This is a genomic window from Gordonia sp. UBA7599, from assembly GCA_002477755.1.
Lineage (GTDB): Bacteria > Actinomycetota > Actinomycetes > Mycobacteriales > Mycobacteriaceae > Gordonia.
Genome location: DLKD01000088.1, coordinates 1 through 41,745, shown reverse-complemented (window position 1 = coordinate 41,745; position 41,745 = coordinate 1). Strand labels below are relative to the sequence as shown.

Annotated in this window: 36 protein-coding genes and 1 tRNA gene; 19 read left to right on the top strand and 18 right to left on the bottom strand. The window is 69.0% G+C overall.

What is annotated here, in order from left to right; translation table 11 throughout:
* Positions 1-93: 93 nt before the first annotated feature.
* Both B4L26_RS10465 and B4L26_RS10460 read right to left on the bottom strand, forming a co-directional pair.
* On the bottom strand, positions 94-1,044 hold the full coding sequence (locus tag B4L26_RS10465; RefSeq protein WP_290718724.1) for a M56 family metallopeptidase: 951 nt from the start codon (positions 1,042-1,044) through the stop codon (positions 94-96).
* On the bottom strand, positions 1,041-1,454 hold the full coding sequence (locus tag B4L26_RS10460; RefSeq protein ID WP_290718722.1) for a BlaI/MecI/CopY family transcriptional regulator: 414 nt from the start codon (positions 1,452-1,454) through the stop codon (positions 1,041-1,043). Before B4L26_RS10460 ends, B4L26_RS10465 begins: the two co-directional genes overlap by 4 nt.
* Positions 1,455-1,717: 263 nt before the next feature.
* On the opposite strand from B4L26_RS10460, the gene B4L26_RS10455 reads away from it, so the two are divergent.
* A complete protein-coding gene (locus B4L26_RS10455; RefSeq protein WP_290718720.1) occupies positions 1,718-2,134 on the top strand; it encodes a PaaI family thioesterase in 417 nt (138 codons plus the stop codon).
* A gap of 3 nt (positions 2,135-2,137) precedes the next feature.
* Here the strand turns inward: B4L26_RS10455 and B4L26_RS10450 are convergent, their stop codons facing one another.
* The 3 genes from B4L26_RS10450 to B4L26_RS10440 are packed head-to-tail and all read right to left on the bottom strand — an operon-like array spanning position 2,138 to position 4,635.
* Positions 2,138-3,553, bottom strand: coding sequence for an NAD(P)/FAD-dependent oxidoreductase (locus tag B4L26_RS10450; protein WP_290718718.1), 1,416 nt, complete (start codon positions 3,551-3,553; stop codon positions 2,138-2,140).
* Positions 3,554-3,570: 17 nt separating this feature from the next.
* Entirely contained in the window at positions 3,571-4,164 is a 594-nt protein-coding gene (locus tag B4L26_RS10445) for a GNAT family N-acetyltransferase (RefSeq protein WP_290718716.1), read from the bottom strand.
* 18 nt (positions 4,165-4,182) lie between these two features.
* Positions 4,183-4,635: an acyl-CoA thioesterase gene (locus B4L26_RS10440; protein WP_290718714.1), complete on the bottom strand. Its 453-nt coding sequence runs from the start codon at positions 4,633-4,635 to the stop codon at positions 4,183-4,185.
* Between the two features lie 52 nt (positions 4,636-4,687).
* On the opposite strand from B4L26_RS10440, the gene recC reads away from it, so the two are divergent.
* The 3 genes from recC to recD are packed head-to-tail and all read left to right on the top strand — an operon-like array spanning position 4,688 to position 13,280.
* Entirely contained in the window at positions 4,688-8,032 is a 3,345-nt protein-coding gene (gene recC, locus B4L26_RS10435) for an exodeoxyribonuclease V subunit gamma (RefSeq protein ID WP_290718711.1), read from the top strand.
* Entirely contained in the window at positions 8,029-11,418 is a 3,390-nt protein-coding gene (locus B4L26_RS10430; RefSeq protein WP_290718709.1) for a UvrD-helicase domain-containing protein, read from the top strand. The genes recC and B4L26_RS10430 overlap by 4 nt, the downstream gene beginning before the upstream one ends.
* Positions 11,415-13,280 carry an exodeoxyribonuclease V subunit alpha gene (gene recD / locus B4L26_RS10425; RefSeq protein ID WP_290718708.1) on the top strand — a complete coding sequence of 622 codons (1,866 nt, stop codon included), beginning with the start codon at positions 11,415-11,417 and terminating at the stop codon, positions 13,278-13,280. Before B4L26_RS10430 ends, recD begins: the two co-directional genes overlap by 4 nt.
* Here recD and eccA read toward each other — a convergent pair.
* Positions 13,263-15,047 (bottom strand): type VII secretion AAA-ATPase EccA, encoded by a 1,785-nt coding sequence (eccA, locus tag B4L26_RS10420; RefSeq protein ID WP_290718706.1) that lies wholly within the window; start codon positions 15,045-15,047, stop codon positions 13,263-13,265. The two genes, recD and eccA, sit on opposite strands and share 18 nt — an antisense overlap.
* 420 nt (positions 15,048-15,467) lie before the next feature.
* Between eccA and B4L26_RS10415 the strand changes: the two genes are divergently transcribed.
* Both B4L26_RS10415 and B4L26_RS10410 read left to right on the top strand, forming a co-directional pair.
* The gene (locus tag B4L26_RS10415) at positions 15,468-16,082 is read left to right on the top strand and encodes a hypothetical protein (protein ID WP_290718704.1); all 615 of its coding nucleotides are present in this window, start codon (positions 15,468-15,470) and stop codon (positions 16,080-16,082) included.
* Between the two features lie 16 nt (positions 16,083-16,098).
* Positions 16,099-17,121 (top strand): hypothetical protein, encoded by a 1,023-nt coding sequence (locus B4L26_RS10410; protein ID WP_290718702.1) that lies wholly within the window; start codon positions 16,099-16,101, stop codon positions 17,119-17,121.
* 67 nt (positions 17,122-17,188) lie between these two features.
* Here the strand turns inward: B4L26_RS10410 and B4L26_RS10405 are convergent, their stop codons facing one another.
* From B4L26_RS10405 to B4L26_RS10395, 3 genes are read right to left on the bottom strand one after another with little or no spacing between them, the layout of a single operon-like run.
* Entirely contained in the window at positions 17,189-17,833 is a 645-nt protein-coding gene (locus tag B4L26_RS10405) for a hypothetical protein (RefSeq protein ID WP_290718700.1), read from the bottom strand.
* Positions 17,834-17,866: 33 nt separating this feature from the next.
* Positions 17,867-18,988, bottom strand: a complete 1,122-nt coding sequence (locus tag B4L26_RS10400) for a M24 family metallopeptidase (RefSeq protein WP_290718698.1) — start codon at positions 18,986-18,988, stop codon at positions 17,867-17,869.
* 9 nt (positions 18,989-18,997) lie between these two features.
* Positions 18,998-19,426, bottom strand: a complete 429-nt coding sequence (locus tag B4L26_RS10395; RefSeq protein WP_290718696.1) for a pyridoxamine 5'-phosphate oxidase family protein — start codon at positions 19,424-19,426, stop codon at positions 18,998-19,000.
* 44 nt (positions 19,427-19,470) lie between these two features.
* Between B4L26_RS10395 and B4L26_RS10390 the strand changes: the two genes are divergently transcribed.
* From B4L26_RS10390 to B4L26_RS10375, 4 genes are read left to right on the top strand one after another with little or no spacing between them, the layout of a single operon-like run.
* On the top strand, positions 19,471-20,220 hold the full coding sequence (locus tag B4L26_RS10390; RefSeq protein WP_290718694.1) for a decaprenylphospho-beta-D-erythro-pentofuranosid-2-ulose 2-reductase: 750 nt from the start codon (positions 19,471-19,473) through the stop codon (positions 20,218-20,220).
* Positions 20,217-21,428, top strand: coding sequence for a precorrin-6y C5,15-methyltransferase (decarboxylating) subunit CbiE (cbiE, locus tag B4L26_RS10385; protein WP_290718692.1), 1,212 nt, complete (start codon positions 20,217-20,219; stop codon positions 21,426-21,428). The genes B4L26_RS10390 and cbiE overlap by 4 nt, the downstream gene beginning before the upstream one ends.
* Positions 21,425-22,216: a precorrin-4 C(11)-methyltransferase gene (cobM, locus tag B4L26_RS10380; protein WP_290718690.1), complete on the top strand. Its 792-nt coding sequence runs from the start codon at positions 21,425-21,427 to the stop codon at positions 22,214-22,216. Before cbiE ends, cobM begins: the two co-directional genes overlap by 4 nt.
* On the top strand, positions 22,213-22,947 hold the full coding sequence (locus B4L26_RS10375) for a cobalt-precorrin-6A reductase (RefSeq protein WP_290718689.1): 735 nt from the start codon (positions 22,213-22,215) through the stop codon (positions 22,945-22,947). The genes cobM and B4L26_RS10375 overlap by 4 nt, the downstream gene beginning before the upstream one ends.
* 49 nt (positions 22,948-22,996) lie before the next feature.
* Here the strand turns inward: B4L26_RS10375 and B4L26_RS10370 are convergent, their stop codons facing one another.
* From B4L26_RS10370 to B4L26_RS10360, 3 genes are read right to left on the bottom strand one after another with little or no spacing between them, the layout of a single operon-like run.
* Positions 22,997-24,490 (bottom strand): precorrin-2 C(20)-methyltransferase, encoded by a 1,494-nt coding sequence (locus tag B4L26_RS10370; RefSeq protein ID WP_290718687.1) that lies wholly within the window; start codon positions 24,488-24,490, stop codon positions 22,997-22,999.
* Positions 24,487-25,113, bottom strand: coding sequence for a precorrin-8X methylmutase (locus B4L26_RS10365; RefSeq protein ID WP_290718685.1), 627 nt, complete (start codon positions 25,111-25,113; stop codon positions 24,487-24,489). Before B4L26_RS10365 ends, B4L26_RS10370 begins: the two co-directional genes overlap by 4 nt.
* A gap of 11 nt (positions 25,114-25,124) precedes the next feature.
* Entirely contained in the window at positions 25,125-26,282 is a 1,158-nt protein-coding gene (locus B4L26_RS10360; RefSeq protein ID WP_290718683.1) for a precorrin-3B synthase, read from the bottom strand.
* A gap of 45 nt (positions 26,283-26,327) precedes the next feature.
* On the opposite strand from B4L26_RS10360, the gene cobN reads away from it, so the two are divergent.
* Positions 26,328-29,951 (top strand): cobaltochelatase subunit CobN, encoded by a 3,624-nt coding sequence (cobN, locus tag B4L26_RS10355; protein ID WP_290718681.1) that lies wholly within the window; start codon positions 26,328-26,330, stop codon positions 29,949-29,951.
* A gap of 24 nt (positions 29,952-29,975) precedes the next feature.
* On the opposite strand, the gene B4L26_RS10350 is transcribed toward cobN, so the two are convergent.
* Positions 29,976-30,809, bottom strand: coding sequence for an alpha/beta fold hydrolase (locus tag B4L26_RS10350; protein ID WP_290718679.1), 834 nt, complete (start codon positions 30,807-30,809; stop codon positions 29,976-29,978).
* Between the two features lie 96 nt (positions 30,810-30,905).
* On the opposite strand from B4L26_RS10350, the gene B4L26_RS10345 reads away from it, so the two are divergent.
* Genes B4L26_RS10345 through B4L26_RS10330 form a run of 4 tightly spaced genes read left to right on the top strand, consistent with a single transcriptional unit; the run spans position 30,906 to position 35,444 of the window.
* A complete protein-coding gene (locus B4L26_RS10345) occupies positions 30,906-31,385 on the top strand; it encodes an FxsA family protein (protein WP_290718677.1) in 480 nt (159 codons plus the stop codon).
* 30 nt (positions 31,386-31,415) lie between these two features.
* Positions 31,416-33,068 (top strand): amidohydrolase, encoded by a 1,653-nt coding sequence (locus tag B4L26_RS10340; RefSeq protein WP_290718675.1) that lies wholly within the window; start codon positions 31,416-31,418, stop codon positions 33,066-33,068.
* On the top strand, positions 33,065-34,684 hold the full coding sequence (lnt, locus tag B4L26_RS10335; protein WP_290718674.1) for an apolipoprotein N-acyltransferase: 1,620 nt from the start codon (positions 33,065-33,067) through the stop codon (positions 34,682-34,684). The genes B4L26_RS10340 and lnt overlap by 4 nt, the downstream gene beginning before the upstream one ends.
* On the top strand, positions 34,677-35,444 hold the full coding sequence (locus tag B4L26_RS10330; protein WP_290718672.1) for a polyprenol monophosphomannose synthase: 768 nt from the start codon (positions 34,677-34,679) through the stop codon (positions 35,442-35,444). Before lnt ends, B4L26_RS10330 begins: the two co-directional genes overlap by 8 nt.
* 39 nt (positions 35,445-35,483) lie before the next feature.
* Here the strand turns inward: B4L26_RS10330 and B4L26_RS10325 are convergent, their stop codons facing one another.
* Positions 35,484-35,819, bottom strand: coding sequence for an RNA polymerase-binding protein RbpA (locus tag B4L26_RS10325; RefSeq protein ID WP_290718670.1), 336 nt, complete (start codon positions 35,817-35,819; stop codon positions 35,484-35,486).
* A gap of 136 nt (positions 35,820-35,955) precedes the next feature.
* Between B4L26_RS10325 and B4L26_RS10320 the strand changes: the two genes are divergently transcribed.
* Complete coding sequence (locus B4L26_RS10320) at positions 35,956-36,303, top strand: hypothetical protein (protein ID WP_290718668.1); 348 nt, start codon at positions 35,956-35,958, stop codon at positions 36,301-36,303.
* 59 nt (positions 36,304-36,362) lie between these two features.
* The gene (locus B4L26_RS10315; RefSeq protein ID WP_409563535.1) at positions 36,363-37,178 is read left to right on the top strand and encodes an adenylate/guanylate cyclase domain-containing protein; all 816 of its coding nucleotides are present in this window, start codon (positions 36,363-36,365) and stop codon (positions 37,176-37,178) included.
* 316 nt (positions 37,179-37,494) lie between these two features.
* Here the strand turns inward: B4L26_RS10315 and B4L26_RS10310 are convergent.
* The 3 genes from B4L26_RS10310 to B4L26_RS10300 all read right to left on the bottom strand — a co-directional run bounded on the left by B4L26_RS10310 (position 37,495) and on the right by B4L26_RS10300 (position 39,545).
* A tRNA-Arg gene (locus B4L26_RS10310) sits at positions 37,495-37,569 on the bottom strand.
* Positions 37,570-38,079: 510 nt separating this feature from the next.
* On the bottom strand, positions 38,080-38,715 hold the full coding sequence (locus B4L26_RS10305) for a hypothetical protein (RefSeq protein WP_290718667.1): 636 nt from the start codon (positions 38,713-38,715) through the stop codon (positions 38,080-38,082).
* Between the two features lie 116 nt (positions 38,716-38,831).
* A complete protein-coding gene (locus tag B4L26_RS10300; RefSeq protein ID WP_290718665.1) occupies positions 38,832-39,545 on the bottom strand; it encodes a CPBP family intramembrane glutamic endopeptidase in 714 nt (237 codons plus the stop codon).
* A 64-nt stretch (positions 39,546-39,609) separates the two neighbouring features.
* Here B4L26_RS10300 and B4L26_RS10295 point away from each other — a divergent pair, with 64 nt between their 5' ends.
* Together B4L26_RS10295 and B4L26_RS10290 are read left to right on the top strand one after the other, a co-directional pair.
* Positions 39,610-39,963, top strand: a complete 354-nt coding sequence (locus B4L26_RS10295) for a hypothetical protein (RefSeq protein WP_290718663.1) — start codon at positions 39,610-39,612, stop codon at positions 39,961-39,963.
* 17 nt (positions 39,964-39,980) lie between these two features.
* Positions 39,981-41,435, top strand: coding sequence for a WS/DGAT/MGAT family O-acyltransferase (locus B4L26_RS10290; RefSeq protein WP_290718661.1), 1,455 nt, complete (start codon positions 39,981-39,983; stop codon positions 41,433-41,435).
* A gap of 12 nt (positions 41,436-41,447) precedes the next feature.
* Here the strand turns inward: B4L26_RS10290 and B4L26_RS10285 are convergent.
* The coding region (locus B4L26_RS10285; RefSeq protein WP_290718659.1) for an LLM class flavin-dependent oxidoreductase at positions 41,448-41,745 on the bottom strand (298 nt) is incomplete at its 5' end.

Below are 41,745 nucleotides of genomic sequence, written 5' to 3'. Positions count from 1 at the left end.
CGGGCGAAGTTGCGGGCGATGTTGGAGCCCATCACGGCGAGGCCGGTGACCCCGATCTGGGCGGTAGCAGAAGGCACAGTCATGGATGTCAGCTTAGCCGCTGACGAGGCGGGACAATTCGCGTAGCCACGGGATTGCGACGGCGAGCGTTGGGACGACGAGCACGGCCGCCGCCGCGGCGTAGGCGGCGACGGCCACCCGCACGGAATTGGGCGCGGCCAACCGGTTGATGCGCGCGAGGGTCATCGAACCGCCGACGGCCAGCGCGCCCTCGGGGGCGCCGGCATCGGAGACGGCCACCAGGGCGCGGGCCAGGGTCGTCGGACTCGTCGAGCGCACGGCCTGGTCGTCGGCGAGCGTTTCGGCCAGCAACTCGACCGAACCGAGAGCAGATTTGCTGCGCACGAAGCGGGGGAAGGCGGCCTGGAGTGCGATGAACGCCTCAAGGACAAGGTCGTGGCGCGCGCGCAGATGTGCCCGCTCGTGGGCGAGGACGGCACGCAGCTCGTCGTCGGAGAGCCGGGCGACGGTGCCGTCGGTCACCACGACCCGTCTGTTGCGGCCCGGGAGGCAATAGGCGAGCGGCCGGTCGACGGCGAGGCGGCGGACGTATTGTGCGCGCAGCGGGTGGTAATCGGCGACGACCGGTTCGTCGACGGTCGCGATGAGGTCGACGACGCGGCGGTGCGCCGCGCGGCGGGAGCGTGTTCGGACGGCCAGGCCGACGGTGGTGAACGCAAGGCGCGCCCCCACGAGGACAGTGGCCGCGAACGCGGCCACCGAGAGCAGCCACAGCGGCCAGCCGAGCCGCTCGATCTGGACGGGGATGCTCGCCGTCGCACCGGCGTCGCCGTCGGGCCGCAGGAGGTTGGCCGCGATTGCCAGGCCGGCGCTGAACGCGGACAAGATGGCCGCGAGGGCGATAGCCTGCCACAACGCCATCGCCGCTCGGGGTGCGCGCATCGGCCACTGCGCCCGGGACAGCCAATCGGGGACCGGCCCGACGAGCAGCAGGCACAGGAGGCCGAACGCGACCGCGATCACGTCCGTTTGTGGGGTTTCTCGTCGCGCCGGTCCTGCGCTGCGGCCAGCTTGTCCAGTGCGCTGCGCAGTGCGGCCGCCTCAACGGCGCCGACCTGGCCGACGAAGGACACGAGCGCGGCCTCCCGGGAGCCGGGGGCGTCGGCGGAGTCGAGGACGTCGACCATCAAGCTGGCGACGAGGTCCTCACGCTGGTGCGCGGCCTGGTACTTGTGGGCGCGGTCGTCGCGGATCTGGGTGACGAGGCCCTTCTTGGCCAGGCGCTGAAGCACGGTCATGACGGTGGTGTAGGCGAGGTTGCGGGAGCGGTTGAGCGACTCGTGCACCTGCCGCACCGTTTGCGGGGCACTCGAGTTCCAGAGCGCGTCCATGACGGCCCGTTCAAGATCGCCCAGCCCATTCACCTTTTTCATTCTACCGATACGAGCGCGATCGGAGCTGTGCTGCGTTCTGCGTGCGTCCATGGTGGCGGTCACTGCGACTCCTGTGGGTTTCGTTCGGTGTGCGTGTCGAGGATTTGACAACAAGGTAAGGCTAGCCTACATTACTAATTACGCGGATCGCGCGAGTGTCCTGAGGGCTGCAGAGACCCCCGATCCACGGCACGGCAGGCCCCACGTAGTAGGAGAACGTGGGGCCTGCCGCTGTATTTGCCGGTGGCGGTTAGCCTGTGGGTATGACGGAGAACACAGATACCGAACGGTTGGATACGGGCCTCGACGCCGCGCTGGGTTTGCGGTTCGTGGAAGCGACCGGCGACGGCGTTGTCGCTGAGATCGACATCACACCCGATCACCACCAGCCGTTCGGGATCGTCCACGGCGGGCTCTACTGCGCGATGGCCGAGAGTGTGGCGAGCGTCTCCGGGTTCCTGTGGTTGGGGGAGACCGGTATCGGCGGCACCGCCGTCGGCGTCAACAACAGCACCGACTTCCTCAAGTCGGTGCGCGAGGGCACGATCGTCGCGCGGTCGGTGCCGGTGCACCGTGGCAAGCGTCAGCAGCTCTGGCAGGTCGACATGTCGCTACCCGACGGGACGCTCCTCGCACAGGGGCGCGTCCGTCTGCAGAACGTACCGATCCCGGGCGCTTAAGCCTCAGGCGCCCTGTCTGCGCTGGGCGCGCGCCAGCTTTTCCTGGATCTCCTCGGCCTCGCGGCGCTCCAGTTCCGAGAGCGCGCCCATTGCGGTGCGCGCGTAGACCTGTTGTTCGGTGACCGCCAACTGGGTGCGCCCGCGGGTGGTGAACGCGAAGAACCAGTTGATGAAGGTGTTGAGGCGGTTGCGGAACCCGACCAGGTACACCAGGTGCAGCATCAACCAGCCGAGCCACGCGAAGTAGCCCTCGGTCTCGAACTTCTTCTCGGTGAAGGGCAGGGGGACCTGCATGACCGCGGCATACCGCGAAATCGTGGCCATCGAGCCCTTGTCGAAGTACGAGAACGGCTTTCGCTGGTCGGGAGTCTGCCCGCGCAGCTCCGCCTTGATCGCGTCGGCCGCGTACCGGCCGCCCTGGATCGCGCCCTGCGCTACCCCGGGGACCTTGTCGACGGCCATCATGTCGCCGACGACGAAGACGTTCGGGTTGCCCGGCACGGTGAGGTCGGGACCGACCTTGACGCGGCCGGCCCGGTCGAGCTCGACTCCGGTCTGCTCGGCGAGGACCTTGCCCAGCGAACTGGCCTGCACGCCCGCCGACCAGACCTTGCACTGGGCCTCGATCCGGCGGACGGTGCCGTCGGCGTCTTTGACCTCCAGGCCGTCGTAGTCGAGGTTGGTGACCATGGCGTTGAGCTGGATCTCCACGCCCATCTTCTCCAGGCGCTTTTGCGCCTTGGCGCTCAGTTTCGGGCCGAACGGGGCCAGGACGGCTGACGCAGCGTCGAGGAGGATCACCCTGGCCTGCGTCGGGTCGATGTGCCGGAAGGAGCCCTTCAGGGTCCGTTCCGCCATCTCCGCGATCTGCCCGGCCATCTCGACGCCGGTGGGTCCGGCGCCGACCACCACGAAGGTGAGGAGCTTCTCGCGCTCGGCCGGGTCGTCGGACAGTTCGGCTTGCTCGAAGGCACCGAGGATGCGTCCGCGCAGCTCGAGTGCATGGTCGATCGTCTTCATTCCTGGCGCGTACTCGGCGAACTCGTCGTTGCCGAAGTACGACTGATCGGCGCCGGCAGCGATGATCAGGCTGTCGTAGGGCGTGACCGTGACTCGCTCGAGTAGTCGCGAAGTCACCGTCTGCGCGTTCACATCGATGTCGAAGACGTCGCCCAGGAGGACCGTCGCGTTCTTCTGGTGGCGCAAGATGATGCGCGTCGCGGGCGCGATCTCGCCCTCGGACACGATGCCGGTCGCCACCTGGTACAGCATCGGCTGGAAGAGGTGGTGGGTCGTCCGGGCGATAAGGGTGATGTCGACGTCGGCGCGTTTGAGGCGCTGAGCGGCGAAGAGTCCTCCGAAGCCCGATCCGATGATCACGACATGGTGGCGGGCAGAACTGGTGGCGGTGTCACTCACACCTTGATCGTATCGCCTCAGGATCCGTGCAGCGCGTCGGGCAGGCGATGACGTCCGCCCGGGTTGCCCGACCTTCGCGTGCCGTCGCGCAGGAGCCAGTGGTGGCGCAGGATCTGGTACTCGACGTCGTCGGCGCGCTCATCGGGTGCTCCCGCGACCGTGCGCATCCCGATCTTCTCCAAGACCCGGCGCGACGCGGTGTTCGACGGTGCCGTGCCAGCGAAGACGCGTTCGGCGGGATGTGCGGTGAACGCGGCGGCGAGCATCGCCCGCGACGCCTCGGTCGCCAGCCCGCGGCCCCACAGGTCGCGCGGGACGCGATAGGAGAGCTCCAACTCGCGCTTGCGGCCGCCGTGCCGGGGTCGGCGAAGCGCGACCCAGCCGGCGAATTCCAGTGTCGGCTTATGGATGAGCGTCCAAATCCCGGTGCCGTGGGCGGCGAATTCGGCGCGGGCCCGCGGGATGGTCCAGTCGACGATCTGCGCGCGCGATGTGGGCTCACCGTCGCTGACATAGCGCATGACCAGTGGATCGGCGTCGAGCGAGACGAGGAGATCGGCGTCGTCGGGTAGGACCGGGCGCAGCCACAGTCGGCGGGTATCGACGATCACGGGTTCAAGGATAGTGGGTCACCGGCCGGCGTCGGCGCTGCCACTCCGGCGTCGGCGGAACGGCGTGGGGGCACCGCGGTGTTGTTCGAGGACCGCCCGGACCCCGTCGGGGATCGCGACGGCCGATCCCTCGCGGTCGATCGTCACCAAGGTGGTCTCGGAGAGGGCGCACACGGTGCCAGTGGGATCGACGAGATCGCAAGCGAACTCGAGCGACGCCCCGCCGATGGCGCTGATCGAAGAATGGATGGTGACCGGTTCGGTCGAGTAGTGCAGGACGGCGCAGTACTCGATCTCCTGCCGCGCGACGAGGAGATGGATCTTTCGACGGTCGACGCCGAACCAACGTTGGAACGAGTCGATCCGCGCTTGCTCGAAGAGCCTCGCGACCTGCACGTTGTTGATGTGCCGGAACGCGTCCATGTCGCCCCAGCGCAGGTGGATGTCGAACGAATCACGGGTGTCGGTCACGAGGAGCAGCGTAGCGGCCTCGGTGTCGGGCGGCGACGCTACTATCGCCGGGATGCTCACAGTTCACCGCGCCGAACGCGCCGACACCCTGGTCGAGGTGCTGGCCGCGACGATGGGCTCCCCGCTGCCCGACCCAATGGCCGCCGAGGTCGTGACGGTCGCCGCACGCGGTGTGGAGCGATGGTTGGCGCAGCGGCTCGCCCACACCCTCGGTGCGGGCCAGGCCGGTGACGGGATCGCCGCCAACATTGAATTCCTCCCCGCGGCAAAGCTGCTCGAGCGTGTGGTCGACCCCTATTCCGACGAACTTGGTGTGCGGTCGCAGCAATGGGAGCCCGAGGCGCTGGTGTGGGTGGTGCTCACGGCGCTGGACGAACTGGTCGCCGATCCCGCACTTGCGATGCTCGCGCGACACCTCGACGGCGGCGACGCCGGCGATGACGCGTGGCGCGGACGGCGCCTGGCCACCGCGACGATAATCGCGCGGCTGTTCTGGTCGTATGGGGTGCAGCGCCCCCGGATGATCGCGGCGTGGGCCCGGGGCGAGGACAGCGACGGCTCCGTCGTCGACGGCGTGCCACGCATGCTCGGCCGGTCGCACGAGTGGCAGCCGAGACTGTGGCGCCAGGTCCGCGAACATATCGGGTCACCGCACGTCGCGGAGGTTCTCGACGACCTTGTGGCCGCGGTGGGCAATGATCCCGGGCGTATGGCCCTTCCGCTTCGGTTGTCGATCTTCGGCCCGACGCGGATCCCGCAGATGCTGCGCGAGCTGATGGACGCGGTCGCCGAGCACCGGGATGTCGGGCTCTACCTGCCGCACCCGAGCCCGGTCCTGTGGCGCCAGATCGCCGAGCACCCCGCACCGTCCGGGCCGCAGCCGCGGGCCCAGCGCACACCGCGTCCCGTCGCCAACACCGCCCTGGCCAGCCTGTCGCGCGATGTCCAAGAACTGCAGGAATCCCTCGGCGCCACGATCGGGCGTGACGAATACCACCGCGGAAAGGCCGCCGCCCCGACCACTCTGCTCGGGGCACTGCAAGCTTCGCTGCGCGCCGACACGTCCGGCCCGGTCCCGGGCCTGGACGCCGACGGTTCGTTGGAGTTGCACTCCTGCCACGGCCGTGAACGGCAGGTCGAGGTGCTGCGCGACCGACTGCTGCACCTCTTTGCCGCAGACCCGACGCTGCAGCCGCGCGACGTCCTCATCATGTGTCCCAACATCGAGGAATTCGCACCGCTGATCACCGGCGCGTTCGGCAGCACCGATGCAGCCGAACGCGTCTGGAACCATCCGGCCACGCAACTGCGCGTGCGCTTGGCCGACCGTGGCCTGCTCGCCACCAACGACGTCCTCGCCGTCGTGGCGCGGGTCATCGCGCTCGGCGTCGGACGCGTGACGGTCAGCGACCTCCTGGACCTAGAAGCGGCCGCGCCGGTCGCCCGGCGCTTCGGCTTCACCGACGACGACCTCGACAACCTCGGCTCCTGGGTACAGCGCGCGAACATCCGGTGGGGGATCGATGTGGCGCAGCGCGCCAGGTACGGTCTGGCCGGCTTCCCACAGGGCACTGCCGAAACCGGTCTGTCGCGCATGCTGTTGGGCGTGGCCGCCGACGAGGCGGACGGGCAATGGCTGGGCACCGCGCTGCCACTGGGCGGGATCGACTCCAACGACACCGACGTCGTCGGGCGCTTCGCCGAATTCGTCGACCGCCTCGGTTCGCTGCTCGCTCGCTTCACCGGCGAGCAGCCGGCAGTTTCGTGGGCCGACGTGCTCACCGACATCGTCGAACTCCTCACCCTTGCCGACCGTGATTCGGAATGGCAGCGCGCACAAGCCGTGCGACTGATCCGCGACTCGCTGACGGGCGGGCACGCGCTCGGACCGTCGGACATCCGTGACCTCGTCGAAGATCTCGTCGGCGCGGCGCCGACCCGCTCGAACTTCTGCACGGGCGAGTTGACCGTCTGCACGATGGTGCCCATGCGGTCGGTGCCCCACCGCGCGATCATCCTCCTCGGGATGGACGCCGAGGCCTTTCCGCGCACCCAGGCCGTCGACGGGGACGACATCCTCGCCGTCGACCCGCTCGTCGGGGAGCGATCGCGCCGGGATGAGGACCGCCAAGCCTTCCTCGATGCGATCACCGCGGCCGGAGAGCACCTGATCATCTGCTACACCGGTGCCGACCCGATTACCGGGACGGCGGTCCCGCCATCGGTGGTCGTCACCGAACTCGTCGATGCGATCACCGCGGTCGCGGGTCGCGACGTCGCCGCGCAGACGGTGCGTACGCACACGCTGCACGCCTTCGACGACCAGAACTTCCGCACGCCGCAGCCGTTCTCGTTCGACCGTGCGCTCCTGTCCGGCGCCCGCACCTTGCACCGGATGACGGCAGATCAGCACACCGGGACGCCTTGGCCGACTATGGCGGGGACCTACCCGGCGGCGCCACCAGGCGACGTCGACCTGACCGATCTCATCGCGTTTGTCTGCAACCCCGCCGACGGATTCCTGCGGCAGCGCCTCGGGGTGATGGTGCCCCGGTTCATCGAAGCCCCGGACGATCAACTCGCCGTACGCCTCGACGGTCTGCAGAGCTGGGGGGTGGGCGATCGAATCCTGGCCGCGCTCCTCGACGGCGCGGAACCGGCGCAGGCGCGTGCCGCCGAGTTGCGCCGGGGCACACTGCCGCCCTTCGACCTCGGGCAGCAGACCTTGCGACCGATCGCCGAGAAGGCGGAGGGAATCGTGGCCCGCGCCGCCGAGGAGCGCCGCGGACCGGCGCGCACCGTCGACATCCGCGTCGACCTGCCGGGCGGGCGGCGCCTCTACGGCACCGTAGGCAACGTCTACGACGACGGGTTGGTCGCGGTCACGTTTTCCGGGCTCAAGGGCAAGCAGCGCCTGCAGACGTGGATTGCGCTGCTGGCGTTGGCCGCCGGTTCGTCCGAACCTGTCGGGCAAGCGTGCGTCATCGGTGGCGAGGGCAAGGGCACCGGGATTCGCCGCTACACGCCCGTGCCGGATGCCGCAGACGTGTTGGCCGGGCTGGTTGCACTGCGTGACATCGGCCTGGCGCAACCGTTCGCACTGGACCTCAACTCCACGGAAAAGGCAGCGGACGTCTACGGCCGAACAGGCGGGGATGCAACGCAGGCGATCACGAGTGCCCGCAAGCTATACAACGACGACCCCTACAACCACAACGAGGCCGCGTCGCTGCTGCTCACCGGCGACCCCGCTGCGTCGATGGGTTTCGACGACTGGGCCCGCGGGGTGCCTGTTCTGGGCATCGACAGTCCGTGGGTCCGTGCCGACGTGCCCGGCTTCTTGCAGGCCGCTCTGCTGCTCTTCGCGCCGATGTGTAGCCAGGAGGTGTGGCGATGAACCCGACACCGTTCAGTCTTTCCGATCCATTGCCCACCGAGACCCTGGTGCTGGAAGCCAGCGCGGGCACCGGCAAGACCTATGCGATCGCCGCGCTGGCAGTGCGGTTCATCGCCGAGGGAACCCCGGTGTCGCGACTGTTGATGGCGACGTTCTCCAACGCTGCGTCCACCGAGTTGCGCGACCGGACCCGTATCCGTCTACGCGAATGCGCGCAGGCGCTTGTGGACCCCGACGCTGCTGCCGTCAGCGGCGATCCGCTCATCGAGCTGCTTGCCGTCGGCGATCGGGACGAGGTCGCCCGTCGTCGGGACCGACTGATGGCGGCGCTGTCGGACTTTGATGCGGCGACGATGGCGACCACGCATACCTTCTGCAACCGGATGCTGGCCGTCCTCGGATTCCTCGGCGAGCGCGAGCAGCACCACACACTTGTCGAAGACGTCGACGACCTCGCCCGCGAGACCGGTCGCGACCTGTACCTGGGCAAGTTCGCCTGGGCACCCGACGGCGAATACCCCTTCGAGGTCGCCGAGGAGGTCGCCCGCGATGTGGTGCGCAACCCGATCGCAGTCCTCGCGCCGACCGAGCAGGACCCGCCATCAGCAGTCGGGACCACATGGGTGAAGTTCGCGACCGCGGTCCGCGAGCGCGTCAACATCCGCAAGCGCTGGTCGCGGTTGCGCACTTATGACGACCTGCAGGGCAGGCTGCACGAGATCATCACCGACGAGGAGTGGGGGCCGGCGGCGTGCGAGCGGATCCGCGACCGTTTCGAGGTGGTCCTCGTCGACGAGTTCCAGGACACCGATCCCCAACAGTGGGAGATCCTGCGCCGGTGCTTCCACGACCACCGGCCGATGGTCCTGGTCGGTGACCCGAAGCAGTCGATCTACGGATTCCGGGGTGCCGAGGTCCTCAGTTATCTCGCCGCCGCGCAGGAGGCGCAGGAGCAGCGCAATCTCATCGACAATTGGCGTTCGGACGGTCCGCTCGTGGACGCCCTCGGCGCGATCCTCGTCGACGCCGAGCTCGGCGACCCGCGGATCGCGGTGCGACCGGTCACGGCCCGCCACACCGAGTCCCGCATCTTCGGTACGGCGCCGCTGCGCCTGCGCTTCTTCAACCGCAGCGACCTCAGCCACGTCGAGGCCTCCCAGTACGGCGTGCCGAAGGCCGTCGGTGTGCGCGACTGCGTCACCGACGACGTCGCAGCCGATATCGCGACGGCACTGGCTTCCGAGGCGACGATTCTCGTCGACGACTGCGACGGGCCGGTGCGCCGTCGTATCGAGCCGGGCGACATTGCCGTGCTGCTGCGGGCGAACAAGACCATCGAACCGTTGCAGCAGGCGCTTGCCGAATACGGCATCGCGTCCGTCGTCACCGGTGGGCAGAGCGTCTTCGGCACCGACGCGGCGCGGTTCTGGTGGTATGTGCTCTCGGCGATGGAGAAGCCCTCCGACGCACGCCGGGTCCGGCTTGCGGCGCAGACGCCGCTGCTGGGCGTCGAACCGCTCGCGCTGGAAGCCGGGGGAGATGCCGCCGTCGGCGATCTGGCCGCCGCGCTCGCAGGTTGGGCGAGGGTCTTCGACAAGCACGGTCCGGCCGCGATGACCGCGAGGTTGCTGGCCGACCGGCGCACCGCCGAGCGGGTCCTTGCACTCTCGGACGGGGAGCGGCTGCTCACCGACGTGCTGCAGGTGGCCTCGCTGATGGGGGAGTACACCACCGGAACGGGATGCGGCCTCAGCGGTTTGACGCTGTGGCTGGGCGAATGCGTCGCCGATCCCAAGGCGGCGACCCGCCGCTCAAACCAGACCCGCCGCCTGCACCGCGACACCGCGGCAGTCCAACTGATGACCGTGCACGGCAGCAAAGGGCTGGAGTTCCCGATCGTGTACGTACCGTTCGGGTGGGACGGGGCGCGCATGTTCGACCCCAAAACCTTCACCTACCACGACGACGACGGCGTGCGGCACATCGACGTCGGCGGGAAGCGGGCTAAAGGATTCCGCGAGCGCAAGAAGCGCTCCGACGCGGAGGACTCGGCTGAGGACCTGCGCCTGCTCTACGTCGCGTTGACTCGGGCACGGTCGCAGGTCGTCGCCTGGTGGGCGCCCACCACCACCACGCACGCCGGCGCGCTGCACCGGATCCTGTTCACGGCACCCGAGCGGACCGCCGCGATGCGCTCCGGCGGCCGCTACCCGATTCCCGACGAGGTCGCGCTGCATGACGACGCGCACGAGGAGAGAGTGTTGCGCGACGTCGCCTCGCTCCACAGCGGCATCGTCATCGAGCACGCCGGAAAACACGCGAAACCGCCGCGCTGGCAGCCGTCGGAGAAGTCCGGGGCCGACGGGGAACTCGTCGTCGCCCGTTTCGACCGCGAGGTCGATCAGTCGTTCCGCAGGACGTCGTACTCGGCGATCGTCCGCGCCGCGCACGAGGCGGCTCATGCTGCAGCGCACGGCGAGGAAGCGGGATCGGCTGTCGGGAGCGAGCCCGACGACCAGGTCGTTCGCGAGGGCGAAGTGGTCGACGAACCCGTTGACACCGCTACCGACGCCGAGTCGGCGGAGGAATCACCGCCGGGTGCGCCGTCGCTGATGAACGGCATGCCGTTCGGCGCGCGCTTCGGCACCCTCGTCCACGAGGTGTTGGAGCACGTCGACACGGCCGCCGATGACCGGTCGGCGCACGTGCGCGAGATGTGCGCGCAGGGCGCCCGGCGCACGGCCTTCGACATTGATGTCGATGCCCTGGCCGTGGCTCTCGAGGGGGTGCTCACCACCCCGCTGGGATTCGGCGATCTGTGGGCGGTCAAGCCCGCCGACCGCCTCAGCGAGATGGAGTTCGAACTACCCCTGTCTGATGTCGACGGCGGCTTCGACCTCGCCTCGGTGGCGGCGCTGATGCGGCAGCACCTGCCTGACGACGACCCACTGCGGCCTTACGCCGACGAGGTCGCCGGCGTCTCCGACGAGCGGTTCCACGGGTTCCTCACCGGCAGCATCGACTCGGTGCTGCGGATCACCGGCGCGGACGGGGTGCCGAGCTTCGTCGTCGTCGACTACAAGACCAACCGGATCCAAGCCGGCGATCTGAGCGCGGAGGTCTTCTCCACCGAGGCGATGGCGGCGGAGATGATGGCTTCGCACTATCCACTGCAGGCCTTGCTGTATTCGGTGGCGCTGCACCGCTACCTCCGGTGGCGCCTGCCGGGATATTCGCCGGAACGTCACTTGGGTCCCGTGCAATACCACTTCGTGCGCGGCATGATCGGTCCGGACACTCCGTCCGGCTGCGGCGTATTCCAGTGGGACGTGCCGGCCGGGCTCGTCGTCGACCTGTCCGACCTGTTGGCGGGGGGTGCACCGTGAGCGACGTCGTCGCACAGCCGGAATCCGACGCAGCCGCCGCCCGTCTCGCCGTTGCAGAGACAGGATTCCTGCGCGCCTTCAATGAGGCCGGGGTCCTCACCTCGGCCGATGTGCACGTCGCGCGACGGCTCTCGTCACTGTCGAACGAGATCGCGCCCGACGAGGTGCTGTTGGCGGCGGCCCTGGCCGTGCGCGCGGTGCGCACCGGCTCGATCTGTGTTGCCCTCGATTCGATCTCCGAGCTCGACCCCGACCCCGACGATCCGCTGCCGTGGCCGTTGCCCTCCGCGATGGTCGCCGCGTTGCAGGGCAGCGCGCTGGTCACCGGTGCGAACTCCGGTTCGCTGCGCCCGCTCGCGCTGGTGGATTCTGACGACGGTCCGCTGGTCTACCTGCGCAAGTACTTCGAACAAGAGCAGACCATCCGCCGGGTCATCGACACGCGCGCGTCGACCCGGCCCGAGATCGACGCCGACGTCGCGAGTGCGGCGCTTGATGCAGTGTTCGGCCCGTCGGCCGGGGATGGGGAAGTCGGTCCCGCCTACGACCGCCAGCGCGCCGCAGCCGCGCTGGCCGCCACGTCCTGGACGACGGTGCTGGTCGGGGGCCCGGGCACCGGGAAGACGCATACGGTGGCCCGGATCCTCGCGGTACTCGAGCAGGTCATCGGGTCGAGCCCTCGCATCGGGCTGTGTGCGCCAACCGGGCGTGCCGCGGCGCAGCTCCAGGCCTCGATCAACCGATTCGACGGCCTCGAGTCGGCGCCGGTCGCGCATACCGTCCACGCGCTGCTGGGAATCTGGCCCGACGGAACGGTGCGCCACGGGGCCGACAACCGGCTGCCCTATGACGTCGTGGTCGTCGACGAGACATCGATGCTGTCGGTCACCGCCATGAGTCTGCTGCTGCAAGCCGTGCGCGACGACACCCGGCTCATCCTCGTCGGCGACCCGCACCAGCTCGTCTCGGTGGAGGCCGGCGCGGTCCTCACCGACTTGACTGATCGGGCGCTGCGCTCGAGTGCTCCGCTGCCACCAGCGTTTCCTTCTCTTGCCGGTATCGAGGGCGCAGATTTCACCGAGCCCGAGCTCGACCAACTCGGCGCCGGCGTCTTGGCGCTGACGTGGGGTTATCGATACGGATCGACGATCGCCAAGGTCGCCGAGGCGGTCAACCGCGGCGACGCCGATGCGGTGCTCGCACTCATCGACGCCGATGGTGGTGAGCACATCGAACTCGTCGTGCCCGATGACCTCGACAGCGTCCGGGCCGACACCGTCGCGTGGTGCTCGGCGCTGCGTGCGGCGGGTTCGGCGTCTGATGCGCGTGCGGCGGTCACCGCGTTGGAGGGCTACCGGCTGCTGTGCGCACATCGGGACGGCCGGTATGGCGTCGGCTGGTGGTCGCGCACCATCGACGACTGGCGCGACTGGGGGCGCCGCGGGCAGTGGACGGTCGGTGAGCCGCTGTTGGTGACGTCGACCGACAAACGACTCGGGATCTACAACGGCGACACCGGCGTCGTCATCGACGACGGCAACGGCGGAGTGACCGTCGCGTTCGACAAACAGGGCGAGATGGTGACCATCCACCCCTCGCAGCTCGGCGACGCGATCGCCGCGACGGCGATGACCATCCACCGCAGCCAGGGCAGCCAGTTCGACGTCGTCACCGTCGTGCTCCCACCCGCCGAGTCGGCCCTGCTGACCCGGGAGCTGCTGTACACCGCGATCACCCGTGCCCGCCATCGCGTGCGGATCGTCGGTACGCCCGACTGGTTGCGCGCTGCCGTGGACCGACGCGTGGCGCGGGCCAGCGGCTTGCGCGGTGAGGTGACCGAATGGTCAGCTCATCAGTCGTAGCCCGCCGAGAACGGTGGACAGGGCCGCGCGCATGTCGTCGGCGGTGATCGTCGTCAGGTCCGCCGTGGATAGGTCTGCCAGGTCGATGTCGCCGGAGCCGAGTCGGAACTCGCGTTCCTCCTCGGCGGCTTCGACGACGTTGCGCACGAATCGACCGTTGCCGGCGAGGTCGATCAGGCGGTGGCTCCGCCCGGACTGGTCGACGGAAACCTGCTCGACCAGCGGAACGCAGGCGTCGCGCAGTACGGCGACCGCCTCGGGCGTGGGGTGTGAGTCACGGCCGCCGGCAATCACCTCGCCGATCTGCGCCAGTTCAGCGGGTGAGTACGACTCGAACCCGATCCGTCGCGCGAAGCGCGACGCCAGTCCGTCGTTGGCGGCGAGGAAGCGGTCGATCTCCCCGTCGTAGCCGGCGATGATGACGACTAGCCGGTCGCGGTCGCCCTCCATCCGCGCGAGCAGCGTATCGACGGCCTCGCGGCCGAAGGCGTCGCCGCCGGAGAGGCCTTCCTGGATCAGTGTGTACGCCTCGTCGATGAACAACACCCCGTCGAGCGCGGAGTCGATGAGCGCCGACGTCTTGGGAGCGGTGGCGCCCAGGTGCTCGCCGACGAAGTCGCGCCGGCTGGCCTCGACGACTTTGTCGGTCTTGATCACCCCCAGGGCGCAGTAGATCCTCGCGACGATGCGCGCGACGGTCGTCTTGCCGGTGCCGGGTGGGCCGGCGAAGACCAGGTGCTGGCTTCGCGAATTGGTGGCCAGGCCCTTCGCGGCGCGCACCCGGGCGAGTTCGGCGGCCGAACGGAGCCTGCCGACCTGCGCCTTCACCGCCTCAAGCCCGATCTGACCGTCGAGTTCACGCTGCGCGGCCGCCAGCAGGGACCCGTCACCCGCATCGACGCCGGGAGCGTCGTCGGCGGGCACCGAAGCCGGGTCCCACCGGTCGGTGCGCGAGTCGATCACCTCGCTGGAGACGACGACGATCCGGAACCGCGGATCGGCCAGGGCCTTGGCGTTGTCGGCGAATCCGGGTGACTGAGCGTACACGGTCTCGAACACCGATCGGGCTTCGTTCTCCTTGCCGGTTTCCCGCAGGCAGAGTCCGCGCGTGAACATCGCCGCGGTGCGCGCAGCAGGAATCGGACCGGTTTCGGCGGCTTCGAGACGCTTGACCGCCTCGCCGAACAGGCCCAACTGTGCGCACGCCGTCCCGACCATGACGTCGGCGCCGGCCACCAGGTGGTCGTCGGTCCAGTTCGACGCACCGGCGAGCGCCGTCAGGACATCGGTCCATCGCTGCGTGCGGAAATGCAGATAGCCGCGGGCGTAGTCGACGATGGGCGTGCGCTCTGTCGCCTCCGTGGCGTCGAGAGCCTCCTGCGCGGCGTCGAACTCCTTCGCGCCGATCATCGCGCAGGCGTAGGCGGCCACCGCTTCTGCCGGACTCGTCAGCGGGTAGTCGAGGTAGAGCCCCGTGGGGAACCTGCCCGCGATGGCGTTTGGCGGCAATCCGAGCCGGCGTTGCTCGACGAGCAGCGAACGCCGGTGTTTGTACAGGTTGAAGAACGCTTCGGTGCTCTTGTCGCCGGCCATGATCCGCCCGAGCCAGGCATCGGCCATCTCCGGGACGAGTTCAGTGGCGCGCCGGAACGCTCGTTTCGCGTAGTCGTCGTCCCGACTCGCCGCAGCCCCCTCGACCGGGATCCCGGAGGCGAGAACGCCGGCGTCGAAGACGCGACGAGCCTGCCCGATGATTGATGCAGTCATTGATTCTCAGACCTCCCCCAAAGTCCAATACTGCGGCGACCCTATCGGTTGCGCGCATACCTGCAACCCGGTTTGGCCGATGCGGTCCGCTGCGACCTGCGGGACTGGTGGTGCTAGCGTCATAATTCGTGCAACGGCGCTCGTCAGATTGTGGATGGGGACGGTAAGGGGGCTTCCATGACGTCTGGGCAGTTCCCCGGGACCGGTGGGTTCCCCAGTGGGGGCCGGCATCGGTCACCCGATGATCCCGTCGCGCCGTCGGCTCCGTTCCCAGCGCCTCGCTCGGCACCGCTGGCGGCAACGCCACCTCGGCCGGCAGTGCCGGGGGCAACGCAGGCTCGGCCGGCAGCGCCGGGGACAACGCCGCCTCGGCCGACGCCGACAGGCCCTACGCCTACAGGTCCGACCGTCGCCCGACCTGTGGTCCGGCCGGCGGCGACGACGGCATACACCACCGGTCAGTACGCGCCGGTCGCCGATCCCATCACCACCTATCCGGGCGAACCGACCGTCGAACCGGACTACGACGACGCTCCGCCGCCAGCGCCGGAGCGTCGCAGCACGGTGCGACACCCCGTCGTCCTCGCCATAATCGTCGGCATCACGGCCTCGCTGGCCACCGTCATCGTCGGCGGCACCTGGCTGGCGGTCAACGACAGCCGCGAGCGCAAGGCGGAGAACTATGCCGACGGCCCGCCGACGTCGACGGTGACCGTCACCGAGTCGGTGACGACGACCGCCGCGACCACCGTGACGGCGAAGCCGTCGCGTTCGGCACGGCCGTCCTACGAATCCGATTCCGACGAATCAAACGCCATGTCACCGACGCCCGGCTGGTACGCGCAGTTCGGCTCGTTCACCAGCTACGACAGCGCTCAAACCCTCGCGGAGCAGGTCGGTGCGGAGGTCTACCTCGGAGAAGAGTTCGGGCAGCCGGGGCAGTACGTCGTCGCCCAGCGCGAGTACTCGCGCACCAGTGCCCGCGAAGCGTGCGATGTCGCCGATCAGGCGTGCCTCGTGAAGCAAGTGCCCTAGCCGTACGCTGACATCCATGCCGAAACGCACCGACGTCGCCGCGCTCGGCGAGCGCCTCCTCGACGCGCACGTCGCATTCGAGCTGGCGCGGATACTCGATTCCACCGACTTTGAGAACACCGTCGTCGATGAGGTCGACCACTTCCTGGCGATGGCCGACGAACTGACCTTGGCGGATGCGATTTCCGCGGATCCGGTCAAGGATGTCGCCCGCAAATACGCGGTGCAGATCCCCGTCGAGGGGGCGATTCCCGAGCTCGTCGGCGAGATCGCCCGAGCGCTCTACCGGCACGGAACCGGCGGGCAGTACCGGCTTGCCGACGTCATCGATGACCGCCATTTCGACGAGTTGGCCACCGCCATCAGCGAGATGGGCCTCACCCGGCGGCTCGTTCGGCAAGTTCTGGAGGGCCCGGCGACGATCGAAACGGCGGTCGAAGTGGTCACCAGGGCCGTCGACTCGCTACTCGACGACCCCGACGACGAGCCGGCGCCGTCGGACTTGGCCGCGCGGGTGCGGGAACGAACCGTGCACGGGTTGCGCGGTGCTGTCCGTCCGGCGCGGCCGGTGATCGACAGCGTGGTCGAACGGGTGACGCGATCGAGCGCCACCTTTGTCCTGCGCGGCAACGAGCAGGAGGCTGGCGAGCTCCTGCTGGAATCGGTGCGCGATGTGTGGCGCAACAACCGTGATGCCTCGCTCGGTGCGTTTCGGGACTTGGTGACCGAAGAGGACGTCGACGACATCATCGTCCTGGTCTTCGAGTTCTGGCGCGAGTTCCGCAGCACGCCTTTCGTGCACATGCTGCTCGACGACGCCGTCGGCTACGTCTTCGAGAAGTATGGGGATACGCCGTTGAGCGAGCTGCTCGGCGAGCTCGGCGTGTTCCGCGAAGACCTCATCGAGGAGGGCCTGCGTTTCGGGCCGGCGGGATTGGCCAAGCTGTACGAGGTCGGCTACCTCGAAACCGTCATCCGGCGACGGTTGGCGGCCTTCTATTCGTCGGAGGAATTCCGGGCCGCCACCAACGCCGAGTGAGCCCGAATCCGCGCCGAGCGAGCCCAAATCCGCGCCGAGCGAGCCCGATTGGATCGTTCCCTCGCGATCAGGACAGTTGGTAGCGGGCGAACTCGGTGCGCGAGAGCTTGAACCCGTAGTTCTGCGGGCCGGTGCAGTACAGCGCTTCGAGCGTCGAATAGCAGGCGAATTCCGCGCCGGGGACCGAGAATCGCACGGCCTCGTTGTATTCGAGCACCGCGCCCGGCTCCCGCCACTGGCCCTGGAGGATCGTCGAGCAGGGGGCTTTGTCGTAGTTGAACCACCCGACGATGCGTACCGGGATCTCGGCGTCGCCGTCGTAGAGCCCGCACCGCGAATCAACAGGGGATTGGGTCGGACCGTCGTGGATCTCGCAGATGAACTCCGACCCGACGAAGCAGTTGATGTTGTGGCTGGGCACGCTGAAGGCGTACGACGCGACCGGTGTCGGCGGGTTGAGCTGGAATCGCGACGGGTCGGCGACCCCGAACGCATCGGCGCCACCGGGTGGGATGGCAGTGGTCTGCGGCGGCTGGGTCGTCGTGGTGGTCGGCGGGCTCGCCGTCGGCTCGTCGGAGAGGGTCGTGGTCACCGTCACGGTGGCATTCGGGTCGGGCTCGGCAGTGCCGGTGACGGTCTTGTCGCACCCGGCAGTCGCGAGCACGACCAGTCCCACGGCGCTCACCAGCGCCAGTGCAGGTTTGCGTCTCATCGGGCATTCCCTCCGATCATTGCGGTTCTCCGGTTACTCCTGGGGCAAGCGGGTCAGGCCGTGGCTGCGCCGGTTGACCGATTCGCACCCGTCGTCGGTGACGATCACGATGTCCTCGATGCGCGCGCCCCACTCACCGTCGAAATAGACGCCCGGTTCGACGGAGAACGCCATTCCCGGCGCCAGGACCAGTTCGTTCCCGGCGACGATGTAGGGCTCTTCGTGCACTGACAGCCCGATCCCGTGGCCGGTGCGGTGGATGAACTTCTCGCCGAGACCCGCGGCGACGAGGCGATCGCGGGCGGCGGCGTCGACGGACTCCGCGGTCACGCCCGGGCGCACCGCGGCGACCGCCACCGCTTGCGCCTCTTCCAGCGCCGCATAGGCCGCGGCGACGTCGGCGGGCGGCTCGGTGAAGCAGTAGGTCCGGGTGCAGTCGGAGTTGTAGCCCGGCGCCACCGGACCACCGATGTCGATGACGACGATGTCGTCTTGTTCGATCACCCGGTCGGAGTGCTCGTGGTGCGGGTCGGCGCCGTTGGGTCCCGACCCGACGATCACGAAGGCTGCCGCCGTGTGGCCCTCGGCGATCAGGGCGTCGGCGATATCGGCGGCGACGGCGGCTTCGGTACGACCGGGTCGCAGCCATTCGCCCACTCGGGCGTGGACGCGGTCGATGGCGGCGCCCGCTCGGCGCAGCGCCTCGATCTCATCGTCGTCCTTGACCATCCGCAGGTCGCGCAGTATTGCGGTGGCCAGCACCGGCGCAGTGCCGGTCGCGGCCATGAGTGGGATGAGGTGTCCGGCCGACATCGAGTCCGAGACGGCGAGGACGGGATCGCCGCGCAACGTTCGCAGTGCCAGTGTGAACGGGTCCTCGCCGTCGACCCAGGGGGCGAAGTCGAGTCCGAGCTCACCGGCGGCCGACTCCGCGAACGAGGCCACCTCCAAGCGCGGCGTCACGAGCACTGGCGCGCCCGATGCCGGGATCACCAGAGCGCTGAACCGTTCGAAAGTCTGCGCATCCGAGCCGATCAGGTAGGCCAGGTCGGGTCCGGGCGTGATGATCAGGGCGGTGACACCCGCCTGGCCGGCGAGTTCCGCGGCGCGCGCCACGCGGCGGCCGTACACGACGGTGGGAAAGCGGGAGACCATGGCCCAACCCTAGTCGCGCAACGGCACGGGACGGCCGAGCAAAACGGCCGATCCCATCACACGGTCCACCGGGATCTCGATGACGACTCGCTGCGGGTTGGGCTGCGGCTCCCGGTAGCGCAGGCCGTAGCGCCGCTCCGCCTCGCGGATGCGCTCGGGAACCCGGGACACGCTGACCGGGCCTTCGAGAGTCAACCAGCGCGGCCCGTCGACGTGGGTCACCGCGGCCCGGCCGCCCCGATCGGCGTTGCGCACTTTTTGGCTGCCGTCGCGGGTGATGACGCGTACCAGCTTCTCGTCGGGGTCGTAGGTGAACCCGACCGCAACCACGTGCGGAGACCCGTCGGTGCGGGTCGTGGCCAGAGTCGCCAAATGGCGCTCGGTTAGGAAGGTCAACGCATCATCGGTCAGGTCATCGGGTCCGCTCACCCCGACCACGGTAGTCCTCGGGACTGAACCGCCTGGATGGGATACTGACAGTCGTGACTGGATCAATCCTGCTCTTCGGTGGGCGTAGCGAGATCGGCCTGGCCGTGGCGACGCGGATGGCCGCCGGGCACGACGTCGTGCTGGCGGCGCGCCGCGCCGATGACCTCGACGATGAGAAGGCCGCATTGCTCGCGGCGGGCGCAACCGCGGTGAGCACAGTCGAATTCGACGCCGACGACACCGATTCGCATCCGGCGATCGTCGCCGAGTTGGTGGCCCGCGGACCGGTCGAGACGGCGATCGTCGCGTTCGGCATCCTCGGGGACGCCGCGAAAGCAGAGGCCGACGTCGCCCACGCGTTGCAGATCGCCCACGTCGACTACCTCGCGCAGATCTCGGTGATCACCCTGCTCGCGAACGCGTTGCGCGAGCAGGGGAGCGGCACGATCATCGTCTTCTCCTCCATCGCCGGGCAGCGGGTGCGGCGCGCCAACTACGTCTACGGCTCCACCAAGGCCGGGCTCGACGGCTTCGCGTCGGGGCTGTCGGACGCCCTGTACGGCAGCGGAGTTCGCCTGCTGCTGGTGCGCCCCGGTTTCGTGATCGGCGCGATGACCCGCGAGTTGATGGCGAGCGGGGTGAAGCCGGCGCCGATGTCCAAGACCGCCGACCAGGTGGCCGACGCGGTGGTGCGCGCCGACCGTCGCGGCAAGACGGTCGTGTGGGTGCCGTGGGCACTGGCGCCGGTGACGCTCGTGTTCCGATTGCTGCCGCGCTGGATCTGGCGCCGGATGCCGCGATGACCGGGGAGAGGTTCGTCGTCGTCGGAATCGGCGCCGACGGCTGGGACGGGCTGACCCTCCCGTCGCAGCGCGAACTGGCTGCGGCGACGACGATCTACGGCTCGGCGCGACAACTGGCCTTGCTGAGTCCCGACGTCGACGCGGAGCTGGTCGCGTGGCGCAGTCCGATGAGTGCACACCTGCGTGAGGTCCTTGATGACAGCGCGAGCGGTACCGTTCACCTGCTGGCGTCGGGCGACCCCATGTTCCACGGGCTGGGCACCACCGTCGTCGAGGCGCTTGGTAGGGCGAACGTGCGCGTCCTCGCACACCCGTCCAGTGTCAGCCTCGCCGCGGCACTCCTGGGCTGGGATCTCTCGACGGTCCGCGTGGTCTCGCTGGTCACCGGCGACGTCGACGACGTGGTGGGCGCGGCGGGCGACCGGCGGCGGCTGATGATCTTGTCCCGCGATGCGTCATCGCCCGCGGCCGTTGCCGCAATGCTTCGCGACGGTGGGTGGGGCGCTTCGACGATGACGGTGCTTGAACAGCTAGGCGGGCCTGCGCAGCGCGTGGTCAGCGGTACCTCAGCCGGGTGGGACGAGCCTCACGGCGACCCGCTGAACATAATCGCGATCGAGTGCACCGGTCCGACACGGCAGTTGGCACCCGGTCTGCCCGACGCCGCATTCACCCACGACGGCCAACTCACCAAACAAGCGGTGCGCGCACTGACCGTCGCTGCGCTTGCCCCGTCGGACGGCCAGCTGCTCTGGGACATCGGGGCCGGGGCCGGCAGCGTGGGCATCGAATGGTTGCGACTCAATCCGAGCGGTCGCGTGGTCGCCGTCGAACGCGACGCGACGCGCACCGCACGAATCGGCGAGAACGCCCGGCGGCACGGCGTCGCGAGCCGTCTCACCGTCGTCGACGGGGAGGCGCGAACGGTACTCGCCGGGTTGCACGGCCCGCCCGATGCCGTCTTTGCCGGCGGCGGGCTCGACGCGGAGGTGTTCAGGCTCGTGTGGCCGGCCCTGGCCCGGGGCGGGATCTTCGTCGCCAACGCCGTCGCCATCCCGACGCAGGAACTAGTCATCGGGCTGGCCGCCGAGCATGGCGGCACGCTGCGGCGCATCGGGCTCGAGGAGGCGGGGCCGCTGGGAAGTCTGACGGCCTGGCGCCCCGCGCTACCCGTCGTCCAGTGGGCGGTCCGCAAGGAGGGCCGATGACGGTCTACTTCATCGGTGCCGGGCCCGGCGCGCCCGATCTGATCACGCTGCGCGGCGCCGAGCTGCTGCGCCGCTGCCCGGTGTGCCTATACGCCGGATCGCTGGTGCCCGCGGAAATGCTCGCCCTGTGCCCGAGCAACGCGGAACTCGTCAATACCGCGCGGATGCCGCTGGAGGAGATCGTCGAGCGAATGGTGGCCGCTGATACCGCCGGCCACGATGTCGCGCGGCTGCACTCCGGCGATCCATCGCTGTACTCGGCGGTGGCCGAACAGCAGCGCCTCCTGCATCAGCGCGGTGTGGAGACGGTGATCGTCCCGGGCGTGCCCGCCTTCGCCGCCGCCGCGGCGTCGCTGGGAACCGAGCTCACTGTGCCCGGCGTCGGGCAGAGCCTGCTGATCACGCGGGTGTCGACCCTGTCGACGGACATGCCGCCGGGGGAGACGCTCGCCGAACTGGCGTCGACGGGGGTGACCCTTGCGCTGCATTTGGCCGCCCATCGAGCCGGCGACATCGTGGCCGCACTCGTGCCCCACTACGGCGCCGACTGCCCGACGGCCACCGTCGCCTTCGCCAGCCGCGACGACGAGCAGATCGTGCGCTGTCATCTCGATGAGCTTCCGCAGGCGCTTGCCAGCGCGGGGATCGTGCGCACCGCGGTGATTTTCGTCGGCCGGGTCCTGGATTCCGATCCGATTGCCACCGACAGCTATCTGTATTCGCAGGCCCGCGTCGGCAAGCTGCGGGGCACCGCCGCGCCGCATCTCGGGCCGGACAATCCGTCGTGACGAGACCGGTGCTCATCCTCGGCGGTACGGGTGAGGCACGCGCCCTGGCGTCGCTTCTCGTCGCGGACGGGGTCTCGGTGGTCAGCTCGTTGGCCGGGCGGGTGCGCAACCCACGACTACCCGACGGCGAGGTCCGTATCGGGGGCTTCGGCGGCGTTGAGGGGATGGTGGCGTGGCTGCGGGAGAATCAGCCGCACGCCGTCGTCGACGCCACCCACCCGTTCGCACAGCAGATCTCGCGCAACGCGGTCGAGGCCTGTGCGGAGGTCGGCGTGCCGCTGGTGCGATTGGTGCGACCCGCGTGGGAGGCCCAAGCCGGTGACGACTGGACAATCGTCGAGGACATCGTCGGGGCGGCGCGGGCCGTGGCCGGGGGCAACGCTGCGCGCGTGCTGCTGACGACCGGTCGTCAGGATGCGGATGCGTTCGCCGGCATCGACTCCGCTTGGTTCTTGATCCGCGTCGTCGATCCGCCGACCGGACCGTTGCCACCGCACCACCGCATCGTGCGATCGCGCGGGCCCTACGGTCTCGACGACGAGCGGACGTTGATGGCCGACGAGAAGATCGATTTGTTGGTCACCAAGAACAGCGGTGGCGAGCTGACCAGGGCGAAGCTGATCGCGGCCCGGGAACTCGGCATTCCCGTGGTGATGGTGGCGCGCCCGGTGGAGCCGTGTGGCAACGTCGTCACGAGCGTTGAGGAAGCCGCCAACTTCGGCCGAAAATAGGGCGCTCGGCGGATATGCCCTCGGACTCCCGATTTGCGGCCGAACTTAGTCAAACCTCGTAGCGACGAGGGGTGAACACGAGTCGGCCGCCGGGCCGCTCGGCTACAACCGTCGTCGACGAGCCGATGATCAGCAGGGTGCGCATGTCGACGGTGCTCGGGTCCAGGTCGCCGACCGTGGTCACCGTCAGCGCCTGGCTGGGACCGCCGACATCGCGGCCCACCAACACGACACGATCCGGGCCGGCTGTCTCGGACAGGAGTTGCCGCAGGTCGGCGACCTGGTGGTCGCGGCTGGCAGATCCGGGGTTGTAGACCGCCACAACCAGGTCGGCCTCGACCGCCGCGGTGACGCGGCGGGCAATCACGTCCCACGGTTTGAGCCGGTCGGACAGGGAGATCAATGCCAGGTCGTGGCCAAGTGGTGCCCCGAAGGCGGCGGCCACCGCGGACGCGGCGGTCACGCCGGGCAGGACTGTCACCTCGACATCGGTGTAGGGCTCCTGCGCCGCGACCTCGGCGACCGCGGTCGCCATCGCGAAGACGCCCGGGTCGCCCGACGACACGACGACGACACGACGGCCCCGGCGCGCCAGGTCCAGCGCGAACTCGGCGCGCTGCGATTCCACGCGGTTGTCGCTGGCGTGGACCTGCTGGCCCGGTCGTGGCGTGACGCGCGAGAGGTAGGTCGTGTAGCCGATGAGGTCGGTGGCCGCGGCCAGGGCGGCACGCACCTGCGGGGTCTGCTGGTCGGCCGGTCCCGGCCCCAAACCGACGACCGTGACCCCGCCGCCCGTCTGGGCGTCAGATTGCGGCGCGAGCGGGTTGTTGGTGGCGCCCGGAACCACGATCATCGAGAAATAGGGGACCGACGCCGGGTCGACGTCGACGACGCGCTCGACCCGCTGGGCCGCAGTCGTCGCACGTTCGACGTACCAGGCCTCGTCGAGTCGGCCGGCCGCCCGCAGCGCAGCGCGCACCCGTTCAAATGTGCGGCCCAGCTTGAGCACGGCGATCGCCGAACCGCTGGCGAACTGGGCGACCAACTCGTCGTCGGGCGCGGTCCCCGGCAGGACGACGAGGTTCTCCTCGCCCTCGACCAGGGGGATCCCAAGAGCGGCGCTGGCTCCCGACACCGACGTCACACCGGGCACGATCTCCGTGGCGAAGCGGCCCGCGAGTCGCTTGTGCATGTGCATGTAGGAGCTGAAGAACAGTGGGTCGCCCTCGGCGAGGAGCACCACGTCGCGGCCGGCGGCGAGATGATCGGCCAACCGCGCCGCGCTCTCGGTGTAGAAGTCGGCCATCGCGCCGTCGTAGCCGCCGGGGTGGTCGACGGTCTCGGTGGTGACCGGGTACATCAACCGTTCCTCGATCTGGCCGTCGCGCAGATACGGGACGGCGACGCCGCGGGCGATGCTGCGGCCGTGGCGTGCGCAGTGATAGGCGATGACGTCGGCCGCGCTGATGAGACGGGCTGCTTTGACGGTGACGAGTTCGGAGTCGCCGGGCCCGAGCCCGACGCCGTACAGGGTGCCGGTCATCGTTCGCTCGGGGTGGCCAGTGCGTTGATCGCGGCGGCGGTGATCGCCGAGCCGCCGCGGCGGCCGAGCACGGTGAGGAACTCCAGGTCGGTGCGCGCGGCGAGCGCTTCGCACGACTCGGCGGCACCGACGAACCCGACGGGTGCGCCGACGACGGCAGCTGGTCGCGGTCCGCCGGCGTCGATGAGTTCGAGCAGCTCGAACAGGGCGGTCGGGGCGTTGCCGATCGCGACAACTGCCCCGTCGAGGTCCGAGCCCCACAGGTGCAGGGCCGCAGCGCTACGGGTGGTGCCGAGTTCGACAGCGAGGCCGGGGACGCGCGGATCGGACAGACAGCACCGGACGTCGTTGTCAGCGGGCAGTCGTGCGCGCGTCACTCCGGCGGCCACCATCGACGCGTCGCACAGGATGGGGGCGCCGGCGTTCAATGCGCCCCGGGCGGCGGAGACGACCCCCGGCGTCGCGCGCACATCGGCGGGCAGGTCGGTCTGGCCGCAGGCGTGGATCATGCGCACGACGACGGTGGCCAGGTCGTCGTCGAAGGCAGACAGGTCGGCCTCGGCGCGGATGATGGCGAAGGACTGCTCGTAGATCGCGGCGCCGTCGCGCAGGTACTCGGCCATGGGAGTTGAGCTTATGTCGGCATCCGGAGGTAGGTCCCGTCGGGCTGGGCCTGAACGCGGATGTGAGCCGTCGTGGGCGAGCCGCAGCCGCGCGAGCAGCCCACCCAATGCTCGCGCTGCTCCACCGGGTGGATCGCGAGGTGCGCCGCGACATCGGCCCGGACATCGGTGTGCGATTTCGCGCAGCCGGGAGCACCCGCGCAGCAACTGAGTAGGGTCCACGGCGAATCCGCGTCGAAGACCAGGCCCATCGGGGCCAGGACGCGTAGCACGGTGTCTGCCACAGGTGCGCTCAAGTCGGCCAGCAGGATCTCCCGGCGGGCCGTGACCAGGATCGGGGCGTTGACGGCCGCGAGGAACTCCGCTGTCCGTGCGGGCAGCCGTCCGGCCGGGGTGAGTGCTCCCAACATCACCGCGCCGTCGTCCTGCGGCAGCCAGCCGACCAGTGCGGGCGTATCCGCGAGCCCGTCGGTGATGTCGCAGGGCGCACCGTCGGACTCGCCCGGGTCGAGGCGTTCGACTACCCCGACCAGCAGGGCGGTACGCGCCGGCTCGTCGAGCTCGCGGATCCGCCAGGCCGAACCTCGGACGTCCGCGAAGGCCTCGGCAACGGTGAGCAGTGCGGCGGCGGCGTCGGGACGGGCCACGGTACCGACTGTGTGATCGGCGACGATGAGGTCGGCACCGCCGTCGGGCCGCCATCGAGAGACGACATCGGGTCGATGCGCGAGGATGTCGCCTCGCCCGTCGTCGACACCGAACAGGAACCGTCCCGACAGGCCCTGAGCCGCCCCGCCGCGCAGCTTCTTGTCGAGCTCGGTGACCGTTTCATCGACGCCGCCGTGACCGCCGATACGTCCGGCCAAGGGTGAGGCGACGATGTTGCGAACGGTGTCGGCAGCACCCGGTGAGCCCAGACCGGCGGCAAGGAGTGCCTGTCCGGCGGCGTCGGAATCGGTGAGGCCGCGCAGCTGCAGGTTGCCGCGGCTGGTGAGTTCGATGTGTCCGTCGCCCCACTCCTCGGCGACCTGCGCGGCGACCGCCAGCTGGTCCGCGCACAGTCGCCCCCCGGGCAGGCGGATACGTGCGAGCTCGCCGTCGAGCGCCCCGTGTGTGCGCAGCACACCGGGACAGCTGTCAGGGCCGTTCCGGGCCCGCGCGGCGGTCATGGTCCCAGCGTACGGCCGCGTACGTCGCTGGTTAGGGTGGAGTCTGTGATCCTGCTGCTGTCCACCTCGGATACCGACCTCATCACCGCCGCCGCGACTGGAGCACCGTTCCGCGTCGCCAATCCATCGAGGATCATCCTCGACGAGATCCCGGATCTGGCCCGCGACGCCGATTTGATCGTCGTCCGGATCCTCGGCGGCCGTCGCGCCTGGGAGGACGGGATCGACGCGGTCACCGCGACCGGCAAACCAGTGGTGCTTCTCTCGGGCGAACAGCAGCCCGACCCCGACTTGATGGCTGCCTCCACCGTTCCCGCCGGAGTGGCCGCGCAGGCGCACAACTACTTCGCGGCGGGCGGCGTCGGAAACCTGGTCAACGCGCACAACTTCCTGTCCGACACCGTCCTGCTCACCGGACTCGGGTTCACCGAACCCGTTGTCACCCCCATGTGGGGCGTCCTGGAGCGCCAATCCGCCGACCTGCCCGGCGACGCGCCGACCATTGCCGTCCTCTATTACCGCGCGCAGCATCTGGCCGGGAACACCCGCTACGTCGATGCGCTCTGTGCGGCCATCGAAGCCGCCGGAGCACGGCCACTACCGGTGTTCTGCTCGTCGTTGCGGACCGCGCCCGATGAACTCATCGAACTCCTCGGCACCGCAGATGCCCTCATCGCCACGGTCCTCGCCGCCGGCGGGACCACCCCGGCGGAGGCGTCGGCGGGCGGGCAGGACGAGGCATGGGACGTCGAACGGCTCGCCGCCCTCGACATCCCCATCCTGCAGGGGCTGGCCGTCACGGGGTCGCGGGAGCAGTGGGAGGCCAATGACGACGGACTGTCGCCGCTCGACGTCGCCAGCCAGGTCGCGGTGCCCGAGTTCGACGGACGCATCATCACCGTGCCCTTCTCGTTCAAGGAGTTCGACGACGACGGCCTGCCCTGGTACCAGCCCGACGAGGAGCGCTGCGCCCGTGTCGCCGGGATCGCGGTCCGCCACGCCCGGCTGCGGCACCTGGCCAATACGGACAAGCGGATCGCGCTGGTCCTCTCGGCCTATCCGACCAAGCACGCGCGCATCGGCAATGCCGTCGGCTTGGACACGCCCAAGTCGCTGCTGCGCCTGCTGACGGCCCTGCGCGCCCACGGCTACGACATCGGCGACCCCGCCCAGATCCCCGGCCTACTCGACGATGACTCCGACGCCCTCATGCACGCCCTCATCGAGGCCGGCGGCCAAGACCCGGCATGGCTCACCGACGAGGTACTCGCCGCGAACCCGATCCGTGTCGCCGCCGACGACTACCAAAGGTGGTTCGCCACGCTGCCGGCCGATCTGCGCGAGGGTGTCGAGGAGAAGTGGGGCCCGGCGCCGGGCGATCTGTTCGTCGATCGCAGCGCCAATCCCGACGGCGACATCGTCGTCGCGGCCATGACCTTCGGCAACGTCGTCCTCATGGTGCAGCCGCCCCGCGGATTCGGTGAGAACCCCGTCGCGATCTACCACGACCCCGACCTCCCGCCGTCGCACCACTACCTCGCTGCCTACCACTGGCTCGCGGCGAATCCGGTCGCCGACGGGTGGGGGTTCGGTGCCGACGCGGTCGTGCACCTGGGCAAACACGGCAATCTGGAGTGGCTGCCCGGCAAGACCCTGGGCATGTCGGCCTCCTGCGGCACCGATGCCGCGCTCGGCGACCTGCCGCTGGTCTACCCGTTCCTCGTCAACGACCCGGGCGAGGGCACGCAGGCCAAGCGCCGTGCGCACGCCGTCCTCGTCGACCACCTGATCCCGCCGATGGCGCGCGCCGAGTCCTACGGTGACATCGCCCGCCTGGAACAACTCCTCGACGAGCACGCGAACATCGCCGCGCTGGACCCGGCCAAGCTGCCCGCGATCCGCCAGCAGATCTGGACGCTGCTCACCGCGGCGAAGATGGACCACGACCTCGGTCTGGCGGAGCGACCCGACGAGGAGGTCTTCGACGACATGTTGCTGCACGTCGATGGCTGGTTGTGCGAGATCAAGGACGTGCAGATCCGCGACGGCCTGCACATCCTTGGTGAGGCGCCGGTCGACGACGGCGAGATCGACCTGGTGTTGGCGATGTTGCGCGCCCGACAACTGTGGGGCGGTTCGGTGGCTCTGCCGGGCTTGCGCGAGGCCCTCGGACTGGACGAGGACGGCGGTCCCGATGGCGACCGCACGCACACCGTCGACGTCTTCGAAGCGCAGGCGCGCGACCTCGTCTCGCGGTGTCACAAGGGCGGGTGGACCGACGATGCGGTCGCCGACGCTGCGGCGGGACTGCCGACCGCGGTGGCCGATGTGCTCGGGTTCGCCGCGCGCGAGGTCGTGCCGCGGCTGCGCGCCACAAGTGGTGAGGTGCCACGGGTGCTGCACGCACTGGGCGGCGGTTTCATCCCGGCCGGGCCGAGCGGGTCGCCGTTGCGCGGGCTGATCAACGTGCTGCCCACCGGTCGCAACTTCTACTCGGTGGACCCCAAAGCGGTGCCCAGTCGGCTGGCGTGGGAGACCGGCCGGGCGATGGCCGATTCGCTGTTGGAGCGTTATCTCGCCGACCACGGCGAATACCCGCGCTCGGTGGGCCTGTCGGTGTGGGGGACCAGTGCCATGCGGACTTCCGGCGACGACATCGCCGAGGTCCTGGCTCTGCTCGGCGTCGAACCGGTGTGGGATGAGGCGTCGCGACGCGTCGTCGACCTCGAACTCATCGACCCGGCCGAATTGGGCCGCCCCCGCATCGACGTCACGGTCCGCATCTCCGGGTTCTTCCGCGACGCCTTCCCCCACGTCGTGACGATGCTCGACGACGCGGTGGCACTCGCCGCGGCCGCCGACGAGCCCGATGAACAGAACTTCATCGCCGCCCACGTCCGCGAATCACTCGCCGAGCACGGCGACGATCGGCGTGCGCGCACCCGGGTATTCGGGTCCAAGCCCGGCACCTACGGCGCCGGCCTGCTGCAGCTCATCGACTCGCAGCAGTGGCGCTCCGACGAGGACCTGGCCGCGGTGTACACCGCGTGGGGCGGCTACGCGTACGGACGCGGACTCGACGGTCGTGAGGCGGTCGACGACATGCGCAGCGCGTACCGGCGCATCAACGTCGCAGCGAAGAACACCGACACCCGCGAGCACGACATCGCCGACTCCGACGACTACTTCCAGTACCACGGCGGCATGGTCGCGACGGTGCGCGCGCTCACCGGCTCCGATCCCGAGGCCTACATCGGTGACTCCACACGCCCGGACGCCGTGCGCACGCGCACGCTGTCGGAGGAGGCGACGCGCGTCTTCCGGGCCCGCGTGGTCAACCCGCGCTGGATCTCGGCGATGCAGCGGCACGGCTACAAGGGGGCCTTCGAGATGGCCGCCACCGTCGACTACCTTTTCGGCTACGACGCCACGACCAACGTCGTCGCCGACTGGATGTACGAGCAGCTCACGCAGTCCTACGTGCTCGACGAGGCCAACCGCGAATTCCTCGACAAGTCGAACCCGTGGGCGCTGCACGGCATCACCGAACGCCTCCTCGAGGCCGCGCAGCGCGACCTGTGGGAGTCACCGCCGCCGGAGATGCTCGACGAACTGCGCCGCATCTACCTGCAGACCGAGGGCGACATCGAGGGCCGCGCAGGCGAATAGGCTCGCCGCGGGGAGTACCGAGACTCAGTCGACTGAAGCGATCCGCGCGAGGATCGCCTCGGTCAGTTCGCCCGGGCGCTCTTCGGGGATCCAGTGCGACGCCCCGTCGACGTGGACGAAGGTGAACGGGGCGTCGACGAAGCGGTCCGAGTCGACGGCCTGACGCATGCTGAGGGCCGCATCGTCGTCGCTCCACACCACGGTCGTCGGCGCCGATACCCGGCCCACGTAGCTGGGCGGGGTGAACGGCAGCCCGCGGTACCAGTTGAGCCCGCCGGTCAGCGCGCCGTCGTCGACGATGTTGTTGTGGAACTGCTCGACCATGACCGGTGTCATGCCGAACTGGGCCATTGCCGCGGTGGCCCGGGCGTTGCCGGAGGACATCACGCGTTCGGGCAGTTTGGGGAACTGGAAGGCGAGCATGTACCAGGAGCGCAGCACCTGGTTGCTGCGAACCATCGAGCGGATGAACGCCCCGGGATGGCCGACCGACACCGCGGTCATGGTCTTGATCTTGTCCGGGTAGTTGGCCGCGACGGCCCACGCGACGCCCGCGCCCCAGTCGTGGCCGACGAGGTGGACCGGCGAGCCGATCTCGTCGATGAGTGCCGCGACGTCGGCGGCGAGGTGCGGCATCGCATACTGCTTGCGCCCCTTGGGGCGTGCGCCGGGGGAGTATCCGCGTTGATCGGGGGCGATCGTGCGGTATCCGCGTTGGTTGAGCAGCGGGGTGACCAGGTCCCACGAGCTGGCGCGCTGCGGGAATCCGTGCAACAGCACGATGGGGACGCCGTCGGCGGGTCCGGAGTCGGTGACGTCGAAGGTCAAGCCGTCGTTGGTGAAGCTGGTGATAGGCACGGGAGCCACCGTAGTCGTAGTCGCGGGAGCAAATGGGAGCAAATGGGAGCAAAACGGCGCCTTGGCGCGTTGGACAAGTAGAAGGAAGGACATTCCATGAGGATTCGTTGGGTTCTGCTGCTGTACGTCGTGGCCGAGATCGCCGCGTTCGCCGGTCTTGCCCACTGGCTCGGCGTGGGCTGGGCGCTACTGATCACCCTGCTCGCCGGCGTGGCCGGGTACGCGTTCCTCGCCGTGCGTGGCAACCGTGTGATCCGCGACCTGGGGAAAGCTGCGCGCAACGAGATCCGGCCAACCCAACCACTGCCCGACACGGCGCTGCTGGGCCTCTCGACGGTGCTTGTGATCCTTCCGGGCATCGTGACCACGGCGCTCGGTGTGCTGCTCATGGCGCCGCCGGTGCGTGCAGCTGCTCGCCCGGTCGTGACCGCGTTCGGGGCACGACGGTTGGCCGCGGTGGTTTCGGTGGTCGGTGCGCGGACGGTGTTCCTCGGCGGCGACGTGATCGACGGAGAGGTCGTCGACGTCCCGGTAGCCGTGCCCACGGAGCAGCGCCAACTGCCGCCCGCACACTGAGTCGCGCCGCCGACACGGCAGACTATCCCCATGTCGACGCAACTGCTCCTTGGTGGCAGTATCCACACGCCGGCCAACCCCGACGCGACGGCGATGGCCGTCACCGACGGCACGGTCGTCTGGGTGGGCTATGACGACGTCGGGCGGGCGCTCCACCCGGAAGCCGAGGTCATCGACCTCGAGGGACGCTTCGTCGGTCCCGGATTCGTCGATCCCCACGTGCACCTGACGGCTACCGGCCTGGCGCGATCGGGCCTGGATCTCTCGACTGCGCGCAACCGCCCCGAACTGCTGGACCGGTTGCGCGTCCATGTTGCCGGGCTACCTGTCGATGAACCCGTGTGGGCTCGCGGATGGGACGAGTCGACGTGGTCAGCGGGCCAGGCCGACGACCTGCGACTGCCCAGCGTGGCGGAGATCGACGCCGCCGTCGGCGGACGGCCTGCGTACCTGGTCCGGGTCGACGAACATTCGGCGCTGGCCTCGACCGCCCTGCGGGACGGGGTCGTCGGGTTGGGGGAGTCGGTGGGGTTCTCCGCGTCGGGCCCCCTGACCGCAGCCGCCCATCACAGCGTGCGCGTCGCGGCGCGCGCATTGCTGACTGGTGACCAGCGGGCCGATGCCCGTCGACGCGCCCTGCGGGAGATCGCTGCACTCGGCGTCGTCGCGGTCCACGAGAACGGTGGACCCGATATCGCCGGCTCAACCGACTTCGCCGAGGTCCTCGCTGCCGACACCGGCACCGGCGTGGAGATCGTCGGCCTGTGGGGGGAGGCGGTCGCCGACGTCGAGCACGCTCGCAACCTATTGGCGACGACCGGCGCCTACGGGTTGTCGGGGGACCTCTTCGTCGACGGGGCGCTCGGCTCACGGACCGCATGGCTCTCGCAGCCCTACGCCGACGACCCCTGCACCACCGGGATGCCCTATCTCGATGTCGATGCTGTCTACGCGCATCTGCGTGCGCTGACCCAACTGCACCGCCAGGCCGGCTTCCACGTTATCGGTGACGCGGCGATGACCGCGGTGACCACCGCCTTGGCGCGGCTGGCCGACGAGGTCGGGACACCGACGCTGGCGGCGTGCGCCCACCGCGTCGAGCACGCGGAGATGGTCGACGCGCAGCAACGGGCCGTCCTCGCCCGCTGCGGCGTGATCGCCTCGATGCAGCCCGCGTTCGACGCACAGTGGGGCGGGCCGGGACAGATGTACGAGCAGCGGCTCGGCGAGGCGCGCGCGAGCGCGATGAATGATTTCGCCGCGATGGCGAAGGCCGGTGTCGCGCTGGCATTCTCGTCGGACTCACCTGTGACTCCGATCTCCCCGTGGGCCGCCGTGGGTGCCGCCGTCGGTCACCACCGACGCACATCGGCCGTCTCCGCGCGTGCCGCCTACGGCGCATGCACGCGTGGTGGGTGGCGTGCCGTTGGCCGAAACGACGGCCTGACCGGCCTGCTCGTCCCGGGCGCACCCGCCAGTTACGCGGTGTTCGACGCCGACAACCTCGTCGTCGCCGGATCGGACTCGACGGTGCAGCGGTGGTCCACCGATCCGCGATCGCGGGTGCCGGCGCTGCCCGACGTGTCGCCGGGCGCCCCGATCCCGGTCTGCGTGCGCACGGTGCACCGCGGCGCGGTGCTGCACGACTCCGGGGCCCTGCGCGCGACGGCGGGAGTCGCATGACCCGACTCATCTGGCCGACGACCGCGCTGGCCGCCGGAGTGGCGATGTGGGCCGCTTTCCCGCCGCGCAACCTGTGGTTCCTCGCCGTGGTCGCGCTCGGATTGCTCGCCGTCGTCCTCGGTCGCGAGATCCGGGTGCGTGACGGCGCGCTGGCGGGCTTCCTGTTCGGCCTGGGCTTCTATGTACCGCTGCTGCCGTGGATCGGCGAGTACGTCGGCCCGCTGCCCTGGCTCGCGCTGGCAGCGGTACTGGCCGCCTATACCGCACTCTTCGGCGCCATCGCGACGGTGAGCATGCGTCTGCCCCTGCCGCCGTTGTGGTTCGCCGCGAGCTGGACGCTGGTGGAGGCGCTGCGCTCGATGTTCCCGTTCGGCGGCTTCCCGTGGGGCCGCACCGCCTTCAGTCAGGCCGACGGTCCGCTCCTGCCACTGGCATCGCTCGTCGGAGCGACCGGGCTGACCTTCGGGACGGCGCTGTTCGGCGCGTCGGTGGCCTGGGTGTTCGTGCTCGGCATCCGCTCCTGGCAGCGGGCCCCGCGACCGGCGACGGAGGAATCGCACGCCCTTTCCGTAGGAGTGGTGAGCGGTGTCGTGACGGTTCTGCTTGCCCTGGCCGCGCCGCTGCTGGCGATCCTGGTCACCCCGGCCAGCCTCGACCGGGTCCTCTCGCCGTCGACCACGCGCGTCGCGATCGTGCAGGGCAACGTGCCGCGGCTGGGACTGGAGTTCAACGCGCAGCGCCGGGCGGTGCTCGACTACCACGTCCGGGAAACCATGAAACTCGCCGAGGATGTCGCGACAGGGCGCACACCGGCACCGGACTTCGTCCTGTGGCCCGAGAACGCCTCGGACATCTCGCCGCTGGACAACCCGGACGCGGAGGCGGAAATCGAGGCGGCCGCGAAGGCGGTCAACGCCCCGATCGTGCTCGGCACGATCCTGATCAACGACGACGGCAGTCCGCGCAACTCGGTCATCGTGTGGGATCCCAAACGCGGCATCACCGACCGCTACGACAAGCACATCATCCAGCCGTTCGGCGAATACCTGCCGTGGCGCGGCTTCTTCCGACTCTTCTCCTCCTACGCCGATATGGCCGGCACCTTCACCCCCGGCGGCGGTCCGTCGGTGGTGCGGATACCCACCCGCAGCGGTCCCGTCATCGCCGGTGTCGCGACATGCTGGGAGGTGGCCTTCGACCGTGCCGCGCGGGCCTCGGTGGACCAGGGCGCACAGGTGCTGCTCGTCCCGACCAACAACGCGACCTTCGGCTTGAGTTCGATGACCTACCAGCAACTGGCCATGTCGCAGGTGCGCGCCGTCGAACACGGCCGGACCGTCCTGGTCGCCGCAACCTCCGGGGTCAGCGCGATCATCGCGCCCGACGGGACCATCATCGCGCGCACACCGCTGTTCGTCCCGGCGACGCTGTCGGACAGGGTTCCGCTGCGCACGCAACGCACCTTGGCCACCCGGTTGGGCGCCATTCCGGCCATCGTCGTGTGCGTGGTCGCGGTCGCGGCCTTTTTGGCGGCGGTGGCGACGCATACTAGATTCAGTCGGGGCCCGCTGCGCGGGGCCCGTGTGACCGATGGAGCGAAGGAGCTCGATGAGTAAGGTGATCGGCCCGACTGGCGAGAACGCCCTCGTCGTCATCCCGACGTACAACGAGAGCGAGAACCTCCCGATCATCGTCGAGCGGTTGCTCAATGCGCTTGTCGGCGTGCACGTGCTCGTCGTCGACGATTCCAGCCCCGACGGCACCGGTGAGATCGCCGATGGTCTTGCCGCGAAGGACGCTCGGATCCACGTTCTGCACCGCACGGAGAAGGACGGGCTGGGCAAGGCCTACCTCGCCGGCTTCACCTGGGGACTGGCCCGTGACTACGCGGTGCTCGTCGAGATGGATGCCGACGGCTCGCACGCGCCAGAGCAGTTGCACCGGCTCTTCGACGCGGTCAATGCTGGCGCCGACCTGGCGATCGGGTCCCGCTACGTAGCCGGCGGTTCGACGGTGAACTGGCCCAAGCGGCGCGAACTGCTCTCGCGCGGCGCCAACACCTACGCCCGCCTGGCCCTCGGGTCCAAGATCCGCGACATCACCGCCGGCTTCCGCGCCTACCGCCGCGAAGTCCTGGAAAGCTTCGACTTCGCCGCGATCGACTCGGCCGGATACTGCTTCCAGATCGATCTGGCATGGCGCGCGATCCAGGGCGGGTACACGGTCACCGAGGTGCCGATCACGTTCACCGAGCGCGCCATCGGCGAGTCCAAGATGGACGGCGGTGTCATCACCGAGGCGTTCTTGCAGGTCGCGCGGTGGGGGATGGACAGCCGTCTGGGGCGCACCCCCAAGGGCAGCAAAACGGCCGGCTGATCCCTCACGGGGTCAACCGGCCGGTGTGCGCAGCGCGGATCAGCCGCGTCGGCGCTGTTTCAAGATATCGAGCCGCTCGGCGAGCAGGACCTCAAGCTCGGCCTCGCTGCGGCGCTCCAGCAGCATGTCCCAGTGCGTGCGCGGCGGCTTGGCCTTTTTCTCCTCGGGCGCGGCGCCCTCGAGGAGGGTGCCCTCCATGCCGTTCTTGCACGGCCACTTCGACGGGATCTCGGCGTCGTCGGCGAACGGCACGTCGAAGACCTCGCCGTTGTCGGTGCGGTACTGGACGATCCGGCGCGGCGCCAGATCGTGGTCGCGGTCGGTCTCGTAACTGACCGCTCCGAGTCGGCTTCCACGAAGCACTCGGTCTGCCATGTGATGTCCTCTCCAAGTCGGGCGCAACGCCGCCCGATCGCGGGCGCTCCGGCGCCGTCCGACCATTCATTCTACGCTAATCCGGGCGTGTCGCCCCGCGCCGCTCCAGCGGTGACATCGGGTAGCGTTTTCGACCATGACCACCGAGACTGGCCGTCGGCACGACCGACGGGTCGCCTGCGCGTGGTGCGGCCGGCCGATCGTCGACGATTCGACCCTGGGTCGGCGGCGCAAGTACTGCCGACAGTCCTGCCGCCAAAGAGCCTATGAGCAGCGAACGCTGACGGTGGGGACCGATATTCCCGATGATGCGGTGATCATGCGCCCCGAGGAGGTCGCCGACCTCGCCGACCGGCTGTTCGAACTGCGCTGTGCCGCCGAGGATCTGCAGACTGCGCTGGGCGAGGATGCCGACCGGGCGACGCTGCGCGGGTTGGCCGACACGGTCGTCGAATTGGCCGTCGCCGCGGAGCGCGTGCGGTGAGCCCGTCGAACACGCCGAAGAAGACTGTCACGAAGAAGCCGGCAGCGAAAAAGGCCACCGTGAAGAAGGCTGCTGTGAAAAAGCCTGACGCGAAGGATGCGATCCGTCCGGACTCCGTCGCCAAGCGGGCCGCGGAGTTGCTGGCGCGCACCGACGCGAGCGAAGGTGCCCTCTCGATCGCCCGTGCCGCGCGCAGTCTTGTCCCCGATTCGCCGGCCGTCGGCGGGGAGGGGCCCAGCGACCGAGTCGCCCGGCTCATCGAGCAGGCCCATGGCGAGCAGCCCAGCGCGATGCGAGAGCTGAGCCTGGCGACCGTCGAGATGTGGCAGTCGCTGACGCGGCGCCGGCCCAAGTCCGAATCGCGCACCTCCGACGAACCGGTCGCGGCGACGATCATGTTCACCGACCTCGTCGACTTTTCGACCTGGGCCTTGCGTGTCGGCGACGACCACGTTCTGGAACTCATCCGCGCCGTCGACACGGCGACCACCGCGGTGGTGGGCCGTCACGGCGGTCGGGTCGTCAAGAATCTGGGTGATGGCACCATGGCCGTGTTCGCCGACGCGGAGCAGGCCATCTACGCCGCATTCGAGGCGATCACCGCGATCAGTGCGATCGAGGTCGACGGCTATCGGCCCCAGCTGCGCGTCGGACTGCACACCGGAATGCCGCGGGCCGTCGACGACGACTATCTGGGCGTCGACGTCAATATCGCGGCCAGGGTCGGTGCGGCCGCGGGCGCCGGCGAGGTGTTCATCAGTGACGCCGTCGTCGACGAGGTCGATGCGCAGCGTTTCGTCCTGCGGCGCAAACGGTTCCGCGCCAAGGGCGTGCCCAAGGAGACCACTGTTTTCTCGGTCATCCCCAAGCTGTGAATGGGGGGTGCGGGGACTGAGACTAAATCCCTGCTCTCGGTGGCCTTTGACGGTCGCTATTCCCGTGTCGCCGGGTTTTCCGCCTGTCCACCGCCTCTCGACGGTATCCACCATGTCCAGCGCCGTACGTGGCGCCACGCGTGACGGCAGCAGCTTCTCCACCACTTTCGCGTCGCACAGTGACCGGCCGGTCTCTGTGCTACCGCTACTGATGCATGAACACCCTTGGGTCTTGCGGACCCGCGGGTGCCCCGGTTCCCCGAAGGGCCAGGGCTTAGGACACTGTCGCAGCGCTGCCGAGGAATGTCTTTCGCTTTGGGATGCCTCGCCGGGATCGAACCGGCGACAGACTGATCCGAAGTCAGTCGCTCTACCACTGAGCTAGGGGCTGGATCTGACTGAGGATGCGCATTCCCGCGCGGCTCCGACCCTTTGGAGGCCGGAATACCGCACACCCTCGACCGTTCGGCCGTCAACGCCTACTTGATCTCTCCCGCCTTGGCGAAGCTGCCGTGCCCCGCTGCCGCGTTCATGGAGTACGCCCTCGATTGACTGCCTCGGACTGATACTCCCGCCTCTGCCGCAAGGTCCCGTCGCTACTGAACAGCACCTGGCGGGTGCTGGGTCACCGATTGGCTCTCCCGACCCCGACGGGCGGGGTCATCAGATTGCTTCGGGCTTGCCTCCACCCTGAGGTGAAGGATTTCGGCTCGGAGTGCATGGGGTACCGGGATTGCTCCCGGCGACGGTTGTCACATGTCTTTCACCGGGTTTCCCCGGATTATCCGCCATGCCGGTCTTGTGTTGTCGTCCCGTGCAATCGCACGGAAAGATCAAGTTAGCCCCAGTGCCGACGGCGTGCAACGGGTTTTCGCCGACGGTGTTGGGCGGCCATGTCGCGCTACTTGTCCTCGGGTTGCACGGCGGTTGCGGCGCGGATCTTCTTGCCGCGCAGCTTGTAGTTGACGATGTAATAGATGACGATCAGGGCGATGAGGCCGCCGATGATCGCGCCGATCAGCGTGGCGCCCTGGAAGCCGATGATGTCGCCGAGTTTCGTCTGGGCCGAGCGGATGGATGCCGACTGTGCCGGATCGGCTCGGTTGATCGCGAGGGTCATCACGTTGGGAACGGCGAAAACGATGCCCACCAGCAGGAAGATGACGCCGAAGAAGTGCTTGAGCTTGTTCCACGAGGCAACCGCCATAGCGAACGAAACGAGGGGCACGGCCGTGCAGACGATGCCGATGACCAGTCCGTAGAGCACGCCCGTGGTGAAGCCGGCGTCGGTCCCGACAATGCTCGCCACGGTATCGGCCCACCAGCGCGGCGCGATTGAGCGGAGGATGAAGTACAGCACGACGAGGATCGCCACGCCGATCAGTGCGAGCAGCATGCGCTTGACGAGGCTGCTCACCGTCTCGCTGAAGCTCTTCTTTTGCTCTACAACGCCGGAGTGTTCGTCGGGACCGTGCGCGCCGGCGGGCACAGGGGGATCGGCGGGGGTGGGAACATGCGCCGTGTCGTCGTTGGTCATGTGGCTACTGTGGCACAGGTTTTCCCCGGTGGCCCGCACATCCGCTACCGATTTTCACAACTGCTGCGGTTGCAACGGTAGGGGGACTGGTTCACGTGGTCGTTGTGCGGTGACGGCTAGAGGCGCCAGGCGATGGCCGCGCCGAGTGCGCCGGTCGCGTTGAGGGCCCAATGCAGTGCGATGGGAGTCAGGAGGCTGTCGGACTTGTAGCGCAACCAGCCGAAGATCAGGCCTGCGGCCGTCGTTGCCACGACCGAAAGCGCGACGCCCGCGATCTGACCGGCATTTCCGCCGCCGACGATGTCGCGCAAGCCCTCGTTGCCCTCGGCCAAGTGCAGTGACGACGTGATGTGCCACATCCCGAACAGCACCGCGCCCACCGTGAGTGCGACCGGCACCGACCAGGTCCGCATGAGTGCGCCCTGCAGGACGCCGCGGAACAACAGCTCCTCGGGCAACACCGTTTGCAGCGGGATCACCACGAATGCCGCGAACAGTGCGGTGCGCGCGGAGCGCCAGCGCTCATCGAGGAAGAACTCGCGCAGGGGTGGGATGGCCACGGCGACGGCGATGATGAGTACCACCGCCACGACCACGACTCCGGCCCACGGGAGTCCGCGGCGCAGCTGAGGGAGGGTGACGCCCAGGTCGTGCCACTTCAGTCCCGAGAGCAGCGCGGCCGCGCCCAGCAGCAGCGCCGTCGTCGGGATGACGAGGAAGATCGCCCGGCCGTGCCCGTAGTGGGCGATCAGGTTGGCGCTGGCGATGACGAAGACGATCGTCGCGATCAGTGCTGGATGAAGGCGATCGATCGCGGTCAGGTGGCTCACCGTGCCGATGCTAGCGCCCGCCGCATCGGGTGGCATTCGGTCCGGTGGCACACTGGCGGCTGACATGGCGACATTCGACGACGATGAGCTGGAGCGCTACTACCGGCGGATCGAGGCGCGGACCGAGTCGGCCCGCGCTGATGAAGGGCACCGCGAGCAGCGGAGTGCGGCGCCGCGTCGGAAGAAGCTGATTCGAGGTGGGCCGGATCGTGACCGGACGTCGGGAGAATCGTCGGCGACCTGTCCGACTCCCGATAAGGAGGGGCACGCCGACCCCGATGCCGCCTGGCTCGCCGTCGCGGTGCTGCGCGCTGGGCGAATTCGGACACCTGAGCTGGACGTTTACCGGTGCCGCTGTGGTTTGTGGCACATCACCAGTCGCGGTCAGGGGCATATTGTGAGCCGTGGTCAGGACTGACCGATAGGCTTCGCGACATGGAACGGCTGAGCGGACTCGACGCGACTTTTCTGTATCTGGAAACCCCCGAGCAGATGATGCACGTCTGCTCGGTGTTCGTGCTCGACCCGTCCACGATCCCCGGCGGCTACGAATTCGGTCGGTTCCGCGACGCGATCGACGTCGCCGTCTCCGACATCCCGCAGTTCACCCAGAAGGTGCGCAAAGTACCGCTGGAGATCGCGCACCCGGTGTGGGTGCACGACTCCCATTTCGACATCAACCGTCACGTTCACCGCGTCGCGCTGCCCGGCGCAGGCGGCTACGACGAGCTGATGGAGCTGTGCGGCCACTTCGCCTCCCTGCCGGTCAACCGCCGCCATCCGCTGTGGGAGATGTGGGCGATCGAGGGCTACAAGGACGTCGGACGCGGAGCAGACCGGGTCAGCGACGATGAGGCGCGCGACAAACTCGTCGTCTTCATGAAGATGCATCACGCCACGGTCGATGGTGCATCGGGGGCGAGCATCATCAGCCATATGTGCTCGCTGGAGCCCGACGCCCAATCGGTGGCGGCGATGATGGGCGAGGGTCATGGGAAAGCGCGCGACGAGCAGGAGCCCAGCGACCTCGAGATCTTCGGGCGCGGTGTGGTCGCGAGCGTCCTGCGGCCGTTCGGCCTGACCAGGATCGTGCAGCCGTCGATTGACGTCGTGGTAAAGACGGTCGAGCGGGCGGTGCGCGGAACTGCGATGGCCCCACCGTTCATTGCGCCGCGCACGCCCTTCAACAACAACATCACCGGCCAGCGGACGATTGCGCTGAACGACATGCTGCTGTCGGACTTCAAGGAGATCCGGCGCCTCAGTGGCGCGACGGTGAACGACATCGTGCTGACCGTCGCCGGTGGTGCGCTGCGGCATTACCTCGCCGACCACGGCGAACTGCCCGACACACCGCTATTGGCCAACGTTCCGGTGTCGGTGCGTGAGGAGAGCCGCCGCAGCGAGGGCATGAACAAGGTGTCGGCTCTGTTCGCGCGCCTGGGCACCGACGTCGAGGATCCGTGGGAGCGGTTGACACAGATGGAGGAGGCCAACCGCAACGCCAAGGAGCACCAGAAGGCCATTCCGGCCGATGCCCTGCAGGACTGGGCTGAGTTCGCCCCGCCCCGCACCTTCGGCCTGGCGATGCGGGCCTACTCGGCGCTACGCATCTCCGAACGCGGGCCGGTGGTGCACAACCTCGTCATTTCAAACGTCCCCGGCCCGCAGATGCCGCTGTACTTCATGGGGGCGAAGATCGACGCGCTTTACCCGCTGGGACCGATCTTCCACGGTGCCGGACTCAACATCACCGTTCTGTCCAACAACGGCATCGTGCACGTCGGAATCATCGCCTGTCCCGAGGGCATCCCCGATCCGGAACGCCTCGTCGACTACTTCCCGGCCGAGCTCGCGAAACTGAAAGCCGAGGCCGAAAAGCTCGCCTGAGCGAGGTCCGGCTCAGGCGTTCCCGACAACCTCGGCGACCTGCTCGATCTGCTCGACGGACCCGGCGGACACGAGCATCGTCGTGACGCCGGCCGCCTCCCACTCGCGCACCTTGGAGCGGACGTAGTCGGTGTCGCCGACGATGGCGGCGTCGTCGACGACCGCGTCGGGGATGATCGCCGCCGCCTCGTCTTTGCGTCCGCTTCGGAACAGCGCGGTCACCTCGTCGACGACGTCGCCGTAGCCCATCCGGCGGTACACCTCGGCGTGGAAGTTGGTGTCCTCGCTGCCCATGCCGCCCATGTAGAGC

Bases quoted from the DNA above. Each gene is read 5' to 3' on its own strand.
- B4L26_RS10320 (WP_290718668.1), top strand. From the start codon at position 35,956: ATGACCACCGAGACTGGCCGTCGGCACGACCGACGGGTCGCCTGCGCG.
- B4L26_RS10365 (WP_290718685.1), bottom strand. From the start codon at position 25,113: ATGGCCGAGTACCTGCGCGACGGCGCCGCGATCTACGAGCAGTCCTTC.
- B4L26_RS10360 (WP_290718683.1), bottom strand. From the start codon at position 26,282: ATGACCGCCGCGCGGGCCCGGAACGGCCCTGACAGCTGTCCCGGTGTG.
- B4L26_RS10455 (WP_290718720.1), top strand. From the start codon at position 1,718: ATGACGGAGAACACAGATACCGAACGGTTGGATACGGGCCTCGACGCC.
- B4L26_RS10305 (WP_290718667.1), bottom strand. From the start codon at position 38,715: ATGACCAACGACGACACGGCGCATGTTCCCACCCCCGCCGATCCCCCT.
- recC (WP_290718711.1), top strand. From the start codon at position 4,688: ATGCTCACAGTTCACCGCGCCGAACGCGCCGACACCCTGGTCGAGGTG.
- B4L26_RS10295 (WP_290718663.1), top strand. From the start codon at position 39,610: ATGGCGACATTCGACGACGATGAGCTGGAGCGCTACTACCGGCGGATC.
- B4L26_RS10410 (WP_290718702.1), top strand. From the start codon at position 16,099: ATGCCGAAACGCACCGACGTCGCCGCGCTCGGCGAGCGCCTCCTCGAC.
- cobM (WP_290718690.1), top strand. From the start codon at position 21,425: ATGACGGTCTACTTCATCGGTGCCGGGCCCGGCGCGCCCGATCTGATC.
- B4L26_RS10325 (WP_290718670.1), bottom strand. From the start codon at position 35,819: ATGGCAGACCGAGTGCTTCGTGGAAGCCGACTCGGAGCGGTCAGTTAC.
- B4L26_RS10405 (WP_290718700.1), bottom strand. From the start codon at position 17,833: ATGAGACGCAAACCTGCACTGGCGCTGGTGAGCGCCGTGGGACTGGTC.
- B4L26_RS10340 (WP_290718675.1), top strand. From the start codon at position 31,416: ATGTCGACGCAACTGCTCCTTGGTGGCAGTATCCACACGCCGGCCAAC.
- B4L26_RS10400 (WP_290718698.1), bottom strand. From the start codon at position 18,988: ATGGTCTCCCGCTTTCCCACCGTCGTGTACGGCCGCCGCGTGGCGCGC.
- B4L26_RS10345 (WP_290718677.1), top strand. From the start codon at position 30,906: ATGAGGATTCGTTGGGTTCTGCTGCTGTACGTCGTGGCCGAGATCGCC.
- B4L26_RS10330 (WP_290718672.1), top strand. From the start codon at position 34,677: ATGAGTAAGGTGATCGGCCCGACTGGCGAGAACGCCCTCGTCGTCATC.
- B4L26_RS10460 (WP_290718722.1), bottom strand. From the start codon at position 1,454: ATGAAAAAGGTGAATGGGCTGGGCGATCTTGAACGGGCCGTCATGGAC.
- cbiE (WP_290718692.1), top strand. From the start codon at position 20,217: ATGACCGGGGAGAGGTTCGTCGTCGTCGGAATCGGCGCCGACGGCTGG.
- B4L26_RS10290 (WP_290718661.1), top strand. From the start codon at position 39,981: ATGGAACGGCTGAGCGGACTCGACGCGACTTTTCTGTATCTGGAAACC.
- eccA (WP_290718706.1), bottom strand. From the start codon at position 15,047: ATGACTGCATCAATCATCGGGCAGGCTCGTCGCGTCTTCGACGCCGGC.
- B4L26_RS10370 (WP_290718687.1), bottom strand. From the start codon at position 24,490: ATGACCGGCACCCTGTACGGCGTCGGGCTCGGGCCCGGCGACTCCGAA.
- lnt (WP_290718674.1), top strand. From the start codon at position 33,065: ATGACCCGACTCATCTGGCCGACGACCGCGCTGGCCGCCGGAGTGGCG.
- B4L26_RS10430 (WP_290718709.1), top strand. From the start codon at position 8,029: ATGAACCCGACACCGTTCAGTCTTTCCGATCCATTGCCCACCGAGACC.